At 61.1% G+C, this 57,671-nt stretch carries 42 protein-coding genes, 3 tRNA genes and 1 pseudogene; 33 read left to right on the plus strand and 13 right to left on the minus strand.

Annotated features, from left to right (window positions below; all coding sequences use genetic code 11):
- From HMPREF2980_RS05285 to mutM, 9 genes and pseudogenes are all read left to right on the plus strand, one after another.
- Positions 1–668, plus strand: a pseudogene (locus HMPREF2980_RS05285) (thiamine-monophosphate kinase); the annotation flags it as partial.
- Between the two features lie 313 nt (positions 669–981).
- A complete protein-coding gene (locus HMPREF2980_RS05290; protein ID WP_070690549.1) occupies positions 982–2,322 on the plus strand; it encodes a DAK2 domain-containing protein in 1,341 nt (446 codons plus the stop codon).
- Entirely contained in the window at positions 2,319–5,849 is a 3,531-nt protein-coding gene (locus HMPREF2980_RS05295; protein ID WP_083313505.1) for an ATP-dependent DNA helicase RecG, read from the plus strand. Before HMPREF2980_RS05290 ends, HMPREF2980_RS05295 begins: the two co-directional genes overlap by 4 nt.
- Before the next feature lie 109 nt (positions 5,850–5,958).
- Positions 5,959–6,618 (plus strand): 16S rRNA (guanine(966)-N(2))-methyltransferase RsmD, encoded by a 660-nt coding sequence (gene rsmD, locus HMPREF2980_RS05300; protein WP_070615964.1) that lies wholly within the window; start codon positions 5,959–5,961, stop codon positions 6,616–6,618.
- 132 nt (positions 6,619–6,750) lie between these two features.
- The gene (gene coaD, locus HMPREF2980_RS05305; protein ID WP_060824643.1) at positions 6,751–7,227 is read left to right on the plus strand and encodes a pantetheine-phosphate adenylyltransferase; all 477 of its coding nucleotides are present in this window, start codon (positions 6,751–6,753) and stop codon (positions 7,225–7,227) included.
- Positions 7,228–7,452: 225 nt separating this feature from the next.
- Positions 7,453–8,061 carry a YceD family protein gene (locus HMPREF2980_RS05310; protein ID WP_049337938.1) on the plus strand — a complete coding sequence of 203 codons (609 nt, stop codon included), beginning with the start codon at positions 7,453–7,455 and terminating at the stop codon, positions 8,059–8,061.
- Positions 8,062–8,091: 30 nt separating this feature from the next.
- On the plus strand, positions 8,092–8,295 hold the full coding sequence (rpmF, locus tag HMPREF2980_RS05315; RefSeq protein WP_005505656.1) for a 50S ribosomal protein L32: 204 nt from the start codon (positions 8,092–8,094) through the stop codon (positions 8,293–8,295).
- A gap of 16 nt (positions 8,296–8,311) precedes the next feature.
- Entirely contained in the window at positions 8,312–9,001 is a 690-nt protein-coding gene (rnc, locus tag HMPREF2980_RS05320; protein ID WP_070690551.1) for a ribonuclease III, read from the plus strand.
- Between the two features lie 75 nt (positions 9,002–9,076).
- Complete coding sequence (gene mutM / locus HMPREF2980_RS05325; RefSeq protein ID WP_070690556.1) at positions 9,077–10,141, plus strand: bifunctional DNA-formamidopyrimidine glycosylase/DNA-(apurinic or apyrimidinic site) lyase; 1,065 nt, start codon at positions 9,077–9,079, stop codon at positions 10,139–10,141.
- 131 nt (positions 10,142–10,272) lie between these two features.
- Here mutM and HMPREF2980_RS05330 read toward each other — a convergent pair whose 3' ends face one another.
- The 3 genes from HMPREF2980_RS05330 to HMPREF2980_RS05340 all read right to left on the minus strand — a co-directional run bounded on the left by HMPREF2980_RS05330 (position 10,273) and on the right by HMPREF2980_RS05340 (position 15,706).
- On the minus strand, positions 10,273–11,529 hold the full coding sequence (locus tag HMPREF2980_RS05330) for an NAD-dependent epimerase/dehydratase family protein (protein WP_070690559.1): 1,257 nt from the start codon (positions 11,527–11,529) through the stop codon (positions 10,273–10,275).
- Positions 11,530–11,562: 33 nt separating this feature from the next.
- On the minus strand, positions 11,563–14,559 hold the full coding sequence (locus HMPREF2980_RS05335; protein WP_070690562.1) for an alpha/beta fold hydrolase: 2,997 nt from the start codon (positions 14,557–14,559) through the stop codon (positions 11,563–11,565).
- 94 nt (positions 14,560–14,653) lie between these two features.
- On the minus strand, positions 14,654–15,706 hold the full coding sequence (locus tag HMPREF2980_RS05340) for a 3-oxoacyl-ACP synthase III (protein WP_070690566.1): 1,053 nt from the start codon (positions 15,704–15,706) through the stop codon (positions 14,654–14,656).
- Positions 15,707–16,030: 324 nt separating this feature from the next.
- Here HMPREF2980_RS05340 and HMPREF2980_RS05345 point away from each other — a divergent pair, with 324 nt between their 5' ends.
- From HMPREF2980_RS05345 to adhP, 6 genes are all read left to right on the plus strand, one after another.
- Positions 16,031–19,336, plus strand: coding sequence for a chromosome segregation SMC family protein (locus HMPREF2980_RS05345; protein WP_083313513.1), 3,306 nt, complete (start codon positions 16,031–16,033; stop codon positions 19,334–19,336).
- A gap of 303 nt (positions 19,337–19,639) precedes the next feature.
- A complete protein-coding gene (trpB, locus tag HMPREF2980_RS05350; protein ID WP_044150341.1) occupies positions 19,640–20,974 on the plus strand; it encodes a tryptophan synthase subunit beta in 1,335 nt (444 codons plus the stop codon).
- Complete coding sequence (gene trpA, locus HMPREF2980_RS05355) at positions 20,974–21,828, plus strand: tryptophan synthase subunit alpha (RefSeq protein ID WP_012903349.1); 855 nt, start codon at positions 20,974–20,976, stop codon at positions 21,826–21,828. The genes trpB and trpA overlap by 1 nt, the downstream gene beginning before the upstream one ends.
- The gene (gene lgt, locus HMPREF2980_RS05360) at positions 21,828–22,856 is read left to right on the plus strand and encodes a prolipoprotein diacylglyceryl transferase (protein ID WP_012903350.1); all 1,029 of its coding nucleotides are present in this window, start codon (positions 21,828–21,830) and stop codon (positions 22,854–22,856) included. Before trpA ends, lgt begins: the two co-directional genes overlap by 1 nt.
- A gap of 323 nt (positions 22,857–23,179) precedes the next feature.
- Positions 23,180–24,562 carry a phosphoenolpyruvate synthase gene (locus HMPREF2980_RS05365; protein WP_070690571.1) on the plus strand — a complete coding sequence of 461 codons (1,383 nt, stop codon included), beginning with the start codon at positions 23,180–23,182 and terminating at the stop codon, positions 24,560–24,562.
- 422 nt (positions 24,563–24,984) lie between these two features.
- Entirely contained in the window at positions 24,985–26,025 is a 1,041-nt protein-coding gene (adhP, locus tag HMPREF2980_RS05370; protein WP_083313506.1) for an alcohol dehydrogenase AdhP, read from the plus strand.
- A 935-nt stretch (positions 26,026–26,960) separates the two neighbouring features.
- Here the strand turns inward: adhP and HMPREF2980_RS05375 are convergent.
- The gene (locus HMPREF2980_RS05375; RefSeq protein ID WP_070690572.1) at positions 26,961–28,883 is read right to left on the minus strand and encodes a GH25 family lysozyme; all 1,923 of its coding nucleotides are present in this window, start codon (positions 28,881–28,883) and stop codon (positions 26,961–26,963) included.
- Positions 28,884–29,511: 628 nt separating this feature from the next.
- The gene (locus tag HMPREF2980_RS05380) at positions 29,512–30,084 is read right to left on the minus strand and encodes a flavodoxin domain-containing protein (RefSeq protein WP_049352442.1); all 573 of its coding nucleotides are present in this window, start codon (positions 30,082–30,084) and stop codon (positions 29,512–29,514) included.
- 522 nt (positions 30,085–30,606) lie between these two features.
- Between HMPREF2980_RS05380 and pyk the strand changes: the two genes are divergently transcribed.
- On the plus strand, positions 30,607–32,070 hold the full coding sequence (pyk, locus tag HMPREF2980_RS05385) for a pyruvate kinase (protein WP_070690574.1): 1,464 nt from the start codon (positions 30,607–30,609) through the stop codon (positions 32,068–32,070).
- Positions 32,071–32,272: 202 nt separating this feature from the next.
- Here pyk and HMPREF2980_RS05390 read toward each other — a convergent pair.
- A tRNA-Leu gene (locus HMPREF2980_RS05390) sits at positions 32,273–32,355 on the minus strand.
- A 347-nt stretch (positions 32,356–32,702) separates the two neighbouring features.
- Between HMPREF2980_RS05390 and ffh the strand changes: the two genes are divergently transcribed.
- From ffh to HMPREF2980_RS05430, 8 genes are all read left to right on the plus strand, one after another.
- Positions 32,703–34,280: a signal recognition particle protein gene (gene ffh, locus HMPREF2980_RS05395; protein ID WP_070634727.1), complete on the plus strand. Its 1,578-nt coding sequence runs from the start codon at positions 32,703–32,705 to the stop codon at positions 34,278–34,280.
- 116 nt (positions 34,281–34,396) lie between these two features.
- Positions 34,397–37,066, plus strand: a complete 2,670-nt coding sequence (locus tag HMPREF2980_RS05400; protein ID WP_070690577.1) for a hypothetical protein — start codon at positions 34,397–34,399, stop codon at positions 37,064–37,066.
- A gap of 12 nt (positions 37,067–37,078) precedes the next feature.
- Positions 37,079–37,564, plus strand: a complete 486-nt coding sequence (locus HMPREF2980_RS05405) for an NUDIX domain-containing protein (protein WP_012903358.1) — start codon at positions 37,079–37,081, stop codon at positions 37,562–37,564.
- Between the two features lie 259 nt (positions 37,565–37,823).
- On the plus strand, positions 37,824–38,246 hold the full coding sequence (gene rpsP, locus HMPREF2980_RS05410) for a 30S ribosomal protein S16 (RefSeq protein ID WP_005505689.1): 423 nt from the start codon (positions 37,824–37,826) through the stop codon (positions 38,244–38,246).
- A 2-nt stretch (positions 38,247–38,248) separates the two neighbouring features.
- The gene (locus tag HMPREF2980_RS05415) at positions 38,249–38,494 is read left to right on the plus strand and encodes an RNA-binding protein (RefSeq protein ID WP_005505691.1); all 246 of its coding nucleotides are present in this window, start codon (positions 38,249–38,251) and stop codon (positions 38,492–38,494) included.
- A 274-nt stretch (positions 38,495–38,768) separates the two neighbouring features.
- Positions 38,769–39,431, plus strand: coding sequence for a ribosome maturation factor RimM (gene rimM, locus HMPREF2980_RS05420; protein ID WP_005505693.1), 663 nt, complete (start codon positions 38,769–38,771; stop codon positions 39,429–39,431).
- Positions 39,432–39,434: 3 nt separating this feature from the next.
- Positions 39,435–40,385 (plus strand): tRNA (guanosine(37)-N1)-methyltransferase TrmD, encoded by a 951-nt coding sequence (trmD, locus tag HMPREF2980_RS05425; protein ID WP_070690579.1) that lies wholly within the window; start codon positions 39,435–39,437, stop codon positions 40,383–40,385.
- A gap of 209 nt (positions 40,386–40,594) precedes the next feature.
- A complete protein-coding gene (locus HMPREF2980_RS05430) occupies positions 40,595–40,882 on the plus strand; it encodes an antibiotic biosynthesis monooxygenase family protein (RefSeq protein ID WP_005508125.1) in 288 nt (95 codons plus the stop codon).
- Between the two features lie 681 nt (positions 40,883–41,563).
- Here HMPREF2980_RS05430 and HMPREF2980_RS05435 read toward each other — a convergent pair.
- Together HMPREF2980_RS05435 and HMPREF2980_RS05440 are read right to left on the minus strand one after the other, a co-directional pair.
- Positions 41,564–41,980 carry an MmcQ/YjbR family DNA-binding protein gene (locus tag HMPREF2980_RS05435; RefSeq protein WP_005505696.1) on the minus strand — a complete coding sequence of 139 codons (417 nt, stop codon included), beginning with the start codon at positions 41,978–41,980 and terminating at the stop codon, positions 41,564–41,566.
- Between the two features lie 112 nt (positions 41,981–42,092).
- Positions 42,093–42,845 carry an MBL fold metallo-hydrolase gene (locus HMPREF2980_RS05440; protein WP_005505697.1) on the minus strand — a complete coding sequence of 251 codons (753 nt, stop codon included), beginning with the start codon at positions 42,843–42,845 and terminating at the stop codon, positions 42,093–42,095.
- A 90-nt stretch (positions 42,846–42,935) separates the two neighbouring features.
- Here HMPREF2980_RS05440 and HMPREF2980_RS05445 point away from each other — a divergent pair, with 90 nt between their 5' ends.
- From HMPREF2980_RS05445 to HMPREF2980_RS05455, 3 genes are all read left to right on the plus strand, one after another.
- Positions 42,936–43,541: a CGNR zinc finger domain-containing protein gene (locus HMPREF2980_RS05445; protein ID WP_065423960.1), complete on the plus strand. Its 606-nt coding sequence runs from the start codon at positions 42,936–42,938 to the stop codon at positions 43,539–43,541.
- A gap of 77 nt (positions 43,542–43,618) precedes the next feature.
- Positions 43,619–45,298, plus strand: a complete 1,680-nt coding sequence (gene ettA / locus HMPREF2980_RS05450; protein WP_070690589.1) for an energy-dependent translational throttle protein EttA — start codon at positions 43,619–43,621, stop codon at positions 45,296–45,298.
- A 290-nt stretch (positions 45,299–45,588) separates the two neighbouring features.
- Positions 45,589–46,164, plus strand: coding sequence for an HdeD family acid-resistance protein (locus HMPREF2980_RS05455; protein WP_141747357.1), 576 nt, complete (start codon positions 45,589–45,591; stop codon positions 46,162–46,164).
- Between the two features lie 134 nt (positions 46,165–46,298).
- On the opposite strand, the gene HMPREF2980_RS05460 is transcribed toward HMPREF2980_RS05455, so the two are convergent.
- On the minus strand, positions 46,299–47,207 hold the full coding sequence (locus HMPREF2980_RS05460; protein WP_049342090.1) for an acyl-CoA thioesterase: 909 nt from the start codon (positions 47,205–47,207) through the stop codon (positions 46,299–46,301).
- A 205-nt stretch (positions 47,208–47,412) separates the two neighbouring features.
- Between HMPREF2980_RS05460 and HMPREF2980_RS05465 the strand changes: the two genes are divergently transcribed.
- Positions 47,413–48,276 carry a DUF8185 domain-containing protein gene (locus HMPREF2980_RS05465; RefSeq protein WP_070690593.1) on the plus strand — a complete coding sequence of 288 codons (864 nt, stop codon included), beginning with the start codon at positions 47,413–47,415 and terminating at the stop codon, positions 48,274–48,276.
- A 275-nt stretch (positions 48,277–48,551) separates the two neighbouring features.
- On the plus strand, positions 48,552–49,157 hold the full coding sequence (locus tag HMPREF2980_RS05470) for a phosphatase domain-containing protein (RefSeq protein ID WP_049349092.1): 606 nt from the start codon (positions 48,552–48,554) through the stop codon (positions 49,155–49,157).
- Between the two features lie 143 nt (positions 49,158–49,300).
- Here the strand turns inward: HMPREF2980_RS05470 and HMPREF2980_RS05475 are convergent, their stop codons facing one another.
- Complete coding sequence (locus tag HMPREF2980_RS05475; RefSeq protein WP_005508134.1) at positions 49,301–50,458, minus strand: SGNH/GDSL hydrolase family protein; 1,158 nt, start codon at positions 50,456–50,458, stop codon at positions 49,301–49,303.
- Positions 50,459–50,706: 248 nt separating this feature from the next.
- Complete coding sequence (pepN, locus tag HMPREF2980_RS05480; RefSeq protein WP_070690599.1) at positions 50,707–53,256, minus strand: aminopeptidase N; 2,550 nt, start codon at positions 53,254–53,256, stop codon at positions 50,707–50,709.
- A gap of 379 nt (positions 53,257–53,635) precedes the next feature.
- On the opposite strand from pepN, the gene HMPREF2980_RS05485 reads away from it, so the two are divergent.
- Entirely contained in the window at positions 53,636–54,127 is a 492-nt protein-coding gene (locus HMPREF2980_RS05485) for a ribose-5-phosphate isomerase (protein ID WP_070605377.1), read from the plus strand.
- A 103-nt stretch (positions 54,128–54,230) separates the two neighbouring features.
- A complete protein-coding gene (locus tag HMPREF2980_RS05490; RefSeq protein WP_070599857.1) occupies positions 54,231–55,115 on the plus strand; it encodes an Fpg/Nei family DNA glycosylase in 885 nt (294 codons plus the stop codon).
- A gap of 106 nt (positions 55,116–55,221) precedes the next feature.
- Here HMPREF2980_RS05490 and HMPREF2980_RS05495 read toward each other — a convergent pair whose 3' ends face one another.
- A complete protein-coding gene (locus tag HMPREF2980_RS05495) occupies positions 55,222–55,467 on the minus strand; it encodes a hypothetical protein (protein WP_049327799.1) in 246 nt (81 codons plus the stop codon).
- Between the two features lie 373 nt (positions 55,468–55,840).
- Positions 55,841–55,914: transfer RNA gene (locus tag HMPREF2980_RS05500), tRNA-Gly, on the minus strand.
- A gap of 267 nt (positions 55,915–56,181) precedes the next feature.
- On the opposite strand from HMPREF2980_RS05500, the gene HMPREF2980_RS05505 reads away from it, so the two are divergent.
- Positions 56,182–56,256 (plus strand) — tRNA-Pro (locus HMPREF2980_RS05505).
- 107 nt (positions 56,257–56,363) lie between these two features.
- Positions 56,364–57,665: a trigger factor gene (tig, locus tag HMPREF2980_RS05510; RefSeq protein WP_070690602.1), complete on the plus strand. Its 1,302-nt coding sequence runs from the start codon at positions 56,364–56,366 to the stop codon at positions 57,663–57,665.
- The last annotated feature ends 6 nt before the right edge of the window (positions 57,666–57,671 follow it).

A 57,671-nucleotide genomic window follows, 5' to 3' on the forward strand; every position in this document is an offset into this window, starting at 1 on the left:
CCGCAGGCCAGGAAGTCGAAGCGGCGCTGGATGCGGTGGGACAGGCGTGGGCTCAGAAGCAGATTGAAAAGCAGGGCGAGGGATCGGCTGTTGCTCTTCCCGAGGGGCTCATCGAGCTCGCCCGCACCCTCACCCCCGAAGATGCCGCGCACATGATTGCGGTCTGCGAGCGCGCCGTCGAATCACAGCACCACCCGGTCAGCCCCATCCCCGCCGGTGAGGTGGCACGCCAGCATAAGGCAAGCTCCATGCTGGATCTTTCTGACGGACTCGTCAAGGACGCCGGGCGAGTTGCCGCCGCCTCCGGGGTGCAGATGCGCCTCGACCGCGCCGCCGTGGATGCGTTCGCCGAGCCGCTGCTACCGTTGGCGCGCCTGCTGTTGGCGATTGGTGAGCGCAACGAGGCGGGGGAGAGCCCCGCATCCCTGGCGCGCACCTTCGTGCTGGTTGGCGGCGAGGACCACGGCCTGCTGGCGACCTTCCCCGGTGAGGTACCCGAAGAGTTCGTGCCCCTGGGCACCTGCGTTGCGGACGCCCCGGAGCGCGGTCTGAGCGCCGAGCTCTACGGTGCCGAACGCCGCCACAATGCGGTGACCGGCGCGGCGGTCGTCATGGACGGCCGCTCCCTGGACGGTATGGGCTGGGAACACTACGGGGCTTCCGCGTAGGAGCTCCGCTGAGTGTTGCCGAATGTTGCCGAGTGCCGCGAGGTGCGTGCGGTTTTGTATGTTTAGTCCGTGCTTTCATCCTCCGTGCTTTCATCCCGCGGGATAGACGACGGGCAATACCGTACATTTAACCGAAATTGCCTAGAATAGAAGTACGAAATAGGCTGGATTCTGCCCGTGCCGCGGGCACTGAGAAATCAGTCGGGAACTAACCGGGAAATCAGTCGGGAACTAGCCAAAAACTCAGCCGTGAACTAGTTGAGAACTCAGCCGAGAACCGCGCGAAACTGACGAAACTGACGAGGAGGGTAGCGTGAACGCAGAACAGAACCAGCGCACCGAAGAACGCGAGATTTACCGCCGCGCCTGCGTGCGCGCCTACCGCTTCGGCGTAGCGTGGTCCACCGCCGCCCGCACCACCATCGAACGCTACCGCGAGGCGCTCAACGAACTCAACGGGTTCCCCGTGCCCGATAAGGACACCGGCTCCAATATTGCCCACACCCTGCTGACCCTGACCGAAGAGTTTGAGCGGGGCATGGAACAGGTTCTGCCCAGTGAGGATCTGCCCCGTAAGGTTCTGCCCAGCGAGGTTCTTCCCGCTGGCGAAATTCCCGGCGGGGAGGGCGCGTGCGTGCCCGAGGCGGCGGGCGCCTCCGAAGAAGAAACCCTCGCCCACCTGTGGATTCAGCTGGGCGGAATCTACGAGCACGCGATTATGCGCGCATCCCGCGTGGCGCGCGGCAACTCCGGTACTCTGCTCTGCGCTTGGGCGCTGGAGGCGGTGCGTAGCTACTGGTTCCTGCCCGGAAACCTCGCCCAGGAGCTCGGCGACGCAGGCGATGAGCTGCCGCTCGTGCGCGCTCTGGAAGCAGACTACGAACGTGTGCTGGCTGGCGGTTCCCTGCCGAAGCACCGCGAAGTGAAGCTGGAGTACGCCCACGCTGAGGCGCGCGCGATGGCGTTCGCGGCTGAGCGTATTCGCGCCAGCGTGGGGGAGCAGATGGTGCCCTCCACGATGCTGTCGGTTATGGTGGAGCTCGCCCGCCTGGACGCACACTATGATGCATCGCAGGACGCAGAAGTTGCCGATGAGGTGCTGAAAGAGCGTCGACGTGCGCTGATGCGTGCCGCGCTGGAACGCACCGCGCAGTTCCCGCCCTCGCCCGAGCTTGCCGGTTTCGTGGATGCCGGCGCGCTCGGCTTCTACCTTGCCGTGGTGCACTCCAACCCGCGTTGGGAAGGTGCGACCCTGAACGAGGCGCAGGTGGAGTCCATGCTGCGTGCCCCCTCTGCCGATGTGACTTCTGTAGCCGGTTCTGCGGCACGAGTGGGTTCTGAACAGGCGGGCGCTGAACCTGCCGAGCACGCAGAACACGCGGAGCAGAGCGGCTGGGAGCTCATGGGTACGCTGACCTGCGAGCCCCTCGCCCTGGCGCAGCTACGCCCGGAGCTTGAAGCCATAGGTGACAGCCTGCTCATTACGCCCCTGGACATGGCGGCGGGGCTCTGGGCGCTGCACGTGCACGTGCCCGACATCGACCCCGCCCGCGAGCTGATTATGGGCTACGGTCAGTGGTTGGATGAGCGTATTTCCTCCCTGGCGGATGGTCGTCACGCCGACCATGCGTGCGGTGCGGAGGGCGGCGCATGAGCCCCGCCCGACGTTCCGTGAACCCGCAGCAGGAAGCCCTGGACTTGGGGCTTCCTGAGCCTGTTCCGGTCAAAACTAAGCCGACAAATACTAAGCCTGCAAAAGCTGAGGCAGCGCAGGGTGAGCCCGTAGATTCTGAGTCCGTAGATTCAACGGTTGTGGAGCCTGCCCGTGCCGGTTCTGCGACCCGTGCTGATTCCGCGACCCGAGCTCGGCAACGGAAAAAGGATGCGCCGCTACTGAGCGATGAACAGCTCCGCACCACCGCCGAGCTGACCGTGCGCGATCTTGCCGCCTACGCCCGGGGCAAGGCGAGCCGCGCCGAGCTGAGCGAACGCGCGGCACAGCGCGCCAGCGCACCCTACCGTAAGGCGCTCAAGACGCTCAAACATTCGCTGGGTCCCGCCGCGCACACCATGACCGACGACGCTCTCTACGAGCTGGTCGATATTGCGTTGGCGGCACGGCAGGCTACTCAGCCGGAAGCACATCTGCCGGGGGAACCTGCCCGGAAAGCACCTGCCCAGAAAGAACTAGTTCAGAACGAACCGAGCCCGCAGGAGAATGAGACTCCCGTGCGGGCTACTTCGGCGCGCCTACAGAAGGTAACGAAGGCAAGCGAAGGGGGCGAGCAGAAGAGCGCGCCTCATGCAGAAGCTGAAAAGCCCGCACCCAAAAAGACTGCACCTAAAAAGGTCGTAGCGAAGAAGGTAACTCCCGCAAAGAAAGCGCCCGCCCAGAAAGCTTCCGCGAAGAAGGCAACCGCTGAGAAAGTCGCGGCTGATAAACCCGCATCAGCCGCCGCGGAGGCTAAGAGTCGTGCTCTGGCGCGCTACGCCTCCGAAGATCGCATCGAAAATGCGCCGCTCAAAAAGTACCTGCCCGCACCCAGCGCCAAGGCAATCGCTACACACCTGGACCTGCACACCGTCGGGGAGATGCTCGAATACTTCCCGCGCAAGTACCTGCCGCGCGGTGAGCTCAGCTCCTTCGCTGAACTCGTTGAGGGCCAGGACGTCACCATCATTGCCCGCGTGGTGCACGTGAGCACTCGAACTATGGCGGCGCGCCGGGGCAAAATCACGGAAGTGACCATCACCGACCGGCTTTCCGACGCCACCGGGCAGGACGCACCCGCAGGTTTTGGGGCTGGCGGTCCTGTGTCCGTGGTGCCCGGGCGCGCTAACCGCCCCGGTTCCTCTGCTGCGCCCGCGCAGAACTGGCAGGCGACCGGGATGCACAACCCGCGCATTAACGCGCTCGCTCATCCCACGCAGAACCCAGCTGCCCAGAATCCCGCAGCTCAGAACCCCGCGGCCCAGAACCCGGCACAGGGCAGGGGAGCACAGCCCGCCTCCTACAGCGGCTACGCAGATAGCTACGGCCAAGACTCGTTTGGTCAGGATAGTTTCGCGCAGGATAGTTTTGCACAGGGAGGCCTCTTTGGCGTGCCTGCACCCAGCATGACGAACCCCGGTGCGCTCATCGGCTCGCAGATGAAGCTTTCCTTCTTCAACGCCTGGACCGCGGCCCGCGAAATCCGCGAGGGTGAAACCATGATGTTCTCCGGCAGGGTCGGCATCTACCGCGGCGAATACACCCTCACCAATCCGCACTACGCCCTGCTCTCGAAGGACGCCTCCGGCGCTGACGTTACCGACGCCGCCACCGCCCCCGTGCCCGTCTACCGCGCCCCCGTGAAGCTGCCCACCGACCGCATTAGCGGCTACATGGCGCAGCTGCTCGAAAAGGTGCCACTCAAAGAACTCGAAGACCCGGTGCCGTACACGATTCGTCGCGCCCGCAAGGTGCCCTCGCTGGAGTGGACGTACCGCGCCCTGCACACCCCGGACTCTGAGGACACCTGGCGTGCCGCGCAGGCACAGATGCGTTACCGTGAGGCGTTCGTGCTGCAGAGCGCGCTCGCCCGCCTGCATTCAGTGCGTGCCGCGCACCTGACCCAGCCGCGCCCCGCCGTGGAGGGTGGACTCGCCGATCAGCTGCTTGAGGTTCTGCCCTACGAGCTGACTGAGGGGCAGCAGAAGGTGGGCGCTGAGATTGCCGCGGATTTGTCGAGCGAATCGCCCATGAACCGCCTGCTGCAAGGTGATGTGGGTTCCGGTAAGACCGTGGTGGCTCTGCGCGCCATGCTGCAGGTTGCCGACGCGGGCGGCCAGTCCGCGATGCTCGCCCCGACCGAGGTGCTTGCCGAGCAGCATTTGCGTTCGGTGCTGGACATTCTGGGGGATATGGCGGCGCCCGAAGGCTCTGACGCTGACGGTCCTGCTGATGCTGACGGCTCGATTGACGGCGGGGAAGAATCCGGCCGTGTGCGCGCGCGCCTGCTGACCGCCTCCATGGGCACCCGCGCCAAGCGCAAGGTACTGCAGGAACTCGCCGACGGCACCGCCCAGATTGTGATTGGCACCCACGCCCTGCTTTCCGACGAGGTGAGCTTCCACGATTTGGGTCTGGTCGTCGTGGACGAGCAGCACCGTTTCGGCGTGGAGCAGCGTGATGGCCTGCGCGGCACCGACGGTGCCCTGCCGCACCGCCTGGTCATGACCGCAACGCCCATTCCGCGTACCGTCGCCATGACCGTGTTCGGTGACCTGGATGTGTCCGTGCTCGACACCCTGCCCGCCGGTCGACAGAAAATCTCGACCCACGTGGTGCCCCTCGCCGAGAAGCCCGCCTGGGCGTCCCGCCTGTGGAGGCGCGCTCGCGAAGAAATCGACGCGGGCCACCAGGTGTATGTTGTCGTACCCAAAATCGGGGAGGACGGCGACAGCCTGGAGGAGGGCACCGCGTTCTTTGGCGCATCCAGCCTGAACGGTGCTGGAACCGGCGCGGGCAACTCAGCCCAGGGCTATTTCGGCCAGGGCGGTAGCGCCAGTAGCGACGGCAAGGTTCAGCTGACCTCGGTCGCCTCAATGTACTCTTACCTGAGTGCTGAGGACGCCCTCGTCGGCGTGCGTATCGGCACCCTGCACGGCCGCATGGACCCGGCGGAGAAGACCGCCGTCATGACCGCTTTCGAGCGCGGCGAAATTGACCTGCTCATCAGCACCACCGTCATTGAGGTGGGCGTGAACGTCCCGAACGCCACGCTCATGATCATCATGGACGCCGACCGTTTCGGCATCTCTGGCCTGCACCAGCTGCGCGGTCGTGTGGGCCGCGGCGGCTATGCGGGCACCTGCCTGCTGGTTACCCGCCAGGAGGAGGGCGGCGTGTCCCGAGAGCGTCTGGATGCGGTCGCCTCCACCACGGACGGCTTTGAGCTTTCCCGCATCGACCTGGCGCAGCGCCGTGAGGGTGATATTCTGGGTGCTGCACAATCGGGCTCGAAGAGTACCCTGCGGTTCTTGCGGGCGCTCGCCGATGCCGACATTATTGAGCGTGCCCGCGAGGATGCCCGCTCGGTGGTGGAGAAGGACCCGACGCTGGCTAAGCACCCGTCGTTGGCGCGTACGATTGACCGCGCTCTGGACGCTGACCGTGAGGCGTTCCTCGGCAGGGGATAAGCGCCCAACGGGGCAGAACGCTCTGCCCGCTCCGCCCATCAACCAGCCTTGCCCACCACTCGCTGAAACCCTGACGTCAACACACCGCACTAGTTAAGAGGAGAGACCTATGAGCCGTATTATTTCCGGTGCTGCCGGAGGCGTTCGCCTTGCCTCGGTTCCGGGGGATAATACTCGCCCCACCACCGACCGGGTGAAGGAATCCCTCTTCTCCAAGCTGGAGAGCTACGACATTATTCGTGGCGCCCGCGTGCTGGACGCCTTTGGTGGCTCGGGTGCGCTGGGCTGCGAGGCACTCTCACGCGGTGCCGCCTCCGTGACTCTGCTGGATACGTACCCGAAGGCTGTTGCGGTGATTCGTAAGAACGTTGCCGCGGTGGAGAAGGCGATGGGCCGCACCGGTTCTTCTGGTGCTACCGGTTCTGCGGCGCGCGTGCAGCAGTCTCAGGCGCTGACCTACGTGAAGTCCGCCTCCGGGCCGTGGGATCTGGTGTTTGTTGACCCGCCCTACGCCATGCCGAATGAGCAGGTCAGTGAGCTGCTGGAGGCGCTCACCCCCAAGCTTGCCGAGGGTGCCGTGGTCGTGGTGGAGCGTTCTTCGCGCGACCCCGAGCCGGTGTGGGGCGAGGGCCTGTACTGTTTTTCGACCCGTCAGCACGGCGAGACGGTTCTCTACTATGTGGAGCCTGACGAGGTGGAGGAGCAGGCGGGCGACGAGCCCGGCACGAACCTTGAGCCCGGCGAAGACGCTGAAGAGCTCGCCGCCTAAGATTGCCGCCGCATCTCACCGCCCGATCTTGCTACCTCAGCCTGCGCTCGTCCGCATGCCACTAACCCGCATCCTAAATTCACCCGCATCTACTCATTCCAACGTCTGATATTTATTCGTGAAGGGACCGCCATGATTGCCCTCTGCCCCGGATCTTTTGACCCCGTGCACCACGGCCACCTGGAAATCATTGCCCGCGCCGCTCAGCTCTTTGACGAGGTGATCGTGGGCGTGGCGCACAATAGCTCCAAGAAGTACCGTTTCTCCCTGGAGGAGCGCGTGCAGCTGGTGCGTGAGTCTCTGCAGGAGCTCGGCATTGAGGGTGTGAGCGTGGAGCCGATTCCGCCGGGCGTGCTGCTTGCCGAGTATGCGGCGGAGCGTGGCGCGAAGGTGCTGGTGAAGGGTCTGCGTTCGGCGACGGACTACAGTTATGAGGCTCCGATGGCGAGCATGAACCGCCACCTGGCGCAGGTTGAGACGGTGTTCTTGGCGGGTGAGGACCGCTACGGTGCGGTATCGTCCACGATTATTCGTGAGGTGGCGTCGCTGGGTGGTGATGTGACTCCCTTCGTGCCGGAGGCGGTCGCCCGCGCCCTGAAAAACGCCTAGAAAAACGCTTCATCAACCCAGGCGCACACCACCTTGTGCGCACCCATCCGACACGCCCACCGGCAGGGCCCCGGCAGAATAACTCGCACCGCCGACCGGGCACTTAAGTCCCCCAGTAGTAGCCCCGACCGGCCGATTAAATGCCGCGCGGCGCCTCCTTAAGGGAATATTTAAGAGGTGAGCGCCACTTAAAGAGATTTAAAAGGCGCTTAATCTTGATTAACGGTGCGAATGACCCCTAAAATGGGACTTTGGTTTATACATTTCGTAAGGAGAAACGCCATTTCACGTGCAGACGCATCGCCGCTGGTGGTATCGGTTACTAACCTGATTCACCGCCCCGGCACCATGGAAACTCTCGCTGAGGTCCTGCCCGCACCGGCAGACCTGGGTAACACGCTCATCGGCGTGGAAGAGGGTTCGGATATTGACCTCGATATTCGTATGGAGTCTGTTGTTGATGGTATCCTAGTTACCGGCTCCGTCGTTGTGGATGTACACGGCGAGTGTAGCCTCTGCTTGGATCCGATTGATTACGAGATGTCGGCCAATATTCAAGAGCTTTTCGTCTTTGAGAAGGCCCCGGCTGGCGGCCCCGAAGACGAAGTAGATGAGCAGTACGCCGTTGAGGATGATTCCATCGACCTTGAACCGGCTCTGCGGGACGCAGTAATCCTTCAACTGCCGTTCCAGCCTGTTTGTAGGGACACCTGCCAGGGTCTGTGCGCCGATTGCGGTGCGCGCCTGGAGGATGACCCCGGGCATCATCACGAGGTGTTGGATCCGCGCTGGTCGGCCCTGCAGGGCCTGCTCGGTGCAGATACCGAAAACTAAATTGTTGTTACTAGAGATTGTGAGATAGCTGTGGCTGTTCCCAAGCGCAAGATGTCCCGCGCTAACACCCGCGCACGCCGTTCCCAGTGGAAGGCATCCGTGCCCCAGCTGGTTAAGACCGTTGAAAACGGTCGCGTGACCTACAGCCTGCCCCACCAGGCAAAGGTTGTAACCGACGCTGCAGGCAACGCCCTGTTCCTGGAGTACAAGGGCCGTAAGGTTGCAGACGCCTAAGAAGCGGTGAATCCTTATGACTGAATTTCCTAGTGTTGATACTAGGGAGTTGCGTAAACGTCTCGGAGTCGATATCGACGCCGAGACGTTTTTGCTATCCCTAACCCACCGCTCCTACGCCTTCGAGAATCCCGGAGTGGAGCATAATGAGCGCCTGGAGTTCCTGGGCGATTCGGTGCTTTCCCTGGCGATCGCTGAAGAAGTGTACCGACGCTACCCTGACCTGCCCGAGGGTGAGCTCGTGAAGCTGCACCACGTGGTGGTGTCGACTGTGGCGTTGGCGAAGGTGGCACGCGACCTGGATCTGGGTAGGTACATCCTGCTCGGTAAGGGCGAGATTCACACCGGCGGCGCCGATAAGGACTCGATCCTTGCCGACACCATGGAAGCGATTTTTGGCCTGACCTACCTGGAGTGCGGTCGCGAGGCGGCTCGTGACCTGGTGCTGCGCCTGATTGCGCCGCTGCTCGACGACGAGAAGGTCCTGAACTCTGGACGCGACTGGAAAACCGAGCTGCTGAACCTCGCCACCGCCCGCGGCTGGGGAGACGTGCGCTACGAGGTCACCGGCGAGGGCCCCGACCACGCGCGCGTGTACACTGCGGTCGCTATTGTGGCGAACCAGCAGGCCGGTACCGGTGTGGGTCCGAGCAAGAAGGAGGCGGAGCGCCTTGCCGCTGAGCAGGCGTACCGCATCCTGGTTTAGGCTCAATCAAGCATCCTGCAGGTCTGTTAGCTCTGCGGGCTCTTGATTCTGCAGCCCCGCTGATTGGAGGGAACCATGCCCGAACTGCCCGAGGTGGAAACCGTTCGCGCAGGTCTAGCCGACCATTCGTTGGGTCGCCCCGTGCAGGCGGTGCGCGTGGTCGATGCCCGTTCGCTACGTAGACACCTGCCCGGTCCCGCCCACTTTGAGGCGGCACTCACCGGAAGGGCGCTGCGCGGCGCCTACCGCCGCGGCAAGTATCTGTGGCTGACCCTGAGCGAGGCGGACGGCACGCTTGCCGACGAGGCGCTCGTGGTGCATCTGGGCATGAGCGGTCAGCTGCTCGTCCGCGATGAGCCGGGCAGCGAATCTGGCAATGAATTGGATGGTGACTCGGGTAATGATGCGGAGGCTCGCGCGGCCTTTGACGAACAGCCGCGGCACCTGCGCGTGGCGCTCGAGCTAGGACCGGCGGGAGCTACCCGTGGCGCGGCGAGCACCAGTCGGGAGAGCACCGGGCAGCGGTTGCTCTTCGTGGACCAGCGCATCTTCGGCGGTATGTTCCTCAGCCCGCTGGTACCGGACGTACCCGCGGCGGTTGCAGCGAATAAAGCAGCGCCGGGTGAGATGGCGCCGGGTGAAGTACCGGAGCGTTTTCTAGTGCCGGAGGCGGTCAAACATATTGCCCGCGACCCGCTGGACGAATTCTTCGACCCCGCGGCGGTGCGCCGCAAGTTCCTGCGCACCTCCAGCGGCATTAAGAAGGTGCTGCTGGACCAGTCGGTCATCTCCGGCGTGGGCAATATCTACGCCGACGAGGCGCTGTGGCGTGCGCGGTTGCACTACGCGAAGCCCGCACGCACCCTCAGCGCCGCGCAAACCCGCGAACTGCTGGAGGCGGTCACGCAGGTACTGCGCGAGTCCCTGGCGGCGGGCGGCACAAGCTTCGACGCCCTGTACGTGAACGTGCTGGGGGAGTCTGGCTACTTCGAGCGCTCGCTGAACGCCTACGGCCGTGCCGGGGAGCCCTGCCACCGTTGCGCGGAGGCGGGCCGCACCTCCCTGATCGTGCGCGAGCCGTTCCAGAACCGCTCATCCTACCGTTGCCCGCACTGCCAGCGGGCCCCACGCTCTCGATAGGCACAAACTCACGCTAGTTATGCATATGACGGCGTAGCTACGTTCCTCCCATGGGGGATGTAGCTACGCCGTCATTCGTTTACAGCTGGGTTGAGAAAGGGGCTGGGGGAACCGACCCAAAAAGAAGCGACTTAGCGGCTGTACCTATCCCCGTAGAACAGGCCCAGACGCTCGTAACCCTCCTCAATCGACACGGCGGGCTCCCACTGCAGAAGCTCGCGAGTGCGGCGCTGATCAAACCAGTGCGCGGTCGACAGCTGCTCGGCGAGGAACTCCGTCATCGGCGGCTCATCACCGGCAGTCACGTTCTTCGGCAGACGCTCCCAGACGCGCTCAATGACCTTACCCGCCAGAGCCGCAACCTTCGCCGGAACCGAGAAACGCGGGGCGGGAACGCCCACCGCCTCACAGAAACCACCCAGTAGTTCAGCGATAGTGCGCGGCTGACCGTTCGTCACCACCAGCGCCCGGCCCGCAAAAGCGTCGAGGCGCTGATAGCCGCGCACCACGGCATCCGCGGCGTTATCAATGTAGAGCGTATCAATCAGACCCGTACCACCAGAGAGCAGCGGCAGGCGGCCCGCGGCGGAACGCTCCAGAATGCGCTCGACCAGCTGGGTATCGCCCGGACCCCACATCAGGTGAGGACGCAACGCACCCACGCGCAAAACCCCGCTACCGGGCAGGGCAGTGCCGTTCGCCTCCAGCGCCAGCAGCTCAGCGGCAGCCTTCGAACGCGCATAGTTACCGCGCGCATGCTCCGGGGACGCCACGCCGGCACCGTCACCCACAATCGCCGCACCGGCATGAGCCACCGACGGCGAGGAAATGTACAGGAACGAACCCACCGAATGGTTCAGTGCCGCCTGCAGCAGGGTGCGGGTGCCCTCAATGTTGATGCGCTTATAATCAGCCCACTCGCCGCTGACCGAAACCTTCGCCGCGGCATGCACCACGCCGTTCACGCCGGTCATCGCCAGAGCCACCGCCTGCGCGTTCGTAATATCGCCGCGCACCTGCTCAAAACGCGGGCGAATCGAATCGGGCAGAAGCGCCGCAATACCCGAATCGCCACGCTGAAAAACGCGCACATCGTAGCCGGCACGCAGCAACGCCAGCACGCTCTCACGACCCAGCAAGCCGCTCGCACCGGTAAAGAGGATGCGCTCGCCAATACGCGGCGCGAAATCGGGCTCCTCAACCGGGCGCAACGAACGCGGGGCGGGGTCGGCGTAGCGTGCCGCCAACGGCTGCGCCGGCTTGCGGAACCGAGCCGTCGGGGAAGTCACCGCATGCGAAGTCGACAGGCGGTGACCAGACGGGCGGGGCGCAGACAGGCGGGATGCGGGCTCGTGGGAAGAGGACTCACGCGAAGAATGAGGGGACATCATACTCCTTAGACTTAGAGATCCGGCAGGCGCTTACGCCCCCGCAAGGACCTTCGACGCCCACTCACCCAGGGCGGGGCGGTCAATCTTCGAATTATGGCGAATATCGGTCGGATGCTCGTGCACCACCAGCACCGCGGCAAGTTCCACGCCGGTATCCTCGGCAACCTTCTGACGCACCAGCTGCGACAGCTCGAAGGGAGCCACGCCCTCCGCAATGGGGAAGCGGCGAGCGCCGGGCACGCGATCGAGCAGGGCACGCTTGAGACCCGATGCTGACTGGCGCGCCTCCAGAGCGGCAGTATTTGCGGACGCCTCAATGACCAGCACCGGGGCGGCAGTACCTGCAGGACCCACAGCGACCAGGGCGGCGCGGCGCACCTCGGGCAGGGACTCTGCGGATTGCTCAGCCGCAACCGGGGTCAGTACACCCTGCGAAGTCAGCAGCACGTGCGCGAGGCGACCTTCAACCCATAGGCGACCCGAAGCATCCAGGTGCCCGACGTCACCGGTATGATGCCAACCCGGAGTGCTAATGGACTGCTCCTCAGTCACCCACAGGGTGTCGTAGCGGTCCTTCACATGCGGCGCCGACACCAGAATCTCACCGGTCACACCCGGCTCATGGGTCAGCTCATCCGCCACCGAACCGTCCTGCAGCAGCGGCGCAATGGCAACCGCCGCACCGTACACCGCGAAACCAACGCACACACCGTCACGGGCGAACGGGTCAAGCACCTCATCGGCAGCATTCGGGGTGCCCTCAGCAATCGCCTGGCGAATCATTTCGAAAGACACATCGGTCACCGGCAGACCCTCGGTCATGCCGTAGGGGGTGTGCAGGGAGGCGTTCGGCACCAGGGCGGAGAGCGCCTCCAACAGGGGCACAGGAATCGGCGCGCCAGCGCTCAGAACCGTCTGAACCTTAGCCAACGCCGCACGCTGCTCAGCGTTCAGCTCATCGGCGGTTGCCACCACATTCACCAGGGCGGCGGGGGAAGCAAACACGACCGACGCATCAATAGCCGCCGCAGCCGACGCCAATGCCGAAGCCGTCAGAGTCTTCGGGCGGGTCACATCCATCGTCGGGGTCACGCTGGTAGCACCCAGCGCCGGGCCCAACAGCGCAAACGGCGCGAAGCCAGCCACCAGGCCGCTACCGGGCGCAAAACCGTACGTATTCGCAATGGCATCACGCATACCAGCCAGCTGACGCTGCGTGTACACCACACCCTTAGCCGGGCCGGTCGAACCGGAGGTGTACAGCACCGCCGCATCAGCATCCGGCACGGGGGAGGGGAACTCCACCACGGTCGGGGTGGGCACCGGCGCACCCGGAGTACCGTCAGCGGCGGGCGCGGTAAACACCGAACCGGCAACGCCCAACAGCTTCTCCTGCACCGAACCCAGCGGCTCCACAGAAATACGCACACCCGGCCACAGCAGGGTACGGGCGGCACTGAGCGCGGCGGGAATACCCACCAGGAAGCTCGGGTTAGCGCCCTTCAACGCGCGAGTCAGACCCGGAATACCCAGACCGGTATCAGCCACCACAATGACAGCGCCCAGCTTCATGCAGGCGTAAATCAGGGTGGTCAGGCGGGCACCCGGAGGTACCATCAGGTTCACGCGGTCGCCCGGACGCACACCCAGGGCGTGTAGGCGGGTCGCGGCGGCGTTGACCTGCTGGTTCAGCTCAGCCCAGGTCAGGGTCACAGAAACGGAGGTGCCATCACCCTTGGGGTCCATATCCACCACGGCGGTGGAGGCGTCATTGGCGCGTTCGGTAAGGGCCGCGAGCATGGGGCGGAACGCTGCGGGAATGGTACCCTCAGTGGTAGCCCCCTCGCCGGCAACCAGACCGTGGCGGCGCGCGCGGGCGGCACGATGCTCCGCCTCCGCATTACGCGCCGGAACCAGCACACCATCCTCCAGCGTGCCGAAGGTCTGCGCAAGCCACGAAATCATGGGGGTGGCAATGTCGTAATCCTCAATGACCAGGTGCGACGCCTTCTCGTAGCGGTGCACCTTCGCCTGCGGCATGCGCTCCATCAGGTCGAACAGGTAGCGGCGCTGGAACACCGGGTCCTTCGTGCCCCACTGGAAGAACGCGGGCACATCCAGGTCGCGAATCTGCTCGGCAATACGCTGCATCGGCGCATAGGAGGGAACATCGGCACCGGTCGGAATATCGCCCACAAAATTACGCACACCCTCACGCCACGCCGAATGAGCGTACGGCGCGCGGTAGGTGCGGTAAATCGCCTCGTTGAGGGGGCTCGGGTACAGGCGCTTGGGCTGCTTGCCCACCGGCTGCGGCAGGGCACCATCAAGCGCCCCGGCACCGGCAGAACCCGGCGCGGGCAGGCGACCCTCATTCTGAGCCAGGCCCAGGGTCACATCAATAAACGCGGTCGAATCGTGGGTACCCCACTCGTGCACGCCCAACGCCAGGCGCAGGGCTGCAGGGATATTCTCAATGCCGTCATGGTAGACCGCGGTGTTCGTCAGCATCACGCCCGAAAGAATCTCACGATGCTCCAGCGCCCAACCGAAGGACACCAGGCCACCCCAGTCGTGAGCGAGGGTCACGACCGGCTTGTCGGTCTCATCCAGACCGAGCGCCTTCGTGAAATCGCCGAGGTCAGCGATACGGTCCTCCAGGCTGCGGCGCTCACCCTCCAAATCCAGGTGAGTGCGCTCCGAATAACCCATATCAATCTGATCAACCGCAACCACACGCCACGGGGCGCGCTCATTCACGCCCGCATCCAGCACGGTACGCCACAGGTACGACCAGGTCGGGTTACCGTGCACGCACAGGATCGTGCCAATCGGCTCCAAACCCTGCTCGACCAGCACCGGAAGGTTATCCAGGTAGTGCCAGCGGCGCGCGCCAGCCTGCTGCGCCCGCTGCTCAATGGGGGCGGAGGTGGGCACCTCCAGAAGGTGGGAGTAGCGCGGGTTCACGCCCGCCCATTCCTCCGGGTTATACGGCGGCTGGGTCTTAGGGAAGTTCAAATGGCGCATGCTGGGAATCCTTCCGGATCGAATCGGTGAATGTCTACCGCACAGAGGTTAAGGGCTGCCGGCTAACGGGGGTTAAGGGCTGCCGGCTAACGGGTTACCACTGAATCTCAAGCAGGGCAGTGTTCAGGCCAGAACCCACACCCATGCACAGAATACGGTCGCCGCTCTTATAGGTCGGCGCGCACTCAGCGAGAGTCATCGGCAGAGCCGCCGCAGCCACATTGCCCCACTTCGGGAAGGTCATGGGGATGCGCTCACGCTCAATACCGACCGCCTCAATAATGGCGTTCGTGTGGGCGTTAGAAATCTGATGGGTCACATAGGAGGTCATGTCGTTCCACTCCCAGCCGTCCTGATGCGCCTGCTCCCACGCCTGCGCCACCAGCTCCAGACCGTGCTTGAGCAGGCCCTCGGCGTCAGTGTTCATGCCCTGATCCGCCTCGCCACCAATGCACAGGTTACGGTGCTCAGTGCCCGCGCGGGACACCGAACCGACGATGCGGTGACCCTCCGGGTGGCGGTCAGCACGGCCAATCACAGCCGCCGCCGCGCCCGAACCGAGGGTCAGGGTCGCGAACTGAGCCAGCACATCCTCGCGGGTCGAATCGGGGTTGTTCAGGATGCGCACCGCGGTACGGTGCCACGGGGAGGGGTCCTCACCGGCGACGATGAGGGCGTAGTCGATAGCGCCCGCATCAATCATGGTGGAGGCGACGGTCATCGCGTTCACGAAGCCCAGGCAGGCGTTCGTAATGTCAAAGTTCAGGGCGTGACGCGGCAACTCCAGGCGGTCATGCACACCCACCGAAACGGCGGGCTCAAAGTTATCGCGAGTCACCGAAGCGTTAATCAGCAGACCAATCTGCGAACGGTCAATACCCGCCTGTTCGATAGCCTTCTCAGCTGCGGCAACCACGCCGTCCTCAAAGGTCTGGCCCTCAGCCCAGCCGCGGCGAGTGCTAATACCGGCAAGACGCTCCAGCAGGCCCTTCGGCATGCGCAGACGCTTATAGGTTTGGGCCAGCTGCTCATCGAAGTAGTCGCTCGTGACGACCTCCGGAGGCAGCTCATGGGTAATAGACAGCAGAGCTGCATTAGCGTGGCGAATGTCAGAGTTCGTGCCGACCTTATCGGCGGATGCATTCATCAATGGTGTGGCCCTTGAAAATAGAAGTCAGTGGGATACATAGAAAAACGCGGGGATGCGAACAGCGGCCCCGCAGAATTCGTGATGCTCATTCCAATCTACCGCACCGACCGGGCGAACCCGTATCCGTAGACCCAATATGAACGCGCCCGTTCACCCCGCGCGTAAGATGATGCACAATGAGGAACTTTGAACCCCCTTCACCCCGTGCACGTTCACGCCGCCCGCCCGCCGCACCGCGTACACTAGAGGGATGCCGCCACGTACCACAGAAAGTGCCCGGCACACACCAGTTCTTCTGCAGAAAGGCCCCTTGTGCACCTGATGTCGCTGACCCTGCGCGGGTTCAAGTCTTTCGCCTCCGCAACCACTTTTGAGTTCACCCCCGGCATTAACGCGGTGGTCGGACCCAACGGCTCCGGCAAGTCCAATGTGCTGGATGCGCTCGCCTGGGTTATGGGCGAGCAGGGCGCTAAGAGCCTGCGCGGCGGCAGCATGAAGGACGTTATCTTCGCAGGCTCCGGCGAGGCAGGTTCGGGCGACGGCGCCCAGCGTGCACCCCTGGGCCGCGCCAAAGTCACCCTGACATTCGATAATTCTGACGGCACCCTCAGCATTCCCGCTGATCGGGTGCAGATTTCGCGCACCATGTTCCGCTCCGGCGGCAGCGAGTACGAGATTAACGGCTCCCCGGCGCGCCTTGCCGACATTCAGGACCTGCTCTCGGAGGCGGGTCTGGGCCAGCAGATGCACGTGCTCGTCGGCCAGGGTCAGCTGGATGCAGTCCTGCACGCCACCGCGCAGCAGCGCCGCGACATGATCGAGCAGGCGGCAGGCGTGGTCAAGTACCGCCGCCGCCAGGAGAAGACCAGCCGCAAGCTGGAGTCTGTGGCATCGAACGTTACCCGCCTGAGCGACCTGGTTGCCGAGCTGGATTCGCAGCTGCAGCCGCTGAGCGAGCAGGCAGAATCCGCCGCGACCGCACGCCAGTTGCAGGCGCGCATCCGCCAGCTGGAGGCGGTACTTTTGGCTCGTCAGCTGGGTGTTCTGCAGGCTGAGCAGGCGCAGGCTCTCGCCTCCGAGACGGAAGGTACCCGCCGCGCCGAAACCCTGAAAGAACAGCTGGAGGCGGCACGTGCCGCATCCGCTAAGCATCAGCAGGAGCAGAACCGCCTGAACGCCGAGGTCACCGCCTGCCAGAAGGCTGTGTCGACCCTGCGCGAGTCCGCCGCGCGTGTGCGCACCGTGCAGTCCATCGCCGCCGAGCGTGTGCGCACCTACCGCGTGGAACTGACCGAGGCGACCGCCGCCGCCCGCGCCGGTTATGAACGCGCCCTGGAACTGCTGGAGGAGCGCCGCGAAGAGGCAGAACGCGCGGTGGAAAGCTACGCCAGCTTTGAGGAACGCTACGATGCGGCGCTAAAGAACGTTGAGAAGGCGGCGTCCGAGGTGGCGCAGACTGAGCGCGCCTCGGGTGAGGCGGCGCAGTCTCGTGCCCGAGCGCAGGCCCAGCTGGATGCCGCCCGCGCCGCTGCGGTGGAGGCGACCCGCGCCTACGCGGCGGCGGCTGAGCGTGCCGCAACCCTGCGTGAGGCGCTGGGCCAGAGCCTGGGAGAGGCGCCCGCCGAGCCCGGCACTGAATCTGCGGAGGCGGTTTTCGACCCCGAGACCGGTGAGCTCATGGAGGCTCCTGCCGAAGCTGAGAGCACGAGCCTGCTTCGCGTGCTGGATGCCGTGCAGATTGACCCCGAGTATGCCCGCGCGGCGTCTGCGGCGCTGACCTCGCTGGCGACCGCGGCGTTGAGCGTGCCGGTTGAGGGTGTCGAGGTATCGCAGCTGCGCGGTGATAAGGGTGATGAAAGCCGCGAATCTGCCGCGAAGGAACTTTCAACAGAACTGCCCGAATCCTGCACCACCGAGCTGCGTGAGCTGGGTATCCGCCCCGCAACCGAAATCATTGAACCGCTCAGCGAGGACGCCGCCGCGCTCGCCGGCATCGACGAGCACGCCCTGGCGCGCGTCACCGCGGCGCTGAGTGAGCGCCTGGCAGGTGTGCTATTCGCGCCGGATGCCGCCTCCGCAGAGCAAGCTCTGCACCTGCTCGCAGAGAATACCCTCGCAGGTCAGCGCACTATGTGGCGTATTTTTGACCCCGCAGGCACCGAGCATACCCGCTACAGCCTGCTCTACCCGGCTGAGGGCGCCAGCCCCCTGGAACTTGCCGCCGCATACCGCGCCGCCTCCCAGGTCGTGACCCGCACCCGCGCCGAACTGGATGAAGCCGAACAGGCCGTTCAGCAGGCTCAGACCGCGGCAGAATCGGCGGTCGAAGCAGAACGCGAGGCAGCGAAGGCGGCGGGCGTGGCGAGCGCCGAGCATGCCCGCGCCCGCGCCCAGGCGGAGTCCCTGGAAGCCTCCGCGCAGAACATTCAGAATGAGCGCGCCCGCCTGAACGAGCGCCTCACCGCCGCGGAGGAGTCTGTAGCCGAAGCGCGCACCGCCTACGAGTCGGCGCGCACCCGCGAGGATTCCTACCTGGCGGGCACGGGGGAGCAGGCTCCCGCGGCGACCATTGAGCGCCGCGCCCACCGTCTGGGTGAGGTGCTTGCCGAGCAGGTGGGCGAGCGTGAGCAACAGCTGCACGAGCTGAGCGGCGCCCTGAAGAACGCCCAGGAGGGCCTGACCAGCACGAACGACGAGGTACAGGACCTACAGGCGGCGCACGCGGCGGCGCTGACCCTGCTGGCGCGCACGCAGACGGAGGCGGCGCGCGTGCAGGAGCGCGTGCAGGCGCTGGCTGAGCGTGCCCGCCTGGTGACCGGTTTGACCCTGGAGCAGCTGGAGGAGGAGTATTCCGAGCAGCTGCCGGTTGACGTGCCAGCAGATGAGGCTTCCGAAAACGTAGCCTCCGAAAACGCCGCTTCCGAAAATACTGCTACCGAAACGGCATCAGAGACTACCGAAGCTTCCACCGAGAGCGTGCGCGCTCGCCTCAAGGCAACCCGCGCCGAATTGGAGGCGCTGGGCGCCATTAACCCCCTGGCGCTGGAGGAGTACGAGGCGCTGTCTGAACGTCACGCCTACCTGAATCAGCAGATTGAGGATTTGAAGGCGACCCGCCGCGACTTGAATACGGTCATGGACGAGGTCAGCAGCCACATTGCGGAGGTGTTCACTGCCGCGATGGAGGACATTAACACCCACTACCGCCGCATCTTTGAGACCCTGTTCCCGGGAGGCGAGGGCCACCTGGAGCTGGACGATCCGTCCGATCCGCTGAATTCTGGTGTGGAGATTCACGCGCGCCCGGCAGGTAAGAAGGTTAAGCGCCTGTCGTTGCTATCTGGCGGTGAGCGTTCGCTTGCTTCGCTGGCGCTGTTGATTGCGATTTATATGTCTCGCCCGTCGCCGTTCTACGCCCTGGATGAGGTTGAGGCGGCGCTGGATGACCGCAACCTCTCGCGCCTGCTGCAGGTGATTGGTGAGTTGGGGGAGCGTTCGCAGCTGATTGTGGTGACGCATCAGAAGCGCACGATGCAGATTGCGGAGACCCTGTACGGGGTGTCGATGCGCGGTGGTGTGTCGACGGTGCTTTCTCAGCAGATGGAGGAGTTGCGCGAGCTGCTGTAGCCCGCCGCGCTTGCCAGACCCAGCCCGACCCTGCCTCTCTGCACCTTCCCAGCGTTTAGACCTTCCAATGCGAGCCGCCCATACCCGCGGGCGCACCCACCCCGGCGAACGTCACATGTCCTAGGAATGGTCATGTGCACCCCGGGGTACAGGTCACCGCCTGTACCCGGGTACTATAGGGGGATATGTGCGAACACCGCCCACCTATTCGCGGTTGGCGTGGTGTTTCGCTGTGATCAGGCCTGATGCCCCGCCCTACCCGCGGCGCGCATCCGGCGGCAACCATCCAGGGAAGGAATAGTGATGAGCGAGAACCTGGCAGATGCTTTCCTCAACGGCGAGTCGTTGAAGAATGCCCCCGGCCCCTATTTTGGTGAGTACGGCGGGCGGTGGATGCCCGAGTCACTGATTGCCGCCATGGATGAGCTGGAGGCAACCTTTAACGAGGCGAAGAACGACCCCGAGTTCATTGCTGAGTTCCAGCGTCTTTCTGCTGAGTATTCGAACCGTCCGTCGTTGCTGACTGAGGTTCCGAAGTTCTCTGAGCATGCTGGTGCGCGTGTGTTCCTCAAGCGTGAGGACCTGAACCACACGGGTAGCCACAAGATTAATAACGTGATTGGCCAGGCTCTGCTGGCTAAGCGTATGGGTAAGACCCGTCTGATTGCTGAGACCGGTGCGGGTCAGCACGGTGTTGCGACTGCGACTGCGGCTGCGCTGTTTGGCATGGAGTGCGTGGTCTACATGGGTGAGGAAGACACTGAGCGTCAGTCGCTGAACGTGGCTCGTATGCAGCTGCTGGGCGCGAAGGTGATTGCGGTTCAGAACGGTTCCCGCACCCTCAAGGACGCCATTAATGAGGCGCTGCGCGACTGGGTTTCGAACGTTGAGAACACCCACTACCTGCTGGGTACCGCTGCGGGTGCGCACCCGTTCCCGGCGATGGTGCGTTTCTTCCACGACGCTATCGGTGAGGAGGCGCGCGAGCAGATTCTTGCTGAGACTGGCCGCCTGCCCGATGGTATTGCTGCCTGCGTGGGTGGCGGTTCGAACGCGATTGGTCTGTTCCACGCGTTCTTGGACGATTCTTCGGTTGAGATTTACGGTTTTGAGGCTGGCGGTGACGGCGTGGAGACCGGCCGTCACGCGGCGACCATTACTCTGGGCCGCCCGGGCATGCTGCACGGCGCGATGACCTACCTGATGCAGGATGAGGACGGCCAGACCATTGAGTCCCATTCGATTTCTGCTGGTCTGGATTACCCGGGTGTGGGTCCTGAGCACTCCTACCTGTCCGATATTGGTCGCGTGACTTACGAGCCGGTGACTGACACCGAGGCGATGGACGCTCTGCGTCTGCTCTGCCGCACCGAGGGTATTATCCCGGCGATTGAGTCCTCGCACGCTCTGGCGGGCGCGTTGCGCGTGTGCCAGCGTTGGGTTGCTGAGGATCCGGAGGCGGCACGTGAGAAGACGATGATTGTCTGCCTGTCGGGTCGTGGCGATAAGGACATGGAGACCGCGCTGAAGTGGTTCGGTCTGGGTAAGGCGATTCCGTCCTCGACCCTGATGACCGGTAATAAGGAAGCTGCCGCATCCGCTGCACAGAACGCACAGGCTGAAAGTGAGGCTAAGTAATGAGCTACCAGGACGCTATTTCTCAGGCGGCACCTTTTACGGTGCTGGATGGTTCTTTCCCCGCTCCGAATGCGCAGTCGCCTCTGGCGGCTCGTCTGGCTGAGTGCGAGAAGCAGGGCCGTGCGGCGCTGATTGGCTACCTGCCGGTGGGCTTCCCGACCCTGGACGAGTCGATTGACGCGGCGATTGCTCTGGGCAATAACGGCGCGGACATTATTGAGCTGGGCGTGCCTTATTCTGATCCGGTCATGGATGGCCCGGTGATTCAGAAGGCTACCGGCGTGGCGCTGGAGAACGGTTTCAAGCTTCCTCAGCTGTTTGAGGCGGTCCGCCGCATTACCGAGGCGACCGACGCGGTGGTTGTCGTGATGACGTACTGGAACCCGGTTCTGGCGTACGGTGTGAAGAATTTTGCGCGTGATTTGGCGGCTGCCGGCGGTGCGGGCATGATTACCCCGGACCTGGTGCCTGATGAGGCGTCGTCGTGGTTTGAAGCTTCTGATGAGTACGGTCTGGACCGTATTTTCTTGGCTGCTCTGTCTTCTTCGCCGGAGCGTCTGGCGACTATTGCGAAGGCGTCGAGCGGCTTCGTGTACGCCGTGTCGGTGATGGGCGTGACCGGTGCCCGCACCTCCGTGTCGGAGGCGGCTCGCACCCTGGTTGCGGACATTAAGGCTGCCGGTGCGCCTCGTGCGTGCGTGGGTCTGGGCGTTTCGACTCGTGCCCACGTTGAGGAGATTGGCGAGTATGCGGACGGCGTGATTGTCGGTACTGCGCTAGTGAAGGCTTTGGCTTCTGGCGGTGTTGAGGCGGTGGCTAAGCTGACCCGTGAGCTGGCGGGGCGTGAAGGCTAATGTCTGATGTGCTGTCGCTGGCGAGCGTGCCGGTAGCTAACGTGCTGGCTTCGATTCCCTCTCCGAGCGTTTCGTACCTGCAGTTGGGCCCGTTCCGTGTGCATTTCTATGCCCTGTGTATTCTTGCGGGTATGGCGGTGTGCTTGTGGCTGGGTTCTCGCCGTTGGAAGGCGGCGGGTGGTACCCCTGAGCGCGTTTTTGACGTGGCGATGTGGGCTATTCCGGCGGGTATTATTGGTGCCCGCGCCTACCATGTGCTGATTACTGACCCGGGTAGCTATTTCGGTCCGAATGTTGCTGATCCGTGGGCTTTCCTGAAGATTTGGGAGGGCGGCATCGGCATTATGGGTGCCGTGTCGGTTGGTGCGTTGGGCGCCTGGTATGGTTGCCGCCGCTATGGCATGAATTTCCCTGCTTTTGCGGATGCGGTAGCGCCGGGTATTCTGCTGGCTCAGGCGTTTGGCCGCTGGGGTAACTGGTTCAACCAGGAGCTGTTCGGCAAGCCGACGACTCTGCCGTGGGGCTTGGAGATTAGCGCGTCGAGCGGTAATTTCCCGACCCAGTATCCGGCGGGTACGCTGTTCCATCCGACGTTCCTGTACGAGTCGCTGTGGAACCTGCTGGGTGTGGCGTTGCTGCTGTGGCTGGGCCGTAAGGGCGTGCTGAAGCTGGGTCAGACCCTGTGGCTGTACGTGTTCTACTACGGTGTGGGTCGCCTCTTCATTGAGATGTTCTTGCGTATTGATACCTCGGAGATGCTCTGGGGCGTTCGTATTCACGTGTGGACTGCTCTGCTGCTGGTTCTGCTGGGTGCTGCTGGTTTTGTGGTGGCTGGTCGTCGTGCTGCGGCGAAGGCTGCTGCGGGTATTGAGCCGGCTCCGGCGGAGTTCGCTCCGAAGCCTGCCGCAGATGAGTCTGTAGAGGGCGCTGAGGAGAAGGCATCCGAGAAGGCATCCGAGAAGGCATCTGAGAAGGCAGAGCCCGCCGAGGATTCTGACTCTTCTGAGTCTTCGACGAAGGGCTCCTAGCTGACAAAGGGCTCCTAGCTTTCATCTTCTAGCTCCATCTAAATTTCATAGAAAAACCGCCGGATGGGGGAGCGCCCCTGTCCGGCGGTTTTTTGTGCCCGCTATTTGTGCTTGCTGTCTGTTTCTTGCTGGTGGATGTTCTCATGGTGGCATGTGCCGGGACCCTGCGTGGATTTGGGCTGTTGAGAAGGCATAATAGAGGTATTGCGTGTGGCGGGCACCCACGTAAGGAGTATGAGGCTCCGTGTAAGGAGTATGAGGCTCTTCGAACGCCCGTCGCGTCTGCGTTTAGAAACACCCACTCAACGTACAGGATTTTTATCGTGAGCTCTTCTGCCGGCGATTCTTCGCGCCCCATTTCTCCTTCTTCTCGTCCGGGTCTGACCCGTCGTCGTCTGGTGGCTGGTGCGGCGTGGGCTGCCCCGGTTGTTGTGGCGTCATCGGTGATTCCGGCGTATGCGGCGTCTGATGAGGAAGGCGAGTGCACCGGACCTTACGAGGATTCGACGATGATCACTGCCGGTGACGGCGTGAAGAAGGTAGCCGTGCTGACGGTTCCTGCGGGCGCTAAGCGTATGCGTTTTACCGCTGTGGGCGGTGCCGGTGGCACGAACTACACTGTGGCTGATGCCGGTTCCGGTGCCATGGTGGAGGGTTCTATGGCTGTGCGCGGCGGCCAGACTATTACTCTGACGGCCGGTTCGGGCGGTATTGGTAATGGTGAGCTGAAGCCCGCTGAGGGCGGCGACGGCTACGGTGTGGGTGGCTCCTCGAAGGCTTCTTCGCCGGTTCCCGCAAACGTTGTTTCTGCGATTAATGATTTGACCCGCATTTCTGGCGGTGTGACCGGTCGTGGCGGCATGAGCGCTGTGCTGTATTCGGCGTCCGGGGGTGGTTCGTCCGCTATTGAGGTGGATGGCGTGCCGATGATTGTTGCCGGTGGCGGCGGCGGTGCTGGCGTTCTGGCGTCGTATGCGACGGTTCTGCCGAACCCCGCGAATGCGGGTGCTGTGCGCCCGACCGCGCACTATTCGCTCGATAGCTCCGGTGGCGAGCACCAGTTCAGCACCGGTGGTGGCGCTGGTTCGGGTGACGGCGACGGTTCGCCCGGTTTTGTTGGTTTCACCTCGTATGAGGCGCAGCCTAATCCGATTCTGACGGTGAACCCGGGTTCGGGTGCCGCCGGTGGTGTGGGCGGCGCTGGCGGTGAGAAGCTGAACCCGCCGACTGCTGATGGTTCGGTGATTGGTTTTTCGAGCACCTCCACCCAGAAGCTGGTGAGCACTGCGACTGCCGGTGCGGCGGGTGCGAGCGGTTTCCGCGCGAAGGGCGCCGATGGTGTGGCGAGCTATTCGTACCAGTGGGATCAGACTCCGGAGGGTGTCGATAACCGCCCGTCGAATGCTGGCGAGCTGTTTAACGGCTACCAGTCGGTGGTTTCTGGAGGCGGTGGCGCCGGTTATGGCGGCGGCGGCTCGGGTGCTGCGTTGAGCGTTTCGGCTCGTGTGGTGTCGCAGAAGTGGAATAATGATGCGGCTCGTGCCCGCTACGCGGTGGGTTCGGTGCAGCTGGCTGGCGGTGGCGCTGGCGGCGGTACGTTCATGGATACTACGGTGCGCATCATGGATCTGGGTTGGGCGTTGAATGCTCCGAATGGTCCGGGTGAGCGCGGTGCTGGTTATATTGAGGTTGCTTTCTGCTTCTAGGCAGCTAAGTCTCATCGGCTAAGAGTTCCTGTGAGCCTGTAGGAATCGTATAGGTGCAGATTGAACCCTTTCTTTAGGGTGGTATGCGCCTCAAACTTAATATTTAAATTTTTTCTGAGTGCCTCCCAAGCCGCTTGTTTGGGAGGCATTCTCATCTTCTGTGTTGTTTCGTCATAGCGTCATATCAACCTTTGGCGGTTTAGCGCATTGGTCGGAATGGACCTTATCGAAAGCTCATCCTTGCTCGTGAGAACGCCTCTATCTAACCCCTCTGTCATATTCGGGGAAGGTCCTTTAGATTGGGGGCTCCTCATTTTACGGTGGAAATGTAAAGAATACGCGCGCTCACCCCGCTAGGTTGCACAGCGCAGATTGCAGATTGCGGCTTGAGCGCGGCCACCGATGACTAAGGAGTTTAGGTCATGTGCAAGGAAACCATGAAGGCTGTTGTTGTCCCTGAGAAGGTTGACGGTTCGGTTGTTGTCCGTGAGGTTCCCGTTCCGGCTGTCGGTTACGGCCAGGCGCTCGTGAAGATTGAGTACTCGGGCGTGTGCCACACTGACCTGCACGTGGCTTCCGGTGACTTCGGTGAGGTTCCGGGTCGTATTCTGGGCCACGAAGGCATTGGTCGTGTCGTCAAGGTCGGTGAGGGTGTTGAGTCCCTGAAGGAAGGCGATCGCGTGTCGGTGGCTTGGTTCTTCGAGGGCTGCGGCCACTGTGAGTACTGCACCTCGGGCCGTGAGACCCTGTGCCGTTCGGTGAAGAATGCAGGCTACTCGGTCGATGGCGGCATGAGTGAGTACACTCTGGTGACCGCTGATTACGCTGTGAAGGTTCCCGAGGGTCTTGACCCGGCACAGGCAAGCTCCATTACCTGCGCTGGTGTGACCACCTACAAGGCAATCAAGGAGTCGCTGGTTCGCCCGGGTCAGTGGCTGGTTGCTTACGGCGCTGGCGGTCTGGGTAACCTGGCTGTTCAGTACGCTAAGAAGGTTTTCGGCGCCAAGGTTATTGCTGTTGATATCAACGACGACAAGCTGGCTCTGGCTCGTGAGACCGGTGCTGATCACGTCATCAACGGCCGTGAGGTTGAGGATGTTCCGGCTCGTATTCGCGAGCTGACCGGCGGCGGCGCTCACGCTGCTGTGGTGACCGCGGTGTCGAAGGTTGCGTTCAACCAGGCTGTTGAGTCGGTTCGCGCAGGCGGTTCCGTGGTGGCTGTTGGCCTGCCTTCGGAGATGATGGAGCTGTCCATTGTGAAGATTATTCTGGACGGCATCCGCGTGGTGGGCTCCCTGGTGGGTACCCGTCAGGATCTGGCGGAGGCGTTCCAGTTCGGTGCTGACGGCATCGTGGTTCCGGTGGTTCAGTTGCGTGAGGTTGACGAGGCACCGGCTGTCTTCGAGGAAATGGCGGCGGGTAAGATTACCGGCCGTATGGTTCTGGACTTCGCTAGCCTCTAAGCTAGCGGATGGTTCGAGGCGCCCGGTAGGGCTTCAAGATCTCACTCGGCTGGGGTCTTGCCGGTAGTTTCGATGGTTATAGCGCCTAGGGCGCATCCCGTGTGGCGGGGGAGTAGGGGTACTCTTTCTGCTGTGCATACGACGCGGGGTGCGTCCTAGTGTTTTTAATGCGGCGTTTTAGGGCTCCGGGTTGTTGAGAGTCGTTATCGTGAGGAGCCGAATTCCTCTGTGAGTACTAGGCACCTAAACGTAATATATGTGGGAATTTATTTTTGAAATATCCGGTGGATTATCTCAAAATTCTCACTAAATTAGTTCAATATAGCATTTTGTTTGACATCTATAGGCCTCAAAATGCATACTTGTATTGTAAACATTCAACCACTGGTTGAGGCGTAATATTTGCCGAAGAGATAGGTTTCGCGTGCGCCTACACCTACCCTAGATGTAACGGGATATGACGTGTGAAGGTTTCGGCCCTCCTAGATATCGATTCCTTCTCCCGGAACGCCATACCCGGGTGAATTTCAGCATCTTCGTACCGTGCCGTTATTCACCGTTGAGTCCTTACTTCCGGTCAGGCGCCCCTCTAGACACCTTCGGGGTGAGGTCTCACAAGATTAGTGTGGGCCCCACGGACATAGTCAATGGGGACTATGTCCGCCACACTAATCCGGGGCTTTTAGGACATTGCATGACTTCGAGGCGGCACACCCGCCACGCTATAAATTTACCTGCCGGCACGGGTAACATAGCCGGGTTCTCTACTCACTCGGTAACCCACCCGCTGCAGAACGCATCTTGATTTTTGTGTTGTTCAGAAGATGCTTCCTGTAGCAAAAGAACGAGGGGCACCTCTGCCAGGTGCCCCTCGTTTTTATATGCACGTTGTAGTGTTTATTAGCTGCCGTGCTGTTGAGTAGATTCCACGCTGTTTAGTAGATTCCACGCTGCGCGGTCCAGCGGATCGTGCCGCGCTCAAAGTCCATGTAGTACACGCCGTTCACGTAGGATTCGTCGCCGCGTGCCGCACCGTAGCGGGCGCTATTCTTCTCCCAATGCTTGAAAATCGCGCCGTTACCGTTGGTTTCGTACGCACCGTACGCATCCGACCAGAGCAGTACCTTACCCGAGGCGAACTGAATCTGAGCACCCGTGGAGGTGACAGTCTCGTCGGTCACCGGTGCACCCCAGGCGCCGCGGTGCTGCAGGAAGCGGTGGTAGAACGCGCCGCCGGTGTGCATGCGGTGGGTGCCGGTCTGCGCGGACCACACGTAGGTGGTGCTGCCGGTGAACTCCTGTTTGATGAGGCCGTTGCCCAGGTTCTGCTCGTCGGTGGTGGGCACGCCCCTCATGCCAGCTGCACGCCAGGTCGCGTAGATGGAGCCGCGCTCATTGATGATGTGGGTGCCGGTAGCGGCAGACCAGTAGGCGCCCTCACCGTTAGCGAAGGAGACTGCGATGGTGTCGGAGCGGGTTTCCTCGTCGGTGGCCAGGCCGCGGAATCGTGCCACGTCCGAGCGGAACTTATGATCCAGGCCGCCGTTGGTGACCAGCCAGTGCGAACCGTGAGAGTTCGTCCAGTAGATGGTCTTGCCGTTGGTGAACTTCTGCGCATACACGCCGTGACCCAGAGAGTACTCGGTGCCAATCGGGTTGCCGTAGAAGGAACGATTCTTATTCCAGAAGTTACCGATGCCGGTGCGAATATCAATGGAGCCGGTCGCGGTGGTCACCACGTTCGAATCCTGAGCGGCGCGATCTTTTGCCGCACGCTCCTCAACCGTGCGGTCCTGGCCGTTCGACCAGTTGCGGTGCACAGCCTTCGGGTTCTTCGCCAGAACCTTCAGATCGTTCACGGTGCCGGGGAAGAAGTTCGAGTCACCCACGAACGGGCCCGAATCGGTGAACTGCCAAATGTCGTAGCCGCTCCAACCCGCCGGAATTGCACCGACCACGGTGGAGTAACTCGCCAGGTGCAGTGGCAGAACGCCGAACTGCTGCGAACCCACGCACTGCGACCACCAGGAGGTTGCGGTGTACACCATCGGGTCGCGACCGGTCAGCGAACGGTAGGTGTCCACGAAGTCGCGGGTCCAGGCGGTCAGCTGCGCCGGGGTCATGTTGAAGCAGGTGTTGCCGTAGGCGGGGTAGGGATTGAACTCGATGTCCAGCAGGCCGGGCAGGGTCTTGCCGTCGGCAGTCCACGCGCCACCATTCTGCACGAAGTAGCGTGCCTGATCGGCACCCGAGGAGGTGCGGGGGTTTGCGAAGTGGTAGGCGCCACGCACCATGCCGACCTGTGCCGAACCGTTGTACTGCTGACCGAAGTAGGGGTTGGTGTAGTAGCCGCCCTCGGTCGCCTTCACGTAGGCGAAGCGGGAACCTGCGGCGTAGGCGCTCGCCCAGTCCACGTTCTGCTGGTGCGAGGAGACGTCCATACCGAGGGTGCCGCCGGAGGGGGTCCACGCGGAGCGGCCCTGAGCCAGGGACTGACCGGCTGCCGGAGCTCGACCAGCTCCCAGACCCTGCGCGGAGCTCTGGGTCGCGGAAATACCGCTCAGAGTTGCGGTAGAAGCGGGGGAGGTGGCGCCGGTTCGTGCGTTCGCGGTGCCCAGGCGTTCGCGCTCGCCCGCACCCATGGCGGGGTTGGAGCGTTCGACCAGGGATGCATCCGGGGCGGGGGCGTAGCTGAGCTCCTCGTAGGATGCGCCGAGGTTGACCTCTGCGGCTGCGCTCGCGCTGGGAGCGGCGAAGGCGGCGGGAACGGAGGTGAGGGATGCGGCGACCAGGGTGACTGCGGACGCCATGATGGAGCGGGCTGCTGCGGAGCGCGCGGCAGTCTGGAGTTTCTTCATAGATTTTGCCTGTGTTTGAGAGGTGGATGTGCCGATGTGGCCCTGTGCGGGGGCTTCTGGCACGAGTGAATATGTGGGGTATTTGAAGTGATGTGTGTCGGTTGCCGGGTATGTCAAGCGGCTGACACAGCTAACAGCGTACGGTACCTGCACCGATGTGCGCAATGATTTGGGGTGTCATTCTGGCGGCATATCTTTCGCAGAGTGCACAGTAACCTGGAATCTTTGGGGTGTCTGTTTTACTTTGTGGCTTGTCGGTGCATTTATTGGCTCAAGTTTTTGGGACAAAATTTTAGGTGGGTGACACGCCGGGGCATTGCGAATTTCATTCTGTGGACTGCTCTGTCGGAGGTTGAACTGCAGGGGCTTTGGCTTGCGGGCATAAGGAAAGGGGTGGGCCGCACACACAAAGACCCACCCCTCATGTTCCGGGTACTGTATTTGGCGCGGCCTCGCACCGGCACCCGGAGTTGCATGGTCGATGCAGGAGAGATGAAGAGTCATCGACCACGTATATGGTGCCTGTTGGCACGTTTATCTCGGCTCTTCCCGCCCGCTCCTTCAGGTTCTGATGTCCGGCTGAAAGAGACGGGTGGGAAGAGGCGAAAGCTTGTGTTTCCCGAAAGGCTTAGAGGAACTTCGCGATGTCCTCGATCAGCGGCTTGAGAGTCTCGCGATCGATGTACTCAGCCTTGCCGGTCTTGTAGCATTCGAGCATCTGCTGAATACCCTCGTTCGGGTGCGGGTTCGCCATGAGCCATGCGCGCACCGGGCCCTTCAGGGCGGTCTTGTGAGCCAGCGAAATCTTGTCGAAGTCGATGCCGCCACGCAGGTGGTAGACGGGGCGACCTTCGGTCAGTTCGGGGGTGTAGCTCTTGGCGACGGCCTTGTCCAGCAGCTTCTTGGAGTATTCACCGGTGAAGGAGACGGTAAAGAACGCGGTGCGGTTCTTCTTGGGCGCAATGACCGGCAGAATCTTCTTGCGAAGTGCCGGTGCGCCGTTGAGGAATCCACCGTAGTCGCTGCCGGCAATGACGAAAGCGTCGAATGCCTCAGCCTGCTCGGGGGTGACCTTGGAGGCGGGGACAGTCTCAACCTCGGGGGCCTGCGGGAGTGCACGCAGATCTTCTGCCAGCCAGGTGGCGTACTGTTCGGTGTAGCCGTAGGTGGAGCCGAAGATAATCAGCACGCGAGTAGTCATCTGTGAACCTTCCAGATATATTTCGCATTTCAAATACTAATTATGGGTTCCAATATAGGCTAGGCGCGCGAAAATGTGAAATCGCCCAGCTCTTGGATGCCCTATCTATCTTCTCATAGCCCACTCTGAGTGTCTCTATGTTTTTGAAATACAATCGAAGGTTCTCGAGTGTGACTAAATATTGCGCAGTAGGGGCTAAGTATGGGTAAAAAGTACCCTAATCTACTTTCCGGGCGAGGCGGGGGTGGTGGGGGTGAAAATCGACTTTCTGTGGCGTGTTCGATGGAAGAGGGGTGGCGTTCAAAATGCGACGTGAAACACAATTTCTTCGGTGGAAAGAGTTGGGAGAAGCATACCCAAGAGGGTGTAAAACCCCTATAATTGAGAAAGAGTCCCACGCATCCGGCATGTGGCTACCTGTTAGAACGCGTGGGAATAATTGGGAATTTGACGTCAGTCTTCCCCTGAAAATCAGTGTGAACCCACAGTGGTCACACAAAACAACACACAAAGGTTAGGTACATGAGGCGCGCAAAAATCGTTGCAACCATCGGTCCGGCAATCGAGTCCCCCGAGAAGATCTCCGAGGCAATCAAGGCTGGCCTGAACGTCGCCCGTCTGAACATGAGCCACGGTGACCACGCCGAGCACCAGGCACGCTACGACACCATCCGTGAACAGTCTGCAAAGCTTGGTAAGGACGTTGCAATCCTCGCCGACCTGCAGGGCCCCAAGATTCGCCTCGAGCGTTTCGCAAACGGCAAGGAATACCTTGAGCCCGGCGCAGACTTCACCATCACCTCCGAAGACGTTGAAGGTACCGCAGAAATCTGTGGCACCACCTACAAGGGCCTGCCCGGCGACGTAAAGCCCGGCGACAAGCTCCTGCTCGACGATGGCAAGATCCGCCTCGAAGCTATTGAGGTAACTCCCACCCGCGTTCGCACCCGCGTGGTCGTCGGTGGTCCCATCTCCAACAACAAGGGCATCAACCTGCCCGGCGCAGCAGTCTCCCTGCCCGCGCTGACCGAGAAGGACGCAAACGACCTGCGCTTCGCACTGAAGATGGGTGCAGACATTATTGCGCTCTCCTTCGTTCGTACCGGTGCAGACGTTGACCCCGTCCACAAGATCATGGACGAAGAGGGTATCCGCGTACCCGTCATCGCCAAGATCGAGAAGCCCCAGGCAGTTGAGAACCTGCAGGACATCATCGACAAGTTCGACGGCATCATGGTCGCTCGTGGTGACCTCGGTGTTGAGCTACCCTTCTCCGAGGTTCCCCTCGTCCAGAAGAAGGCAATCGACATGGCACGCCGCTGGGCAAAGCCCGTCATCGTGGCAACCCAGGTGCTCGAGTCCATGACCGACAACCCCGTCCCCACCCGTGCAGAGGTTTCTGACTGCGCTAACGCAATCCTCGACGGTGCAGACGCTGTGATGCTCTCCGGTGAGACCTCGGTCGGTAAGTACCCGATCCTGACCCTGCAGGCTATGGCTGCAATCGTTCAGGATACCGAAAAGGGTGGCCTGTACCGCGTGCCCGAGCTGGACCGCAAGCCCCGCACCCGCGGTGGCGCAATCACCCGCGCAGCAGTGAACATCGCTGACCAGCTGGACGCAAAGCTCATCGTAACCTTCACCCAGTCCGGTGACTCCGCACGTCGTCTGGCACGTCTGCGTCCCGAGACCCCGATTGTCGCGTTCACCACCAGCTCGAAGGTTCGCTCCTTCCTGTCCATGCTGTGGGGCGTTGACGCTGAGCAGGTTGAGATGATCACCGATCAGGAAGGTCTGTTCCATTTCGTGGACGAGTACCTGCTGAAGAATAATCTGGCAGAAGCTGGCGACCTGGTCGTCGTTGCTGCCGGTGCTCCCGCAGGTCGCGCAGGTACCACCAACATGGTTCAGGTACACCGCGTCTACGGTGCTGAGGGCGAGCGCGAGGCTCTGCGTCCTTACGAGGAGAACGAGGTCAAGCGCTAAGCCGTTTACCAATCTTTCCGATGCGTAGCTGAGGGTAATCCTTCGCTTGTACGCTCGGTATGTAGAACCGCCGCCCGGTCGTGAATTCACGGCCGGGCGGCGGTTTTGTGTCTGTGTAGGGCCTCATCCGGTCAGCGGGCGGCGTATAAGCGGATACAGAAAAGCGGCGGGAAAGCTTGAGGCTTTCCCGCCGCTTTTGCGTTGGTGCCCGAGGTGGGACTCGAACCCACACTCCGAAGAACCTGATTTTGAGTCAGGCGCGTCTGCCAATTCCGCCACTCGGGCGTATCACGCATTTGTGCGTAACACCTTTAGAATTCTAACCCAGGCTGTCTAGAAAATCTAATCTATCGGACGTGTTGAGCAGGCTGAGGCGGGGCGCGGAACATCTACTGAGGGTTTCTGTCGCGCCTCTATGAGGGGGTAAGTCTGGTACCTGCCACACATTTGCTGAGGGGTGCGGGAGGGGACGTTGAGTGTAAATCCTGAGCTCAGGGTGAACCGGTGCCACTTATCCACAGGTGGAGGCGGGGGAGAAAGCGCGCATCCTGTATCCTTAAAGACTGACTAACCATCCCCGTTCGCCTTCGCGGCTGGGGGCCACCTCAACGTTAAGAAAGTGATCACGGCTCGTGTTCAATTCTCTCTCCGACCGCTTGACGGCAACTTTTAAGAACCTGCGCGGCAAGGGCCGCCTCTCCGAGGCAGACATTGATGCAACCGTCCGCGAAATCCGCCGCGCCCTGCTCGACGCTGACGTCGCCGTCCCCGTGGTCCGCGAATTTACCGCCCACGTGAAGGAACGCGCTCTTGGTGCGGAAGTTTCCGAGGCGCTGAACCCCTCCCAGCAGATCGTCAAGATCGTGAACGAGGAGCTGGTGAGCATCCTCGGCGGTTCGACCCGCCGCATCAACATGGCGAAGAGCGGCCCGACCATCATCATGCTGGCGGGTCTGCAGGGTGCCGGTAAGACCACCCTGGCGGGCAAGCTGGCTCACTGGTTGAAGGGCCAAGGTCACACCCCGATGCTGATTGCATCCGACCTGCAGCGCCCCAATGCGGTGACCCAGCTGAAGGTTGTTGGTGAGCGTGCGGGCGTGCCCGTGTACGCGCCGCACCCCGGTGTGACCAGCGAGTTTGACGTACCCACCGGCGATCCCGTGCAGGTGGCGCGTGACGGTGTGGCTGAGGCTCGCGCTAAGCTGCACGACGTGGTGATTGTCGATACCGCGGGTCGTCTGGGTGTTGACGCTGAGCTCATGCAGCAGGCACGTAACATTCGTGACGCTATTGAGCCGCACGAAGTTCTGTTCGTCATCGATGCGATGATCGGTCAGGACGCCGTGAACACCGCTAACGCATTCAACGAGGGCGTGGACTTCACCGGTGTGGTCCTGTCTAAGCTTGATGGTGACGCCCGCGGTGGTGCGGCGCTGTCGGTGGCTTCGGTGACCGGCAAGCCGATTATGTTCGCGTCCACCGGTGAGAACGTCACTGACTTTGAGCAGTTCCACCCGGACCGTATGGCAAGCCGCATCCTGGATATGGGTGACATCCTGACTCTGATTGAGCAGGCTGAAGCTCAGTGGGATAAGGCTGAAGCCGACCGCATGGCGAAGAAGTTCATCGATCAGGAAGACTTCACTTTTGAGGACTTCCTGGCTCAGATGCAGCAGATTCGTAAGCTTGGTTCCATGAAGAAGCTGCTCATGATGATGCCCGGTGCGGCTCAGATGCGTCAGCAGCTTGAGGCGTTTGACGAGCGCGAGATTGACCGCGTGGAGGCGATTGTTCGCTCCATGACCCCGCACGAGCGTGTGGCTCCGCGCATCATTAACGGTTCTCGTCGTGCCCGTATCGCTAAGGGTGCGGGTGTGACCGTGTCTGAGGTGAACCAGCTGATGGAGCGTTTCGCTCAGGCTCAGAAGATGATGAAGAAGCTCGCTTCGGGCAAGATGCCCGGCATGCCCGGTGGTATGCAGATGCCCGGTATGGCGGCTGCGGCGGGTGGCGCTCGTAAGAACGCGAAGAGCAACAAGAAGAAGAAGGCTCGCTCCGGCAACCCGCAGAAGCGTGCGGCGCAGGAGGCGGCAGCAGCTAAGGCGCAGCAGGCTCGCGCCGGTGCTGCATTCGGTCAGCAGGCTCAGAACCAGGAGATGGATCTGTCCAGCATGAACCTGCCGAAGGGCTTTGAGAAGTTCCTGCAGTAAGAGCAAATATGAGCCCCGGTAAGGGGTGGTACGGGTGCGCACGTGGTGACGGGGCGCACCCGTACCGGTATGGTGCCCGGTTTGGGTGCATGAATGGGTGTGAAGGGAAGGTATCAATGGCTCAGAATGAGCAGAATTGGGATCGAGAGAACGCGGATGATCAGCTGAATGAGCAGGTCACGCCGTGGTCTCAGCGCGCCTTCGCTGATGATGCTGTAGAGGAACCTGCCGGCGAGTCTGCCGTCGAGTCTGCAGATGAACTTGCAGATAACTTCGCGGGCTACCTTGAGGGTGACTTCGCGGGCGACTTCGACAATGATTCGAACATCCTTCCCGGGTATACCCCCGTCTGGGCGCGTATCGCCCTCGAGTACGGTGAGCAGTCCGCCGAGCTGGCTGGCGACCTCGTCTACTCCAGCGAGAGCGACGACCCCGCGGTCGACGACGTTGCCGCAACCATTCTGAACCTCATTCGTGAGGCCCGCAGCATGCACGATGAGGTGAAGGCGGAAGACCCCGATAAGCAGCGCGCCTGGAACGACCGCACGAAGGTTGACCGCCTCGCCGCCGCACTGGAGAGCGAAGAGTGGACCGTCGATAAGCTCACCGGCATGTGGGAGGATGCCCCCGCCCCCGCCGGTAGTGGCGAGTCGGATAGCCCCGAGTACCTGCGCGTCCAGGATGAGGAACGCACCGCCGAGAAGCAGCGCAATGAGCGCATCGAGCAGACCATGGAGCTGGAGGAGAAGATTCAGCGCCGCCGCATCATGGCTCGTTCCACCACCGATGAGGAGCTGATTGCCGCCCTCATTGAGGCGACCGCCGCCTCCCCGGAGCTGATTGCTTACGAGATGGGTGAGCACCAGGTGCAGCTCTACGTGCTCTGCGCGGTGGACGATGAGGGCTACATGAACGTGCTGGAGGTCGCTGACGGCCACCTGCACGTGGGTACCCCCGTTGAGGATTATGTGGCTCAGCTGGTGGAGCATCTGCCGGTCACCGGTGCCGCCCTGGAGGGTGAGGCGACCGTGTGGGAGGAGCTGCCCGGTGGACAGGGCGAGCTGGAGTTCCTGGTGGACGGTGACGCCGCCATGCTCGTTGACCTGCCCATTGACATGATTACCGGGCTTCTTTTGGCCTACCTTCCTGCCGGTACTCGGCAGGTTGTTGCTGCGCCGGCGGGGGAGTGGACCCTCATTTCTGCCGATCCGGTGGACCTCATGGCTCTGCTGGGTCTGCTGAACTGCAACGCCCTGATTGCTGAGGGCAACGCGAACCAGCAGCACCTGGTGGTCTACGAGGAGCCCGCCCGCGAACCCTACTCGGAGGAGGAGTGGTACCTGGAGGCGTTCGGTGAACCCTACGAGAACATCGTGGAGGAGTTCACCTGGCAGCGCGTGCCTAAGCGCCTGAACCGTGCCCTCAGCCGCGAGGAAGTCGCCCGCTTTGGCGGCGTGCTGGAGGATCTGCTCTCAGAGCTTCCCGGTAGCGCCCCGGAGCTTTCGGGCTCAAAGATTTTCGGTTCCGATGAGGACGAAATCGAGCAGGGCATCGCTAATGTCATGGCGATGTTTGGCGTGGAGGCTGATTCCATTACCGGCCGCCGCCTGAACGCGTACCTGCGCGATACGAGCAACACCCTGGCGCTCGAGTCGGTGCTGCAGCTGCTGGATGTTCCTACCGAGCTGGCACTGGTTCCGACCACCGGTTTTGATGTGGCGTCGATTAGCACGGCTCGCGTCTTTGGCAACGAGGATGAGGAGCTCGCACAGCCCGCCGGTGCGACCGAATCTATTGATGCTGAGGCTACCTTCTCCGAGAGTACTCCCGCCGAGGATGCTTCTTTTGACGATGAGGAGATTGAACCCTACCCGGGCGGCTACACCTCGCCTCTGGACCGTAGCTACCGCCTGGTGGCGACTGGTCGCCGCGTGACCCTCTCCGAGTGGATGGACGCTCTCAACAACGCGCACATCCCCTACGAGTACACGCACATGGGTTTGCCGGAGGGCTCTGCGCCGGATTCCTTCGTGGAGACCGAAGAGGGTTACCTGTCTCTTGACAGCGCCCTGCACGAGGCTGACTCTTCGCCTACCGAGGAGCAGGCATCGCACGAGGCAAAGGTAAGCCAGCAGGCTCCCGAGCCTTCTGCCGCGCTCGCACCTCAGAACGAAGCAGCCCCGAGCGTTGAGACCGTGCCCGATGCTTCCTCAAGCTCTGCAGATCAGAGTCCTGCACCCCAGGCCCCCGCACCGCAGACCACCTCCACTCAGGGCTCTTCCACTCAGAGTCCCGCGCCTCGTTTGCGCCGCAAGCGCCTGACCTCGGAGCAGATTCGTGCGAAGACCCGCCGTGTGGGTCTTGTCCTGGGTGCGGATGTGACGGCTCAGAGCGCTATCGCTCTGACCTTGGCGAATGTGGCGCGCCGCCGCCGTGCTCAGGGTAAGGCGAGCCGTAAGTTCTCGGTGGCCGCGGCACTCTTTGCGCTGAATGCTACGGTTGAGTCGGCTCTGATTCCGACGGTTCTGCGTTCATTTGAGCAGACGCAGATGAAGAAGCATGCCCGCCCGGTGGCGGATGCTGAGCTGGTGCATCCTGGCGATGCTACCTCGGAACAACCCTCGACCAAGAAGCGCACTCTGATTGATGATTTGCGTGAGGGTCACTACCGCACGGTGGAGGATGCCGCCCCGTCCACGGAGCAGGCACCCTCTGGACTGCGTGAGCGTGCCCTGGGTATAGTGCGTAGCATCAGGCAGCGCGCTGCAAAGAAAACCGACCGCTAAAGGAAAGAAGCCATGAAGGATTCCTATCTGAGCGATGAAGAGCTGAAGGCTTTTATCGCCACCTTGCCCACGCGCCGTTTGGCGGCGGGCGCGCTGATTCGTAATGAGCGCGGTGAGATGCTGCTGGTGAAGCCGAACTATAAGGACGGCTGGATTCTTCCCGGCGGCACTGTGGAGGCTGGCGAGGCGCCCAAGCCCGGTTGTGAGCGTGAGATTGTGGAGGAGTTGGGCCTGGATGTGAAGCTGGGTCGTGTGTTGCTGATTTTCCACGGCTTGTCGCTGGGTGTGTGGGGCGATTCGACCTACTACATGTATGACGGCGGCGTGATTGCAGCGGATACGAAGATTACCCTGCAGGATGCTGAGCTGGTGACCTATGAGTGGGTTGCTCCGGAGAACCTGGAGGGCTACGTGCGCCCGTCGATGGTGGAGCGTCTGCGTGAGTGCTACCGCGCCCTGGAGACGGGGGAGACTCTGGAGATGAGCAACCTCGACTAGTAGCGGCTACACTGCGGTTGCGCAGGGGGCTACCGGGCACAGAACGCTGTTTAAAAGTGATGTTCGGTGCCTGCGGCAATTATTTTTCCGTGTCGCTAGCTTAAAATCTTGGGCTCTGATACCCTAGCTGAGTACCCGGCGACGCGCGACCCCTCTCTTCGCGCGCCGTTGTGTCCATAGAGGCGCCGTGAATGGCCCGCCCCACGGGTGCTGAACCGTGTGCCTCGCACCAAATTATGAAACAGGAGTAACCACTAAAGTGGCTGTTAAGATTCGTCTCAAGCGTATGGGTAAGATCCGCGATCCTCGTTACCGCGTCGTGATCGCTGATTCGCGCGTCAAGCGCGACGGTAAGACCATCGAAGAGATCGGTATTTACCACCCGACCGAGCACCCCTCGCGTATCGAGATCAACTCTGAGCGTGCTCAGTACTGGCTCTCCGTCGGCGCACAGCCGACCGAGCAGGTTCTGGCTCTGCTGAAGCTCTCGGGCGACTGGGCTGCATTCAAGGGCGAGAAGGCAGAGTCCAAGGTTCTGCCCGTCGAGGCTAAGGCTGAGTTCGTTGTTCCCGAAAAGGGTTCCGTGATCCTGCCCGAGGCTATCACCCCCAAGGCTGAGAAGGCTGAAGAGGCTGCTGAGGAAGCAGCACCCGAGGCTGAGGCTGAGGAAGCAGCTGAGTAATTATGTTGGCTGACGCACTCGAACACCTGGTTCGAGGGATTGTCGATCGTCCGGAGGACGTGAAGGTGCGCCTGCGCACTCAGCGTCACCGTGAAACCCTTGAGGTTCGCGTGCATCCGGATGACCTGGGCCGAGTTATCGGCAGGTCTGGTCGTACCGCCAAGAGCATCCGTCTGGTGATGGACGCTATTTCTGATGGTGAGCCGATGCGTATCGACATTATCGACACCGACAAAAAGCGACGCTAGCTCGTAAACGCTTGAAGCCCCCGCTCCCGGAATTTTTCCGGAAGGCGGGGGCTTTCGCGTACCCGATTTCTCGGTCTGAGTTATCTGCGTGAGTTATCAGTGCGAGTTATCAGCATGAGTTATCCGTGCGAGCGCTCGCTCCGGCCGCCGTGGAGGCGGGGGAGAGGCAGCAGAGAGACGGCAGAATGCGCCCGTCCTAAGTGCCCGGTAGAATAGTGGGAGCCGTGCACGTGCACGGCGTAGGTTTTTAGCTTGTATCCAGCGGAGGAAAATTATGCAGGTTGTGGTGGCTCGTATCGGTAAGCCTCACGGTATTCGTGGTGAGGTGACGGTTCAGCTCTTTACTGATGCCCCGCAGGAGCGTTTTGCCCGCGGCGAGGTGCTCGGTATCGAGAATTTTAAGCCCGGCTCTGCTGCCGCTTCGGTGGCGCCTACCGGTGAGCTGACGGTTGCCGGTGCCCGCTGGAACAAGAAGATTCTGGTGGTCCGTTTTGATGAGGTGACTACCCGCAACCAGGCTGAGGAGCTGCGCGGTAGCCGCCTGGTTTACGAGGTTCCCGAGGACGAGGGCGATGAAGAGGGCTTCTACGAGCAGGAGCTGGTGAACCTGCCCGTGTACCTGCTGGCGGACGTTCCCGAGGGTGAGAGCCCCGTGGATAACCCGGCTGTGGGCAAGCCGCTGGGTAAGGTGACCGGTCTGCAGACCATGCCGGTTCAGGATTTGCTGCTGATTAAGCTGGCTCGTTCGCCGCGTCTTGCCTCCGGTGCGGGTGAAGAGATCATGATTCCTTTTGTTGAGGAGATTGTGCCCGAGGTGGTTCCCTCGACCGAGGATGAGCCCGGCTTTGTGTTGCTGACCCCTCCGGCGGGTTTGATTGACCTGGTCGAGGACGCTGAGCAGGATTCTGCGCAGGCGACCGAGCAGGCGGGGGAGTAGTCCGTGCGCTACGATGTGGTCACGATTTTCCCCGAGTACCTGGAGCCGCTGAAGCTGTCCCTGCTGGGTAAGGCGCGCGAGAAGGGCCTGGTGGACCTGCACCTGCACGACCTGCGCGATTACACGTTTGACCGTCACCGCACGGTGGATGACACCCCGTACGGTGGTGGCGCTGGCATGGTGATGAAGGCGGAGCCGTGGGGTCTGGCGCTGGACGAGGTGCTTGCCGCCTCCCCGCTGAACGCTTCCGAAGACTCTACTGAGGGTGCCGAGCCTGTCGAACCCGCCGCTGATACCCGCCCGCTGCTGATTGTCCCGTCCCCGGCGGGTGCCGTTTTCGATCAGGCGATGGCGTATGAGCTGGCGGAGGAGAAGCATATTGTCTTCGCTCCGGCGCGCTACGAGGGCATTGATGAGCGTGTGTTGGACTGGGCGCAGGAGAGCTTCCGCGTGATGCCCGTGTCCCTGGGCGATTACGTGCTCTACGGCGGTGAGGTTGCGGTCATGGCGATGATTGAGGCTATCACCCGCCTGATTCCGGGCGCGATGGGTAACCCCGCCTCCCTGGAGGAGGAGTCGCATACGGGCGGTCTGCTGGAGTATCCGGTGTACACGAAGCCCGCGGTGTGGCGTGAGCGTGAGGTGCCGGAGGTGCTGCTGTCGGGTAATCACGGTGCGATTGCGCGTTGGCGTCGTGACCGTCAGATTGAGCGCACCCTGGAGCGCCGCCCGGACCTGTTGGAGGCGTACCCGGTGGAGCAGTGGGATAAGAAGGATCGCCGCTTCTTGGCTGAGCGCGGGGTGCATTTTGCGAACCCGGCGAAGGCGGCTCAGAAGAAGGCGAAGAAGGGCCCCGCACCACAGGCTGATAGTGCGGCTCAGGCGGCACAGCCTGATACTGCACAGTCTAATACCGTGCAGCCTAATACTGTGCAGATCCAGCCGGAATCCTAAGCTTCGAACGGGTGCCTGTGGGTGCCTCGTGATTCTCTGAATGGGGGTTAGCGTCATATAACTGTTAGTTGGCGCTAACCCCTATTTTTTGTGCCCGTGAACCGTTATTCTGAGGTTAACCTCGCTAAGAACATAGCTCATCTATAGCTGATGCGAGGTTGTAGCACGCTTTCATCGTTGAAAGCACGTACTCAACAGAAGGAGGACACATGTCCGTTGTTAAGGTTCACCGTCTTGCTGTCGTTGGCGACAATCGTGCTGAGCTGGAGAAGCGCTTTGCCGCTGCCCGCCACATCGCTGACTCTTTCCCCGGCTTTGAGGGTTTTGAGCTGTGGCGCCCCCTGGATGAGGGTGGCGACTATTTTGTGGTGACCCGCTGGGTTGATGAGGCAAGCCATGATGCGTACGCGGCGGCTCGTCGTGAGCGTGACCCGAATACCGTTGTTTCTCACGCTGATGGCACCATGAGCTTCGAGAAGGTGGAGTTCGGCGAGTAACCTGTCACTCTGGGGAATTAATAGGTAAAACCCATCGGTAATCGCTCTGAGTAGGGGTTTATCTCATTTTTATCTCAAATAGTGAGGGGCCGCACTAACTTTTCTGTATATTGCTTTAAGTGGGTATTAGCCCATGTGGAGGCGATATAAGGAGGGTTTAGAGCGGTCCCTCCTTGATTTTTCGGGGCTTAAAATCCGCAGGTATTTCGCTGTGATGGGATATGTGGGTTCGGCGCTATAAAACACCTGAAATACGCTCAATAGGAACCGGTGGAATACATCAACCCGAAAGTGACACCGTGATGCAAAAAGGCTATTATTATTCCCGAGAGCACACATTCGTCCGTGCCGGTAGTTCGGGCGAAGACAGCGATCCCCTCTCAGCTACATCGCATGACGTAGCTGAGTCACTCAAGGGAAATATTCAGTGCACCCATGTGAGCGCCTCCTCTGCATAGGAAGGTCTGGCAAGGGCGCCGACTCAACTATCACGTATTCACACAAGTGGTGCATGGTACGGAACCCCGCAATATATGGGATGGAGCTTGGTGGTTCGAGCGTTCATCGTGGTTGATGACCCTCCCAATCGCGGATAGGAATGTGCTTTGCAAAGCGGGTGAGCAAGCCGGTGGTCCGGACCGGTGCTCGCCCGCTCCGCTGTTTAAAAGATTCCTTCAGGCCCTAATGCTTTTCGGGCACTGGGCGCTCGCGGAACTCGATGGGTCGCTTCGCCTTGGGTAGCGAGTACATGACGCGCAGGTACGCATCCTCCACCAGCTCCTCCAGAACCCGCTCGGTTATGCCTTCGCCGGCGCCTACGGAAATCCAGTGTCGCTTATTCATGTGCCATGCCGGAATGATACTCGGGTAGATGCGCCGCAGCACCTCGGATTCTTCCGGGTCGGTTTTGAGGTTCACGATGGGGTGGCCGATGCCCTCCGTGTACATGGCGAAGATTTTGCCGCCCACCCGGTACACCGTGTGTTCGGGGCCGAACGGCTGATCACGCGTCGCCAGCGGCATGGCGAGCGCGAGGCGGTCAACGGCATGCTCGAGGTCTTCGGGTGCCAGAAGTTTGGGGGAGGGGCTTGTGCTCATAGCTTCGATTCTATCCGGTTGTCGGTGGCTCTACAGTGTTGATACCTAAGGGCTGATATAAAAATTGGGGTGTATGCAATGGTTCGCATACACCCCAGAAATTTTTAGCGCTCTACTTATTCATGAGCTTGTGGTCAATTCCCTCGCGAGTAAAGGCCTGAATCGTGTCCTGCAAGTCTTCACCCAGGTGGCCCCAGGAATCAGTGTGAGCAATGTACACCCGCTGGGCGCCCAGAAGCTTTGCCGCCTTTGCGGTATTCTCGGCGGTCATGGTCATGTCGAATTCGGGTCCGATGGGGTGTGCAGCACCCGCAAAAAGGATAGCGTCATCAACGGGAGCAATGCGCTGAGCGATTTCCTCTACAACGTGAAGTTCGGAGTTGTCGCCAGAAATGTAAACAGTCGGTTCTCCTGCGGCCTGCAGGAGGAAACCAATAACGGGACCGGCCTTCTCCTGAATTTCGGGGATGTTCGGGCCGTGGAGTGCAGGCATTGCGGTGACGGTAACTTCAGTGGATCCCTTTGCCACGATGAAAGTATTCCAGGGTGCCAGGCCGGTGACATTGGTGAGGCCTTCTGCCTGAAGGTTCTTTTCGCCGTCTTCGGTGGTGATGACGTGGCCGACCTTGGGGAGGAGGGCGCGGCCGCTAGTGTCAAGGTTGTCGGGGTGGGTGTCGTGCGAGAGCAGGACTGCATCGATGGGGAGAACCGATTCGGGGGTGATGGGGGCGCCGGCAGTCTTCTTGAGAACGGTAATGCCCATGTCGTAGTCCTGAGGGGCATCAAAGGTGGGGTCGGTCAGGAAGCGCAAACCTGCGTATTCGATCAGGACGGTTGGGCCGGTGATGACGTTAATCGTAGGCATAAAAGTGTTCCTCTCACGGATAAATTATGTTTTTGCCGTGATTAACCATAGGTGTTTTCACGGAAAAACACAAGTGATACCATGAGAAGTATGGAAAAATCTCACCGAACCGCCCACCTTCCTGCTGCACCCGGAAGCCAAGAACACCCCTGCATAGCACTAGCAAATACGCTCTATAAAACACCTAGCGGCAAACAATACGATCTGCTTGAAACCCCAGAAATAGCCACTGAATGGGCGCACGAATACCACATCGTGAATAACTCGTATGAGCTGCAACCCTATTGCGTCAGCAGATTCATCAGCTTTCGATACGTCATCAAAGAACTGTTTGACGCGTACCTAAACCAGCGCCCTCCCTATCCGGGTGCCCTTCACGCCGTCAACAAGACAGCACATGAGGCGCTCACCATGAACGCTCTAGCGTGGGATGCAGAAAACCGGCGGTACACGCGGCGAGTTGAAGACCCCCTCACCCAAGAGGTGGATTACGCCATCGCCCGCATCGCTTATGATGCCATCACATTACTGACCGGCGAAGAAGCAGATAAACTCTCTGAATGCGAAGCACCCGACTGCGACCGCATCATGCTGCGGACCCACGCGCGACGTAGATGGTGTAGCGTGCGTTGTGGTGACCGCATCCGAGCCGCCCGCTCCTATGAACGTAAACGCGCACAGGCTGAAGGTGACTAAAAACCTCGCATGCTGAATGTGGGGAATATTCGACTAAGCCGTCAGTGCGCCGCAGAATCACGCTAAAATAGGTAACTATGGCTGAATTTATTTATCAGATGATCAAGGCCCGCAAGACTGTGGGCGACAAGGTCATCCTTAACGACGTGACGATGTCGTTCTTCCCCGGCGCCAAGATCGGTATGGTTGGTCCGAACGGTGCGGGTAAGTCGACCATCCTGAAGATTATGGCTGGTCTCGACCAGCCGTCCAACGGGGAGGCGCACCTGACCGCAGGCTACAGTGTGGGCATCCTCATGCAGGAGCCGCCGCTGAATGAAGAGAAGACCGTTCTGGGCAACGTTGAAGAAGGCGTGGGCGAAATCAAGTCCAAGCTGGACCGCTTCAACGAAATCTCCGCCCTCATGGCTGAGCCCGACGCTGACTTCGACGCCCTCATGGAAGAAATGGGTCAGCTGCAGGAAGCTATCGACGCCGCTAACGCATGGGACCTCGACTCCCAGCTGGAGCAGGCGATGGAGGCGCTACGCTGCCCGCCCGCTGACATGCCCGTCACCCACCTCTCCGGTGGTGAGCGCCGCCGCGTGGCACTGTGCAAGCTGCTGCTGCAGAAGCCCGACCTGCTGCTGCTCGACGAGCCCACCAACCACCTGGACGCAGAGTCCGTGCTCTGGCTGGAGCAGCACCTGCAGTCCTACGAGGGTGCCGTCATCGCGATTACCCACGACCGTTACTTCCTCGACCACGTGGCAGAATGGATCGCCGAGGTTGACCGCGGTAACCTGTACCCCTACGAGGGTAACTACTCCACCTACCTGGAGAAGAAGCGCGCCCGCCTCGAAGTTCAGGGCAAGAAGGACGCTAAGCTCGCTAAGCGCCTGAGCGAGGAACTGGACTGGGTCCGCTCCAACGCTAAGGGCCGCCAGGCTAAGTCGAAGGCTCGTCTGGCACGCTACGAGGAGATGGCTGCGGAGGCTGAGAAGACCCGCAAGCTTGACTTCGAAGAGATTCAGATTCCTCCGGGACCCCGCCTGGGTAACGTCGTTATTGAGGCTGAGAACCTGCAGAAGGGCTTCGACGGCCGTTCCCTGATTAACGGTCTGTCCTTCTCCCTGCCCCGTAACGGCATTGTGGGTGTGATTGGTCCGAACGGTGTGGGTAAGTCCACCCTGTTCAAGACCATCGTTGGCCTGGAGCCCCTCGACGGCGGCGAGCTGAAGGTCGGCGAGACCGTGAAGATCTCGTACGTTGACCAGAACCGCGCGAACATCGACCCGGAGAAGAGCCTCTGGGAGGTCGTCTCTGACGGTCTGGACTACATCCAGGTCGGCAACGTTGAAATGCCTTCGCGTGCGTACGTTTCCGCGTTCGGCTTCAAGGGCCCGGACCAGCAGAAGAAGGCGGGTGTGCTCTCCGGTGGTGAGCGCAACCGCCTGAACCTGGCGCTGACCCTCAAGCAGGGTGGTAACCTGCTGCTGCTCGATGAGCCCACTAACGACCTGGACGTTGAGACCCTCGCATCCCTGGAAAATGCGCTGCTGGAATTCCCCGGCTGCGCCGTGGTCGTCTCTCACGACCGTTGGTTCCTGGACCGCGTGGCAACCCATATCCTGGCGTGGGAGGGCACCGACGAGAACCCGGATCAGTGGTACTGGTTCGAGGGTAACTTCGAGTCCTACGAGAAGAACAAGATTGAGCGCCTCGGCCCCGAGGCCGCCAAGCCGCACCGCGTGGTGCACCGCAAGCTGACCCGATAGGGTTTAGTTCGGTAGCGAGCCCCGCCTCCTGCGCTGTTGAAGCGTGGGGAGGCGGGGCTTTGCTGTGCCCGCTAGATGCCATATGCGCTGGATGCCGTACGCGCTGTGTGTACTGGATGCTGCGCGCGTTGGCTGCTGTATGTGCTGGCGAGGGGAGGGTCGCGTGTTCGCCGGTAGAAATAGTTCGCTCAGTGGCGACCGATATATCGTGGCGGACTTCATATTTACGGTTTATAATGGGTATGTGCGTAAGTACAACTGACACATGTGATTACGAAGAGAAGAGCATTATGCTTTCAAAATATAACTGGATGTCCTTGGTTACCGGTCTGTTGCTGATTGCAGCGGCAATCTACATGTTCGCCAATCCCGCTATTCCGCTGGTAGTTCTGGGTTATGTGTTCTCCATTTCGGTGTGGCTTGGTGGCGTGTTTGAACTGGTACGTTACTTCGGCACGCCAAAGCAGGCACGTACCGGCTGGGACCTGGTTGACGGCATCTTGACCGTGGTGGCTGGCCTGATTCTGCTGACTGCCTCGGTGGGTGCACAGGCAACCTTCATCCCGACCATTGTGGGTACGTGGATGATTATGTGGGCGCTGATTCGTCTGATGACTGCCCAGGGCATGAAATACCTGAGCTACGCCGCCGGACGCCACCTGCAGCTCTCTGCTATTGGTACCCTTATTCTGGGCTTGCTCGTGGTGCTGTTCCCGATAATCTACGGCGTGGCGGCAGTATGGATGGCAGCACTGGGTCTTCTGGTGACCGGTCTGGTATTCGTGGGTGACTTCTTTGTTTCCCGCCGCACCAAGAGCACCGTGCACATTTCCCCGGACGGTGTGATTGACGGCGAAGCTAAATAAGAGCTTCCAAACGGCTTCTAGACCGTACACTAGAACATAAGAAAGACCGTGTGAGACAACCACCTCACACGGTCTTTCTGTATGCTCTGCCAGGTTCGCCTGACGCCTTCCGGTAGTCCTAGCGGTGCTCTGCTTTATCGATATTCCGGCAGGCGGAACATCATTTCCTGCGCCACGGTCGCCACCAGCTCACCGGAACGATTGAAAATCGAACCCTGCGCGAGCATCCTGCCGCCCTGCGCGCTCGGGGAATCCAGCACGTACAGCAGCCACTCGTCGGCGCGCGCCGGGCGGTGGAACCACATCGCGTGATCCAGCGAGGCGCTCTTGAGGCCCGGTTCCAGCCAGAACTTGCCGTGACGACGCAGAGCAGGCTCCAGCGGCAGGTAATCCGAAGCGTAGGCGATAGCGGCGCGGTGCTCCGCCTCCGACGCCTCAGAACCATCAGCATGCACCAGGCGGTCAAAGGTCTTGAACCACACGCAGGCACGCGGCTGTGTCGAGGAGGCATCCGGCTGAGTGTACAGGGGCGCATCCACGTGGCGCATATCAATCGGACGTTCCCACGCTACCGCCTGTGCAATGGGGTGGGGGAGCTGGCCCAGATAATCGCTGACCTTCGGAAGGGACTCGGGGTCCGGAACCTCCGGCATGGTGACCGCGGTGTGCTCCGGGCCGCGGCTATCCGCCTGGAAAGACATAATTGCAGAGAACATGGGCGCCTCATCCTGGAACACCTGCACGCGGCGGGTCGAGAAGGAACGGCTATCGTTCAGGCGCTGAGTGGCGAAGAACAGTTCACGCTCAATATCGCCGGGACGCAGAAAATAGGCGTGAATCGAGTGGATGTCCTTGCCCTCCACCGTGCGGTCGGCGGCAATAATCGACTGGGCAAGAACCTGACCACCGAAAGTACGCGGCTGCTCGCGGGTGAGCGTCACGCCGGTAGACACTTCATCACTACCGAAGGAGGCGGGCGCCGCCTCCACGGGGGAGAGGTCCAGCATCCGCATGAGGTTTTGGGTCACAGTGGGCTTGGTCATGGTTTTATTCTCGCACGTTTTCAATGAGCCGGTTTCTGGCGTAGAGTGGGAGAGCATACTCTGAGACAACCACGACAGGTTGATTCGGAACATTGACTAGGAACGATGACCCGGATTGTCGATCCGGAACGTCTGCCTAACACACCATCGCAGATATCACCCACCAACTTGCCACCGAGCAGGCCTACGCCGAAAAGGAGCAGAAATGACTACGCCGTCTGAAACCACCCCTGACAATACCCCCGTGCAGGAGAACGCTCCCGATCAGAACAGCGTACCGAATGCGGCAGCACCCATTGAGCTTAAGTACAACCCCCACGAAGGCGTGGAGGAGCCCTACCTGATCCTGCCCGGCGGCGCGCAGGGTGCCGCAGTGGTCAAGGACCTTGCCACCTACATTTCTCGCGCCCTGGCGGTGAACCCGGACGCCGCTATCCGACTGACCGCGCGCGGCCGCGTGGTGGCGGTATTCGCCTGTTCCCTGGAGCCGGAGGACGCCTCCTCGGACACCCCGGTCATTATGGGTCTGCGCGCCCTGCACCTGCTGGCTGACTCCACCCTGGACATGACCGTTCAGGCGCAGGCGCTGCTGGACCGTCTGGCGCGTCTGCAGAAGCAGGCAGAAGAACAGGGTAACGAAGAGAACCCGCAGCTGGTGCTGTTCATGCCGCCGGTGACCGTCAACGCTAGCTGGGCTGGTAAGTCTGCCCCGCTCAGCGGCTGGTACGAGGTTGGTACCGTCCCGGTTGAAGAGTTCCACCGCGCCACCGCAGAGGGCCTGGAGGCGGTAGAACGCGCCCTGCCCGAGAACCCCGGCGCTGCTGTGCTTTCCACGGTGCGCTCGCGTATTTGGTCCTCCGATATGGTGCTGGAGTACCTACCTGAGTTCGATACCGTGCTAGTACCGACCGGCGCGGCATTCGCCCTGCGCGTGTTCGGTTTCATTCCGGAAGGCTTCACTGGCGATCTGCCGCTGTTCGCTGCGCATGTAGGTTCGGACGAGTGGCTGCGCATCGTTGCACCGGCCGGCATGGTGCTGGTGCGCCGCGGTTCCGGTTCGCTGCTCTAACTTTCCTCGAGACATTTCTAGACTTTTTACGCTGGTGGTGTGGGCTCTTAGCCTGCGCCACCAGCGGTTTTTCTAGGGGCAATGAAATAAAGATGACGAGCTTAATATGACGCTCGATGAGGCATTACTTTACAAAAATAGGGTATTCTAGAGAGACTACGCCCTTTCACCGGGGCGTCTTTGACACACCGATTACCAGCCACACCGCACGGGAACTCTTCCGCCGCGCCCTCACCAGGCGCATTCTTCCCGTACGGATCGAAAGTGAGACCTATATGGATCTGATTGCAGTCGACATTGACGGTACCCTTGCCAGCAACCGAGATCAGATGGACAAGTACCTGACCGGTTTCTTCGCAAGCAACCGCCGATTCTTCAAGGCCATCCGCAACGCCACGGTCAATGTTGAAGTTGCCGACCGTGTTCGCGAAATCGCGGCAGACACCGGCGCAGAGGTCGTAGTAATTACCGGCCGCGATGGCACCTACATGAAGGAATTGAACCAGTTCATCGCCCGCGCAGGTCTGGAACCCAAGCACGTGTTCGCTAAGCCCGGCAACGACGGCTCCAACAGCCCCGCATGGAAGGACTCCGTCATTGAGTCCCTGATTGCTGACGGCAACCGCATTATCCACGCTTTTGAAGACACCGACCACGAGGTGTACCTGCGCCGCGGCATTCCCGTCACCTGGGTCGCCCCGATTCGCGACTACATTGGCGAATGGCACTACGAGTCGATCGACATTGACCCGGTCGCCTGGGCTGCCGAGCAGCGTGAGAAGGAAGCCGCTCGTGAGCGTCAGAAGCGTCGCCTTGCGGAGGGCGTGCTCGCACACCAGAAGGCCGAGGCGAAGGAACGCCAGGCAAACGTCGCGGCATAAAACCCGCACACCAACTTGAGAGCTGCGGTGGGTAACCCACTCAAACGAATGAGGCGCCGGAAGGATTCAATCCTCCCGGCGCCTCATTCTAATGCTATATGCGTTGATCGAAGCTGATGTACTCGGCTGATTACACAGTTAGTTTACGCGGTGCCGAGCAGTTCACGCAGACGAGTCGCAAAGGGGCCCGCCAGCTTATGGTGCGCCTTCTCCTTCAGATGCACGCCATCAGCCATGTCACCCTCAGCCAGGTAGAGGCTCTGCCAGCCCGAGGTGTCCATGAACAGCACGCCGGTCTCGCGGGCACCCTGCCTTGCCACCTCGTTTGCCACGTGACGCTTATGCGCCACCTGCTTATCCGGTGCAGACGCCTCATCCATAGACACCACACCACCGAACACAATCTTCGACGACGGGTACATACGTCGCAGCTGCTCAATGACCTGAGTCTGGTGAGCGTTCACGTGCTCGCGCGCCTTCGTCTCATCCTCGTGAATGTAAATGTCATTGCCGGAGGCGTCCAGGTAAATCACGCCGGGGTTACCGCTCGGCAGAGCCCAACGGCCACCCATCACACCCTGATAGTAGGAGGGGCACACACCCTCGCGGGCAGTCACAAAACCGATGCCGCCGCAACGGAACAGGTACGGGACGAAACCAGCCTGCTTCAGACCCAAACCAACCCAGGAGGTTGCGGTCACCTGCGAGTCACCAATCACCAGGGCATCCTTAGCGCCAAGAACATTGGTGTTACGCGGCAGACCGTTCGCCTTATCCCAGTAGAGTTCAGCCTTCTCAAACTTGGTGTACAGAACGCCCTTCTTGGATCGCCAGCTCACCGGCAGACCCTCCCAACCGGCAAAGTCGCTGTACCCACGCTGCTTCCACCAGTGCTCGTAGACGCCGGATTCCACCGCAACCGGACCGTACTTGGGGGTGTACATGACCACGCCACCCTTGAACTGCTGAACCAGCATGTCGGCGGCATCAGCGGAGGTGGGGAACGGCGCCTGAATCTCACCGGTTGCCTGCGCACCCTCCTTGCCGAAGGCGTTCTGCGCGGTGCGTTCCATCTTCTGCGCCGGGGTGGTCGGTTCCGGAGTCGGCTCGGGGGAGGGGGACTCGCTGGGGCTTTCCTGCGCCGACTGGGTAGGCTCGGCGCCCGCAGCAGCGGTAGCGGCGGTGCCACCGGGCGCGATGAAGCCTCCTGCGGAGTACACGCCAAAGGAACCGGCGGCAACCACAGCAAGGATTGTGCCGGTCAGAGAAACTTTCGCGATAGGAGACTTGATAGAAGGCATGCACAACAGTATACGATAGGCGCAACCCCAAGTAGAGAGCTTTTGAGGGATATTCAAATGAAAATAACAAAAAATATGCACCGCAGTGACAAGAATTAGACTCGGTGCGCAACTTGGGGCACAACTCAAAATAGAACCGGCATACCCCCCATATAGAAACGTCCCCTCCCACCCCGAATCGGGGTAGAAGGGGACGAATAAAAACTTATGAGAGCAGGCAATGAACCCGCCTCAGCTCACAAGCATTGTTAGATGTCAGCCGCCTGAACCTTCAGCGCACGAGCCACGCCGTCGCGTGCCTCCGCAATCTGACGGTACAGAGCCGCAGCATCCTCAGGCAGAGAAGCCAGGTACGCCTCGGTACGCTCCAGCAGCTCAGCGGTCGGCTCGCTCGGGTACATGCCACCAATAATCTGCATGGAAATCTCGTGCGAACGCGAACGCCAAATACCCTCAATCTGCTCGAAGTACGGCTCATCGTACTGGGCAATCAGCTCGGGCTTGCCGGACTTGAAACCGGAAATAGCGTAACGCTGAATCATGTTCGACAGTTCGCCGGTCACCATGATCTTGTTCCAGTACTCAGCCTTAGCCTCCGCGGTCGGAATCGACGCGTATGCCTGAGCGGCGTACTGCTGACCGTTCGCGGTGTTGTCGTTCTCCAGCTCCGCAGCAATCTGCTCGGCGGAGAAACGGCCACCGGTAGCCAGGCGGCACACCAGGTTCCAACGCAGGTCAGCGTCAATATCCAGGCCCTCAAGGGTCAGCTCACCCTCGAAGAGACGCTGCACGTTGTCGTACTGCTCCTCGGTGCGGGTCTGGTTGATGAACGCCTGCAGCAGCTGCAGCTGAGCATCCGAATCGGGCTCTGCAACGCATGCCAGCTCCCAGAGACGGTCAGCGGCACGGTGGCGGGTCTCCTCGCGAGCCTCAGGAGCCACGAAGGAGTGCAGGGTAGCGGACAGGTTGTTGATCTGGGTGCGCAGAGCGGTGGAGTTGGTCTCCTTACCGATGTTGTTCAGCACCAGGTCAACGTACTTACGTGCCGGCATCTGAGCGTCACGCACGGTATCCCAGAGCGAACCCCAGACCACGCCGCGAGCCACGGACGAATCAATGTCGCCCAGGTGCTTGATAGCGGTCTCGATGGAACGCTCGTCCAGGCGAATCTTGGCGTACGCCAGGTCCTCATCGTTCAGCAGCAGCAGGTCGGGGCGCTTCTTACCGAGAGCCTCCTCAACCACGGTCAGCTCGCCGTCAATGTCCAGCTCGATGCGGTCGGTGCGGGTCAGCTTGCCGTCCACCAGGTTGTAGAAACCAATTACGGCACGGTGCGGGCGCAGGGTCTCGAAGCCCTCAGCGTAGGACTGGCGGATACCCAGGTTCGAAATGTTGCCAGCCTCGTCGTTCTCAATCTCAACGGCGAGAGTGTTCACACCAGCGGTCTCAAGCCACTTAGCGCTCCACGCACGCACGTCACGGCCGGAGGTGCGCTCCAGCTCAACCAGCAGGTCGTCAAGAACGGTGTTGCCCCAGCTGTGCTTATCGAAGTACACCTTCAGAGCAGCCATGAAGTTCTCCTGGCCAACCCACGCCACCATCTGACGCAGCACCGAAGCGCCCTTCGCGTACGTAATGCCGTCGAAGTTCACCTGAACATCGGCAAGGTCACGGATCTCAGCCACAATCGGGTGAGTCGAAGACAGCTGATCCTGACGGTACGCCCAGGTCTTCTCCGACGCGGCGAAGGTGGCCCACGCCTCCTTCGCGTAGCGGGTGTTCTCCGCAGCAGCCAGGGTCGACATGAACTCAGCGAAGGACTCGTTCAGCCACAGGTCGTTCCACCACTTCATGGTGACCAGGTCACCGAACCACATGTGAGCCAGCTCGTGCAGAACGGTGATAGCGCGGCGCTCACGCAGAGCCTCCGCAACCTTGGAGCGGAAGACGTAAGTCTCCAGATAGGTCACGCAGCCAGCGTTCTCCATCGCACCGGCGTTGAACTCGGGCACGAACAGCTGATCGTACTTCTCGAACGGGTACGGGGTCTTGAACTGCTCCTCGTAGAACTCGAAGCCCTGACGGGTCAGCTCAAACATGTCCTCAGCATCCACAAACGGCATGAGGGACTTACGAGCGTACACGCCCAGCGGAATCACGCGACCCTCAGAGTTAGTCAGCTCGCTGGTGACCTTCTCGTAGGGGCCAGCCACAATCGCGGTAATGTACGAAGACATGCGCGGGGTCGGCTTGAAGAACCAAGTCTTCGCACGGCCGCAACCGCACTCCTTCTCCTCAACCTTCACCTCGGGCTGGTTAGACACAACCACCCAGTGCGAGGGAACGCGCACAATAAACTCGAATTCAGCCTTCAGGTCGGGCTGTTCAAAGACGGGGAACACGCGGCGGGAATCCGGCACCTCAAACTGGGAGTACAGGTACACTTCGCCGTCGGCGGGGTCCACGAAACGGTGCAGACCCTCACCGGTGTTGGTGTAGAACATCTCTGCGTCAATGACCAGGGTGTTCTCAGCAGCAAGGTTCGGCAGCTGGATGCGCTCGCCATCCGCCAGGTCGGTGCTCAGCTCTTCGCCGTTGAGGTTAATGGACTTGACCGAGGAGGTGATGGCGTCAATGAAGGTGGAGGCACCTTCCTGAGCGTCGAAGCGGATTTCAACCTTCGAGGAGAAGACGTCTTTGTCCTTCGGCAGGTCGAGTTCAATACGGTACGAGTGCACGCGCTTAATAATGGATGCGCGTTCGGTTGCCTCATTGCGGGTTAGGTTCAGGCCGGGCATACAGCTCCCTCTCCTTAGATGTGAATAGCGTGCCGTGTTGACACGCCCTGTCATGGTGCGCTGGTTCCCGAGGTGCGCGGCTCCTGCGACGCTGCATACGTAGCGCTGGAGGCGTTCAAGTTTGGGCGCGGCGAATCGGGACACCAAAAAGTGCCATATCCCACAGTCTACCGTATAGGTGGGGGTCTAGAAGGCTCCGCATTACCCGAACCCGCGCGAATTCGATACAGTTAAGACAGAAAAAACCCAAACGGGGAAGCGTATCCCACCTGATGGATGCGCGGCGCACTCTAGCAACGGCGCTCAGAACTGAGAACCGGCGCCTCCCACGAACGCACAAACGCACGTCACACCAAGACAAAATCACCAGGAGAGTACCTTGCGCGTACACATCGCAACCGACCACGCTGGCCTCGAACTGAGCCACTACCTGATCGAGTCCCTCACCGCTGCGGGCTACGAAATGATTGACCACGGCCCCGCCGACTATGACCCGCTGGACGACTACCCCTCGTTCTGCATTAATGCAGCCCTTGGCGTGAAGCGTGACCGCGAGGCTGGCCTGGACTCCCTGGGTATTGTGCTGGGCGGTAGCGGCAACGGCGAGCAGATGGCTGCGAACAAGGTTGAGGGTATCCGCGCGGCTCTGGCGTGGAACCACGACACCGCGGCACTGGCTCGCGAGCACAACAATGCACAGGTCGTTGCTGTGGGCGGCCGCCAGCACAGCAAGGAAGAAGCACTGGAAATCATCAAGGTCTTCCTGGCTACCCCCTGGACCAACGAGGAGCGTCACGCACGCCGTATCGGTCAGCTGGCTGAGTACGAGCAGACCGGCGACATTGCCGGCAAGCAGATTGACGCTGCCTAAGCTCTAAAATCTGAGGCGCATAGTGCAGGCTATGCGCCTCAGTCGTCTTTGCACCCCATATAATCCGCACTATTTCTAGCCGACAAGTTTTCGAGGAGAACCCGTGCCCGAAGGCCACTCCATCCACCGTATTGCCCGCCAAATCAGTGACGTCTTCACCGGCGAGCGCGTGCAGGTTTCCTCCCCGCAGGGCCGCTACGCCGAGGGTGCCGCCCTGCTGGATGGGCACACCATCACCGGGGCGTACGCGCACGGTAAGCACCTGTTCGTGACCTTCGAGAACGACCTGACCCTGAACGTGCACCTGGGTATTTACGGTAACTGGAGCTTCGGTGGGGATGAGACGTTCACGGGTGCTTCGAGCATTGGCGCGCCCCGCAAGATCGGCGAAAAAGAATACGCGGCGGGGGAGGGGGAACCCTACGCCGGTCCTCCCGAACGGAAGAGTACGGTGCGTTGCCGTATTGTTTCGGAGCACGGCTGGGCGGACCTGGTGGGCCCGACTATCTGCCGCACCCTCACTCCGGAGGAGGTGCGCACCGTCCGCTCCAAGCTCGGCCCCGACCCGCTCAACCCGGATGCCGACCCCGAACAGTTCTACCGCGCCGCACGTAAGAGCTCCCGCCCGATTGGCGTGATTCTGATGGACCAGGCGGCAATCTCCGGCGTGGGCAATATCTTCCGCGCCGAATCGCTGTACCGCCAGGAAATTGACCCGCTACGCCCCGGCAAGAGCCTCAGCGACGAGGAACTGGAGCGACTCTGGGAGGACAATAAGCACCTGCTGGTCATCGGCGTGCGCGTGGGGCGCATCATCACCACCGAGCCCGAAGACCGCCCCGGCGTGCCCGAAACCGAAGCGTGGCCCGACCACGCGAACTACGTGTACATGCACCACGGCGAGCCCTGCCGCCGCTGCGGAACGACCATCCGCATGGAGGAAATCGCCGGCCGCAAACTCTACTGGTGCCCCGGCTGCCAGGTCTAGTGATATTCGGCTCTAACTCACGGCTGTGGATACGAGAAAAGCGAGGAGTCCTCGATAGTAAATTGGGGCTCCTCGCTTAGCTCTACTGCTCTGATTTTGTGAGGGCTTATGAAGTGAAGATGAATTTCTCGCCCTTAGAGAGGCGCTGAGCCCACTCCTTCAGCTGTGCATTATCAACATTTCCACCCTGTTGCTTCACAAACTTCTGCAGTTCCGGCAGAATCAACTCCACCGGTTTGCCCTTCATAGTTGAGGCGATGCGGTCAAACTCATGCTGATATTTCTGAGTCGTTGCAGCAATCTGTTGCTGTACAAGCTTTTCCAAAGCTTTTTCATTAATCTTCAAGGTCACTGGATTTTCCTATCTAAAATAGAATATCTTCGAATAAGTGTACCATATTTTACGGTATATAATCCGCATTGATGCAAATATTCGTATTTGTCTCCGATTATTCTACTGGAGTGAAGTTTTTTGGGGTGAGGTAAGTGTGGTGGGGGGCCTGTATTGTTGGGTATGACGGGGGCGTGCGGATTCCGAGCGCGCGAGGAAACAAATCCGCATGTGGAAGCGGTTCTCACGATTCGTTCAGGATAGTTCTCGAGGGGGTGACGGGCTGGAGGGCGAAAATCCCGAGCGCGCGAGGGAATGTATTTTCGCCCGGAAGCGATTCCCGGAATCCCCGGAATGCAAAAAGGCCCCGACGCTTGCGTCGGAGCCTTTTTCATGGAGGGGATGACGGGAATCGAACCCGCGTAATCAGTTTGGAAGACTGAGGCTTTACCATTAAGCTACATCCCCGGAATGGAACTTGACCATAGTAGCGAGGTTCCATCTGTGCTGTCAAACTCTTTGGCGTGTTGGCACGGTTTTGTGTGCTGGCTTTGCCTGTTCTTGTGGGCGCTCGCCTCCTCTTTTTGTGCCGGTCTGCCCATCCTTATTAGGGGAGTACGCGCTCAGTGGAAATAAACCGCGCACGAGCCGCTGTGTTGGGCATTTAGCGGGAAAACAGGTAAACTAGGGCACTGACTGTGTTAAACACGCAAGTGTGCAACACGGTCGGTTTCACGGGGCGTGGCGTAGCTTGGCTAACGCGCCTGCTTTGGGAGCAGGAGATCGCAGGTTCGAATCCTGTCGCCCCGACGTGAAACGGTTGCCGCGACGCTACAAGGTCGTGGCGCTCTTTCCACTAAGCAACCGCGGCACACACGATTCGTGCCGCACCGAAACTATATGAGGAGATCACGGACGTGAAGACCGCCGTCGAGAAGCTCAACCCGACCCTCGCAAAGATTGAGGTCGAGGTTCCCTTCGCAGAATTCAAGCCCTACCTGGACCGCACCTACAAGAACCTCTCGGGTCAGATCAGCGTTCCCGGCTTCCGCAAGGGTAAGCTGCCCAAGCAGCTCATCGAGCAGCGTGCGGGCTTCGACTACATCGTCGAGGCATCCCTGAACGACGCTCTGAACGACTACTACGCACAGGCACTGGGCGAGAACGAACTCTCCCCCCTGGCACAGCCCGAGCTGGATGTTCAGTCCCAGCCCTCCACCGAGAACCGTGAGGCAGACGTCAAGCTGACCATCACCGTCACCGTCCGCCCCGAAATCGAGCTGCCCAACTACGAGGGCCTCGAGGTTGAGGTTGACGAGGTAGAGGTCACCGCTGAGGACGAGGTTCAGGCACTGGACGCTCTGCGTGAGCGCTTCGGCACCCTGAAGACCGTTGAGCGCCCCGCAGCTGACGAGGACTTCGTGACCATCGACATCGCCGCAGAAATCGACGGCGAGCAGGTAGACGCAGCAAACGACCTGTCCTACCAGATTGGTTCCGGCACCATGCTCGACGGCATCGACGAGGCTCTGACCGGCCTGTCCGCTGGCGAGGACGCAACCTTCGAGACCAAGCTCTCCGGTGGCGAGCACGCAGGCGAGCAGGCAACCATCAAGGTCAAGCTCACCGCAGTCAAGGAGCGCGAGCTGCCCGCCGCTGACGACGAGTTCGCACAGCTGGCTTCCGAGTTCGACACCATCGACGAGCTGAAGGAAGACATCAAGAAGCAGGTTGCAGAAGCTAAGGTTGCCGAGCAGGGCACCCAGGCACGCGACAAGGTCCTCGCAAAGCTCGTTGAGCTCGTTGAGATCCCCGTCCCCGAGAAGGTTATCGAGGACCAGCTCGAGCAGCACTTCAACAACCCCAACGCTGAAGCAGACCACGACACTGAGGAGCACCGCGCCGAGGTTCGCGCCAACACCGAGACCGCATTCAAGAACGAGATGGTTCTCGACGCTGTTGCGGACAAGGAAGAAGTGACCGTTGACCAGGCTGAGATGATCAACTACATCTTCACCATGAGCTCCCAGTACGGCATGGACCCCAACCAGTTCGCACAGATGCTGGACGGCTCCGGCCAGGCTGGCGCACTGGTCGGCGAGGTTCGCCGCTCCAAGGCTCTGGCAGCAGTGCTGAAGACCGCAGTGGTCAAGGACACCAAGGGCAACGTTGTTGATCTGTCCAAGTACCTGGGCGAGGGCGAAGAGGCAGCTGCCTAAATCCCC

It is taken from the genome of Rothia sp. HMSC076D04 (assembly GCF_001814645.1).
Lineage (GTDB): Bacteria > Actinomycetota > Actinomycetes > Actinomycetales > Micrococcaceae > Rothia > Rothia mucilaginosa.

Bases quoted from the DNA above. Each gene is read 5' to 3' on its own strand.
- HMPREF2980_RS05380 (WP_049352442.1), bottom strand. From the start codon at position 30,084: ATGACTACTCGCGTGCTGATTATCTTCGGCTCCACCTACGGCTACACC.
- HMPREF2980_RS05430 (WP_005508125.1), top strand. From the start codon at position 40,595: ATGTCCGTTGTTAAGGTTCACCGTCTTGCTGTCGTTGGCGACAATCGT.
- HMPREF2980_RS05335 (WP_070690562.1), bottom strand. From the start codon at position 14,559: ATGCGCCATTTGAACTTCCCTAAGACCCAGCCGCCGTATAACCCGGAG.
- HMPREF2980_RS05345 (WP_083313513.1), top strand. From the start codon at position 16,031: ATGTCGCTGACCCTGCGCGGGTTCAAGTCTTTCGCCTCCGCAACCACT.
- HMPREF2980_RS05375 (WP_070690572.1), bottom strand. From the start codon at position 28,883: ATGAAGAAACTCCAGACTGCCGCGCGCTCCGCAGCAGCCCGCTCCATC.
- trpA (WP_012903349.1), top strand. From the start codon at position 20,974: ATGAGCTACCAGGACGCTATTTCTCAGGCGGCACCTTTTACGGTGCTG.
- rimM (WP_005505693.1), top strand. From the start codon at position 38,769: ATGCAGGTTGTGGTGGCTCGTATCGGTAAGCCTCACGGTATTCGTGGT.
- ettA (WP_070690589.1), top strand. From the start codon at position 43,619: ATGGCTGAATTTATTTATCAGATGATCAAGGCCCGCAAGACTGTGGGC.
- HMPREF2980_RS05340 (WP_070690566.1), bottom strand. From the start codon at position 15,706: ATGAATGCATCCGCCGATAAGGTCGGCACGAACTCTGACATTCGCCAC.
- trpB (WP_044150341.1), top strand. From the start codon at position 19,640: ATGAGCGAGAACCTGGCAGATGCTTTCCTCAACGGCGAGTCGTTGAAG.
- mutM (WP_070690556.1), top strand. From the start codon at position 9,077: ATGCCCGAACTGCCCGAGGTGGAAACCGTTCGCGCAGGTCTAGCCGAC.
- HMPREF2980_RS05460 (WP_049342090.1), bottom strand. From the start codon at position 47,207: ATGACCAAGCCCACTGTGACCCAAAACCTCATGCGGATGCTGGACCTC.
- HMPREF2980_RS05330 (WP_070690559.1), bottom strand. From the start codon at position 11,529: ATGTCCCCTCATTCTTCGCGTGAGTCCTCTTCCCACGAGCCCGCATCC.
- HMPREF2980_RS05405 (WP_012903358.1), top strand. From the start codon at position 37,079: ATGAAGGATTCCTATCTGAGCGATGAAGAGCTGAAGGCTTTTATCGCC.
- HMPREF2980_RS05470 (WP_049349092.1), top strand. From the start codon at position 48,552: ATGGATCTGATTGCAGTCGACATTGACGGTACCCTTGCCAGCAACCGA.
- adhP (WP_083313506.1), top strand. From the start codon at position 24,985: ATGTGCAAGGAAACCATGAAGGCTGTTGTTGTCCCTGAGAAGGTTGAC.
- HMPREF2980_RS05295 (WP_083313505.1), top strand. From the start codon at position 2,319: ATGAGCCCCGCCCGACGTTCCGTGAACCCGCAGCAGGAAGCCCTGGAC.
- HMPREF2980_RS05415 (WP_005505691.1), top strand. From the start codon at position 38,249: ATGTTGGCTGACGCACTCGAACACCTGGTTCGAGGGATTGTCGATCGT.
- pyk (WP_070690574.1), top strand. From the start codon at position 30,607: ATGAGGCGCGCAAAAATCGTTGCAACCATCGGTCCGGCAATCGAGTCC.
- HMPREF2980_RS05400 (WP_070690577.1), top strand. From the start codon at position 34,397: ATGGCTCAGAATGAGCAGAATTGGGATCGAGAGAACGCGGATGATCAG.
- HMPREF2980_RS05440 (WP_005505697.1), bottom strand. From the start codon at position 42,845: ATGCCTACGATTAACGTCATCACCGGCCCAACCGTCCTGATCGAATAC.
- lgt (WP_012903350.1), top strand. From the start codon at position 21,828: ATGTCTGATGTGCTGTCGCTGGCGAGCGTGCCGGTAGCTAACGTGCTG.
- HMPREF2980_RS05445 (WP_065423960.1), top strand. From the start codon at position 42,936: ATGGAAAAATCTCACCGAACCGCCCACCTTCCTGCTGCACCCGGAAGC.
- HMPREF2980_RS05465 (WP_070690593.1), top strand. From the start codon at position 47,413: ATGACTACGCCGTCTGAAACCACCCCTGACAATACCCCCGTGCAGGAG.
- HMPREF2980_RS05455 (WP_141747357.1), top strand. From the start codon at position 45,589: ATGCTTTCAAAATATAACTGGATGTCCTTGGTTACCGGTCTGTTGCTG.
- pepN (WP_070690599.1), bottom strand. From the start codon at position 53,256: ATGCCCGGCCTGAACCTAACCCGCAATGAGGCAACCGAACGCGCATCC.
- rsmD (WP_070615964.1), top strand. From the start codon at position 5,959: ATGAGCCGTATTATTTCCGGTGCTGCCGGAGGCGTTCGCCTTGCCTCG.
- HMPREF2980_RS05435 (WP_005505696.1), bottom strand. From the start codon at position 41,980: ATGAGCACAAGCCCCTCCCCCAAACTTCTGGCACCCGAAGACCTCGAG.
- HMPREF2980_RS05475 (WP_005508134.1), bottom strand. From the start codon at position 50,458: ATGCCTTCTATCAAGTCTCCTATCGCGAAAGTTTCTCTGACCGGCACA.
- rnc (WP_070690551.1), top strand. From the start codon at position 8,312: ATGACTGAATTTCCTAGTGTTGATACTAGGGAGTTGCGTAAACGTCTC.
- coaD (WP_060824643.1), top strand. From the start codon at position 6,751: ATGATTGCCCTCTGCCCCGGATCTTTTGACCCCGTGCACCACGGCCAC.